The organism is Bradyrhizobium sp. LeoA1Lang (assembly GCF_055413685.1).
On record NZ_JBVAPG010000028.1, the window covers coordinates 1 to 56,104 of the forward strand.

Genomic DNA, 56,104 nt, shown 5'->3' on the forward strand with positions numbered 1-56,104 from the left:
AGCAACTGCGCCGGGCCGGCAAAGGCTACGTGCTCGGGGTCAGCAGCGCTCATGTGTTTCGATCCTGGGGCAAGCGACCGCCGGTCTCCGGTACGGCCGCAGACATCGCCCGGACGCGGCGCTCATCCGACTGGAAGCGCCTGTCGGCGGGAGCCGGAACCAAAGGACCGCGGCTGCACGATTGGTGTTATCTCGAACTGGCCGACCTCGAGGCCGAGCCATTCAACAGTGCAAATGATGGTTTGTGGACACGCGGCCTACTGATCCGTCGCCGCATCGCCGATGGTGACCTCGCCTTCTTCACCACCTGGTGCCCAGCGGGAACATCAATTGAAACGCTGGTCGCGGTCGAAGGCCATCGCTGGGCGATCGAGGACAGCTTTGAAACCGCGAAAAACGAGTTCGGGCTCGATCACAACGAAAGCAGATCCTGGCATGGCTGGCATCGCCACGTCTCCCTGGTGATGCTCGCCTTCGCCATGATGGCGGCAATCCGTCATCGCGCCAATCCGCTGCCGCCCAAAAAAACGAAACGCCGAACTCCGGCAAAAACCAATGCGTCGCCACGGCGTCATTGATCCGTTGGTCAATCCAGGAAGTCCGACGCATCGCCATCAGACTCGCTCGAAAGCGAATCCAACCCGCACACATCATCGCATGGTCACTTTGGCGTAGAGCTCACCAGGCCGCCGCCCAGCGCGCGCACTTCAAAACAAAAAGACAACTGTAATGCTAGTCCGCCGCAATAGCGGCGATGAAAAGCGCGCAGGCCGCCGTGGAGGCCACCGTCCGCACGTGATTCCAGAATGTCCATTCCTTGAGATACCGCGCCCATATCGAAGCTGCCTCAGTGCTAGCCGGATCGGCCGCGGCCAGCGCATTGTTGAGCGGCACGTTGAAGATCATCGTCACGACGAACATGCCGACGACGTAGAGCACCCCGCCGGCGAGCATCGCCGCCGCGCCGGGCTCGCCCAGGCGGAAGACCGCAAGGGCGGCGAGGATCGCGCTCACCAGCGTCGTGCCGAGGAAGAGCGGCATGAACGGCGAGCGGACGATGTCGACATTGATCGCATTCATGGCCGCGATGCCGGATGCCCGCTCGATGCGGCCGAGTGCCCTCATCACGAAGGTCGAGAACGCAAAATAGAGCCCGGCAAGCAGGCCACAGCCGATCGCCGCGAACCAGAGCAGGATCAGCACTACAATCTCGCCCACGGGCGACCTCGCTTCCGCTGGGTTGTGATTCGGCCCCCACCAAGCGCCCGTCGGCTCCGGCCTGGCCGCTTTTCCCACACTGGCACAGGTGCCGGGACGGAGCCACCTTACCGGCATTTCCAACGCGATTCGTATTGCAGGATTGCGCTTAGGCAAATTTTAAGCCGACACGCGTAGGTTGGCAGAGTGAGTTCAGTGGTCGAGAGTTTGTGAGTACGCCATGACAGAACCCCATCGCCCGAGGGTGAAATACGTCATCGGGCCTGACGGCAGTCCGCTAACCATTGCCGACTTGCCCGCGCCCGGTACAAAACGGTGGGTCATTCGCCGGAAGGCTGAAGTTGTTGCCGCAGTGCGCGGCGGTCTGCTCTCCCTGGAGGAAGCTTGCAGCCGCTACACGCTGACGGTCGACGAATTCCTTTCCTGGCAATTTTCCATCGATCAGCACGGCTTGGCCGGGCTGCGCACCACCCGGATCCAGCAATATCGACAGTAAGCCCTCGAAACCAATCGAATTTGATGAAAACCGGCCTCGCTTTGCGAAGCCGGTTTTTTTCATGTCCTACTTTCTGCCGCGGTTCTTAACCGTCGTTAACCGGATGGAAACCATACCCTAGGCAATAATTGCCCAGTCGGACCCTCCGAGGGCCGAATCCCCTGGGGGCGGTTGGTGCAAAGTCTGGTTGCTTTCCTGAAGGGCCTGGGCGCGGCCCGGTTGGCGGCGATGGTGGCGGTCACCGCCGCGCTCATCGGCTTCTTCGCCTTCGTCATCTTGCGCGTCACCACGCCGCAACTGACGACCCTGTTCACCGATTTGAGCGTCGAGGACTCCTCCGCGATCGTCAAGGAGCTCGAGCGGCAGGCGATCCCGTTCGAGCTGCGCAATGACGGCACCGTCATCATGGTGCCAAAGGACAAGGTCACGCGCCTGCGCATGAAGCTCGCCGAGGGCGGCATGCCCAAGGGCGGCGGCGTCGGCTACGAGATATTCGACAAGTCGGACGCGCTCGGCACCACGAGCTTCGTTCAGAACATCAACCATCTGCGCGCCCTGGAAGGCGAGCTCGCCCGCACCATCCGCGCCATCGACCGCATCCAGGCCGCCCGCGTGCACCTGGTGCTGCCGGAGCGGCCGCTGTTCTCGCGCGAGACGCCGGAGCCGTCCGCTTCCATCGTGGTGCGGGTGCGCGGCACCCTCGAACCGCAGCAGATCCGCGCCATCCGCCACGTGGTCGCCTCCGCCGTCAACGGGCTGAAGCCGCAGCGGGTCTCGATCGTCGACGAGGCCGGCCAATTGCTCGCCGACGGCGCCACCAGCGATGCCGACAACGCCGTCGGCGACGAGCGCCGCGCCGCCTTCGAGAAGCGGATGCGCAAGCAGGTCGAGGACATCGTGTCCTCCGTGGTCGGCCAGGGCCGCGCCCGCGTCCAGCTCTCCGCCGATTTCGACTACAACAAGATCACCCAGACCTCCGACAAGTTCGACCCCGAAGGGCGCGTGCTGCGCTCGAGCCAGACCCGGGAGGAATCCAGCCTCTCCGCCGACAATAGCGGCCAGGTCACGGTCAACAACGAGCTGCCCGGCAACCAGAACCAGGACAATGCCGCGCGCGCCCGCGACCAGAGCAAGAAGAGCGAGGAGACCAACAATTACGAGATCTCCCGCACCACCAAGACCGAGGTGACCGAAGCCGGCCGCGTCAACCGCATCTCGGTCGCCGTCCTCGTCGACGGCAGCTACGCCAAGAACGAAAAGGGCGAGATGGTCTACCAGGACCGTCCCAAGGAGCAGCTCGACCGCATCGCCGCCCTGGTGCGCTCGGCGATCGGTTTCGACCAGAAGCGCGGCGATCAGGTCGAGGTCGTCAACCTGCGCTTTGCCGAGGCGCCCTCGGTCGCCCCGCTCAACGAGCCCACCGGCCTCCTCGGCATGCTGCAGTTCACCAAGGACGACGTGATGTATGTGATCGAGCTCGGCGTGATGATGCTGCTCGGCCTGGTCGTGCTGTTCATGGTGATCCGCCCGCTCGTGAAGCGCATGCTGGCCAACGAGGTCGTACCCGGCCGCGCCGAGGCCTCGGTGCCCGCACTGGCCGACGCCAGCGCGCAGGCCGGCAGCGAAGGCGGACAGGGTCAGGCGCTCCTGACCGGCGGCGGCGCCGCGCACATGATAGACGTCGCCCAGATCCAGGGCCAGGTCCATGCCCAGGCCGTGAACCGCGTGGGCGAACTGGCCGAACGCAATCCGAACGAAACCGTCTCCATTGTTCGCCAATGGCTGACCGAGCCTGCGGAGACCTGAGATGGCCAGCGTCCCGCAAACCGCGAACGCCAACGACATCACAAGCGTCATATCGACGCTGTCGAGCCGTCAGGGCGACCGCCCGAAGAGCAAGCCGATCTCCGGCCCGAAGCGCGCGGCGATCCTGATGCTGGCGCTCGGCGAAAAATACGGCGGCAAGGTGTGGTCGTTGCTCGATGACGACGAGGTACGCGAACTGTCGATGGCGATGTCGACGCTGGGCACCGTGGAGGCCGACGTGGTCGAGGACCTCTTGCTCGAATTCGTCTCGCGGATGTCGGCCTCGGGCGCACTGATGGGCAATTTCGACGCCACCGAGCGGCTCTTACAGCAATATCTGCCGGCCGACCGCGTCTCCGGCATCATGGACGAGATCCGCGGGCCCGCGGGCCGCAACATGTGGGAGAAGCTCTCCAACGTCCAGGAAGAGGTGCTCGCCAATTACCTCAAGAATGAATATCCGCAGACCATCGCCGTGGTGCTGTCGAAGCTGAAGTCCGAGCACGCCGCGCGCGTGCTGGCGATCCTGCCCGAGGACATCGCGCTCGATGTCGTCGGCCGCATGCTGCGGATGGAGGCGGTGCAGAAGGAAGTGATCGAGCGCGTCGAGCAGACGCTGCGCACCGAGTTCATGTCGAACCTGTCACAGACCCGCCGCCGCGACGCCCATGAGGTGATGGCCGAGATCTTCAACAATTTCGACCGCCAGACCGAAACGCGCTTCATCACCTCGCTGGAAGAGGAAAACCGCGAATCCGCCGAACGCATCAAGGCGCTGATGTTCACCTTCGACGACCTGGTCAAGCTCGATTCCGGCTCGGCCCAGACGTTGATGCGCCATGTCGACAAGGAGAAGCTCGGCATCGCGCTGAAGAGTGCCAATGAGGAGGTCCGCAACTTCTTCCTGGGCAACATGTCCTCTCGCGCCGGCAAGATGCTGATGGATGACATGGCGGCGATGGGACCGGTGCGCCTGCGCGACGTCGACGAGGCGCAGGCGCTGCTCGTCAATCTCGCCAAGGATCTCGCCGCCAAGGGCGAGATCATGCTGACCAAGAATCGTGCCGACGACGAACTGGTGTACTGATGGCCGCGCCCGCAAAATTCCTGTTCGATACCGACTTCTCGGCGCCCGCCAAGTCGCGTGAGCGTGCCGCAACCGCCGCCGAGATCGCCCAGAAGGTCGCGGAAGCCGAGGCGCGCGCCTATCGCAACGGCTACGATGCCGCCCAGCGCGAGGCGAAGGTGGAGAGTGACCGCCGCGCCGCGCTCGCGCTGGAGGAGATCGGGCTTGCGATCAAGAACATCGCGTCACGCTTTTCCGGCATCGAAGCGCGGATGGAGACCGAAGCAGTCGACGTCGCGGTCTCGGTCGCGCGCAAATTGTGCGGCGAAATGATCGCGCGCGAACCGCTTGGCGAGATCACGGCGCTGGTCTCCGACTGCTTCTCGCATCTGGTCTCGACCCCTCACATCGTCGTCCGCATCAATGATGCGCTCTACGAGGGCGCGCGCGAAAAGATCGAGCGGCTGGCCACACAGAGCGGATTTCAGGGCCGCCTCGTGATCCTGGCCGAGCCGACAATCGCGACCGGCGACTGCAGGATCGAATGGGCCGACGGCGGCATCGTGCTGGAACGCGCGACGATCGAAGCCAAGATCAACGAACTTGTCGGACGCTACATGGCGTCCCGTGACCAACGGCCATGAGGATTGAGCCAAAGGATCGACGATGAGTGACACCGACACACATGTCCCGCTCCCCGACCTCAACTCGGCGGACGCGCCAAGGGACGACGATGTGGGCTATAACGAGGACGAACACGCTTCGCGCATCGCCTCCGACCTGGAAGCCGTCTTCGACGTGCCGGTGCAGGTCTCGGCCGTGCTCGGCCGCTCCAAGATGGATGTCGGCCAGCTCCTGAAGCTCGGCCCTGGCACCGTGCTCGAACTCGACCGCCGGGTCGGCGAAGCCATCGACATCTATGTCAACAACCGCCTGGTGGCGCGCGGCGAAGTGGTACTGGTCGAAGACAAGCTCGGCGTGACCATGACCGAAATCATCAAGGCAGAGCGTAGCTAGAGCATGATCCGGAAAAGTGGACACCGGTTTTCCGAAAAGATCATGCTCAAGTAGTCACTTTTAACGGATGCGCGCGCGACGGACGCGCGGGAGACAGGAGACACTCATGCGGCTTCTCATCGTCGGCACCCTGAGGGGGCAGCTCACGACCGCCACCAAGATCGCGATGGACAACGGCGCCTCCGTGACGCACGCGGAAGGCAACGAGCAGGCGATGGCGGTGTTGCGCAGCGGCAAGGGCGCCGACCTGCTGCTGGTCGATGTCGCCCTCGACATCCGCGACCTTGTGATGCGATTGGAAGCCGAGCACATCCACGTGCCGATCGTCGCCTGCGGCATCTCCAACGATGCCCGCGCCGCGGTGGCGGCGATCCGCGCCGGCGCCAAGGAATACATCCCGCTGCCGCCCGAGCCGGAGCTGATCGCCGCCGTGCTCGCCGCGGTCGCAAATGACTCCCGCGATCTCGTCTATCGCGACGAAGCCATGGGCCGGGTGATCAAGCTGGCGCAGCAGATCGCGGGCTCGGACGCCTCCGTGATGATCACCGGCGAGTCCGGCACCGGCAAGGAAGTGCTGGCGCGCTACGTCCATTCCCGCTCGACACGCGCCAAGCGTCCCTTCATCTCGATCAATTGCGCCGCGATCCCCGAGCATCTCCTGGAATCCGAATTGTTCGGTCACGAGAAGGGCGCGTTCACCGGCGCAATCGCTCGCCGCATCGGCAAGTTCGAGGAAGCGACCGGCGGCACGCTGTTGCTCGATGAAATCTCGGAAATGGACGTGCGGCTGCAATCGAAATTGCTGCGCGCGATCCAGGAGCGCGTGATCGACCGCGTCGGCGGTACCAAGCCGGTGCCGGTCGACATCCGTATCATCGCGACCTCGAACCGCAATCTCGCGGACGCCGTGCGCGCCGGCACCTTCCGCGAGGACCTCTTGTTCCGCCTCAATGTCGTCAACCTGAAGATCCCGCCGCTGCGCGACCGGCCGGCCGACATCCTCGAGCTGGCGCAGCATTTCGCGAAGAAATACGCCGAGGCCAATGGCGTGCCGGCGCGGCCGCTGTCGGCCGAGGCACGGCGGGTGCTGACCTCGAACCGCTGGCCAGGCAATGTCCGCGAACTCGAAAACACCATTCACCGTTCCGTGCTGATGGCGCAGGGCGACGAGATCGGCCCCGATGCCATCGTGACTCCGGACGGCGACCGCCTCGACCTCGCCAGGACCGCGCCGGCGGTCGCTCACGCCACCCTCGCCGCCGAGCAGGTGACGCGCGCGCTGGTCGGCCGCACCGTTGCCGACGTCGAGCGCGACCTGATCCTGGAGACGCTGAAGCACTGCCTCGGCAACCGCACCCATGCCGCCAACATCCTCGGCATTTCGATCCGCACGCTGCGCAACAAGCTCAACGAATATGCCGATGGCGGCGTGCCGATCCCGCCCGCTGGATCAGGCACGGCCGACTACCAGCGCCTGGCCACGGCGGGGTAGTCGTCATCACCGTCATTACGAGCGAAGCGAAGCAATCCATCGTGCCACACGCGGAGACATGGATTGCTTCGCTGCGCTCGCAATGACGGAGTGGATGCGACTGCGTTCGCATCGCAATGACGCCTGGAGCTACGAATAACTCGGCGCGTCGGGTTTTCGGAAAATGTGAATGGGGTCGCCGGGCGTAAAGTCACGTCCAGTGAAGGCGACATAGGCATAGAGCGCGAGATAGGCGATCGCGAGCGCACCGATGCCGTAGAAGACCCAGGTTGCAAGACGTTTCATCAAGCCCATGACACGCTTCGTTCCTTCCGGCAATAGAAAAGACCGACGCCTTCTATTGCGCGAGGAGACAAAACGCCACGGCTGGCAACATCGTTCCCGGAACAAGTAGCCCGGGTGAAGCGCAAGCGTAACCCGGGACCGCTCCCGATCGCCGACGCAAAGCCCCGGGTTGCGCGTTCCGCACCACCCGGGCTACGAGCTGATGTCAGCGCAGATGCACGCCGCGTGTGGGCACGCTGACGTCGGCCAGCTTGGCGGCATCCTCGTCCTGGTCGACGGCGACATAGCGGCCCTGCCAATAGGCGAGCGCCGCGGTGCGCGAGGAGACCTGCACATCGAGCACGCGTCCGATGACGATTGCGTGCGAGTGGCGCTCCAAGATGTCCTCGACCTCGCAATCGATCGCCGCCAGCGCGCCGACCAGAAGCGGCACGCCGGAGGCCCGCGTCGTCCATTGGGCGCCGGCAAAGCGCTCGGCGCCTTTCAGCCCGCCTTTGCCGGTGAAGCGCTCGGCGATCTCGACCTGGTCCGAGCTCAAGATGTTCACGCCGAAAACGCCGTGGCGCTTGACCAGCGGCCAGGACGATGCGGCGCGGTTCAGGCTCACGATCAGCGAGGCTGGCTCGACCGACAATGAGGAGACGGAGGTCACCGTCATCCCGGAGATGTCCTTGCCGCGCCCCGCCGTGATGACGCTGACCCCGCCGGTCAGATGGCGCATGGCGCCGCGAAACTCGTCGGAGGTGACCACGGGATCGATCGCGATGTCGCGGACGGCGGGGTTCATGCGGGCCTCACAGATCGTCGGAACTGTCTTCGCTGCCTTCCAGCAGATTCTTCAGGATCGCGCCCTCGAGTGCCGCGAGTTCGGCCGAGCCGCGCTCGCGCGGGCGCGCGATGTCGACATTGAAATCGTGCGCGATGCGGCCGTTTTCAATGACCAGCACCCGGTCGGCCAGCGCCACCGCTTCCGAGACGTCATGCGTCACCAGGATCGCGCTAAAGCCTTGATCGCGCCAGACCCGCTCGAGCAGCCGCTGCATCGAGATCCGCGTCAGCGCGTCGAGCGCGCCGAGCGGCTCGTCGAACGCGAGCACCCGGGGCTGGCTGACCAGCGCGCGGGCCAGCGCGACGCGCTGTTTCTGGCCGCCCGAGAGCACCGAAGGCCATTGCCCGCGCTTGTCGCCGAGACCGACCTCGACCAGCGCCTTCTCGGCGCGCGCCTGCGCATTCGCGGACGACCGTTCGCGCCCGAGGCCGACTTCGACGTTCGACAGCACACGCGCCCATGGCAGGAGCCGCGGCTCCTGGAACATGACGCGGATATCCTCGGCGCGCGCCTGCTCGCCGAAACTGATGCTGCCGGCGGTCGCCTTCTCCAGCCCCGCGATCAGCCGGAGCAGCGTGCTCTTGCCACAGCCGCTGCGGCCGACGATCGCGACAGACTGGCCGGCGGGAATGTGCAGGTCGATGCCGCGCAGCACTTCATTGTCGCCGAAGGATTTGCGCAAGCCGCGGATGGTCAGCGACAGCCCGCGCGACGGCACGTCAGCAGAATGGCGAAATTGGCGCGCCTCTTCGACGAAATCCCCGCGCGCGACAGCCTCGGCCTCGAGCGGACGAAAACGAAGGACTTCCTGCATATTTTGTTCTCCATAGCGTTTTCGAGCGAAGTGGATACCGGTTCGCGTGAAGAAAACGCGTCAAAGTAAAGGGCTCAATGTTTCTGGAAGGCCGGGTGCCAGGACAGCGTCAGCCGCTCCAGCGCGCGCGATGCGCTGTCGGCAAGCTTGCCAAGCAGGGCGTAGATCAGGATCGAGAGCACGACGACATCGATCAGCATGAATTCGCGCGCCTGCATCGCCATGTAGCCGAGCCCCGAGGACGCCGCGATGGTCTCGGCCACGATCAAGGTCAGCCACATGATGCCGAGCGCAAAGCGCAGGCCCACGAAGATCGACGGCAGCGCACCAGGGAAGATCACCCGGCGGAACAATTCGCCGTCCGTCATGCCATAGATGCGGCCCATCTCGATCAGTTGCGGATCGACGGTGCGGATGCCGTGCAGCGTGTTGAGATAGATCGGGAAGAATACGCCGAGCGCCACCAGGAACAGTTTTGCCGACTCGTCGATCCCGAACCACAGGATGACCAGCGGGATCAGCGCCAAGTGCGGGATATTGCGCACCATCTGCAGCGTGGTGTCGGTCAGTTTCGCCGAGAGTTGCGACAGGCCGTTGGCGAGGCCGAAAGCAAAGCCGATGCCGGCGCCGATCAAAAAGCCGATGCTGGCGCGCCAGAAGCTGACCCAGATGTTGCGGATCAACTCACCTGATAACAGCAGCTTCCATCCCGCCAGCGCGACGTCGGTCGGCGCCGGCAGCACCCGCGCGGGCACAAAGCCGGTGACGCAGGCGAGCTGCCAGATCAGGATGATGGCGAGCGGCACGATCCAGGGGATCAGGCCGTCGGCGCGCGGCAATTTGGGCGCGCGGACACGCGGGAGGCTATCGATGAGGCTCATGATTCCGATACCTGCTTTTGCGGCCGATAGTCGTTGCCGATGGTCTCGCCGAACGGCCCGGTGTTGACGCGGATCGGCGTCACGTTGTCCGACCGCTCGAGCGCGAGCAGCGGGAACACAAGTTCGGCGAAGCGATAGGCTTCTTCGAGATGCGGGTAGCCCGACATGATGAAGGTATCGATGCCGAGATCCTGATACTCCTTGATCCGCGCCGCCACCGTCTGGGCATCGCCGACCAGTGCGGTGCCTGCGCCACCGCGCACGAGGCCAACGCCCGCCCACAGGTTAGGGCTGATCTCGAGCTTGTCGCGGCGGCCGCCATGCAGCTCTGCCATGCGCTGCTGACCGACCGAGTCCATGCGCGAGAAAATCTTCTGCGCCGCCGCCACCGTGTCGTCGGTGACGTACTGGATCAACTCGTCCGCGGTCTTCCAGGCTTCCGCATTGGTCTCGCGTACGATCACGTGCAGGCGGATGCCGAAGGAGATCTTCCGGCCGCGCTTGTCGGCAACCGCCTTCACGCGCGCGATCTTCTCCGCAACCTGCTCCGGCGGCTCGCCCCAGGTGAGATATTTGTCGACAGTATCCACCGCGACATCAATGCCGGCGTCCGAGGAACCACCGAAATAGAGCGGCGGCCGTGGCGATTGGACCGGCCGGAACAGCAGCCGCCCGTCCTCGATGCGGATGTGCTTGCCCTCGACATTAACGGTCTTGCCGGCGAGCAGGTCGCTATAGACGTTGAGGAACTCGCGCGTCACCTCGTAGCGCTCGTCGTGCGCCAGGAAGATACCATCGCCCTTGTTCTCGACGGGATCGCCGCCGGTGACGACGTTGATCAGGAGCCGTCCGTTCGACAGCCGGTCCAGCGTTGCAGTCATGCGGGCGGCGACGGCAGGCGACTGCAGGCCGGGCCGCACCGCCACCAGATAGCGCAGCCGCTCGGTCTGCGGCGCGACCGCGGAAGCGACCACCCAGGAGTCCTCGCAGCTTCGCCCGGTCGGCAACAGCACGCCGTAATAGCCGAGCTGATCGGCGGCCTGCGCGATCTGGCGCAGATAGTTGAAGTTCACCTCGCGTCCGCCGATGGAGGTGCCGAGATAACGGCCGTCGCCATGGGTCGGCAGGAACCAGAGGATGTTGGCGTTGGGTTGTTTAGTCACGATCCGGACCTCCGCGCGACGTCTGAAATCTTGATGGCTTTCGGCAACAGGCCGAGGGCAAAGAACGTGTCCGCCACCTGCTGCTGGTCGGCGATCACGGAATCGGTGAGCGGCTTGATGCCGTAGGACTGGCGCTTCAACGCAACCTCGACCACCGGCACCGAAAGGCCGATCGACGGCGCGAGCTGCTCTGCGACCGCATGGATGTCGCCCTTGGCCCAGTCATCGACCTCGCTCAATTGCGCGAGCACGAGATCGACGATCTTCGCATCGCTCTCCAGGAACTTCTTCGAGGAAAAGTAGAATTGGTAGTTCGAGACGATGCCGGTGCCGTCGGCGAGCGTGCGCGCGCCGGTCGCAGCTTCCGCCGCGGCCTGGAACGGATCCCAGATCACCCAGGCATCGACCGAACCGCGCTCGAAGGCCGCGCGCGCATCGGCGGGCGCGAGAAACACCGGCTCGATCTCGGAATATTTGACGCCGGCTTTCTCCAGGGCCTTCACCAGGAGATAGTGGACGTTCGAGCCCTTGTTCAGCGCGACCTTCTTGCCCTTGAGGTCGGCGACCGACTTCAGCGCGCTGTCCTTCGGCACCAGGATCGCCTCGCCTTTCGGCGCCGGCGGCTCATAGGCGACATATTGGATGGGCGCACCGGCCGCCTGCGCGAAGATCGGCGGTGCTTCGCCGGTGTTGCCGAAATCGATCGCGCCGACATTGAGCGCTTCGAGCAGCGGCGGGCCGGACGGGAATTCGGTCCAAACCACCTTGTAGCCGACCGCCTTCAGCTTCTCCTCGAGCGTGCCCTTGCTCTTGAGCAGGACCAGCTTGCCGTACTTCTGGAAGCCGATGCGGACGGTCTTCTCCTGTCCGTACGACGCACTGACGGCGGCGGCGACGATGCTGACTGATAGCACCGCGCTGGTGATCCAGCGTTGAATGATACGTCGCATAATGACCTCTGCGTGGAAATGAACTCAGCTCTGGGGATTGCGCCAGACGATGTCGCGGATCGCGATCTCTTTCGGGATCAGCCCGAGCTTGAAGAAGCGGTCGGCCACGCCCTGCTGGGTCGCAACGATATCGTCGGTGACGGGTCCGATCCTGAACGCGGCCCGATTGGCGGCGATGGTCTGGATATCCAGCGGGATTCCGGTGACGGTGCTCAGCGATTTCGCGACCTCGTCGCGGTGCGCCTCGGCCCAATTCGCCGTTGACGCGAGGACGTCGATAATCTGTTGCAGCACAGGTCCGTGATTCCTCGCGAAGTCACGGTTGGCGATGAAGAACGAGTTGGTCTTGGTGATCTCATGGGCGTTGACCAGGATGCGGCCGTTCTGCTTGGTCTCGCCGATCGCGAAATAAGGATCCCAGATCGCCCAGGCGTCGATGCTGCCATTGGCGAACGCCGGTCCCGCGTCGGGCGGCGTCAGATAGACCGGGGTGATGTCGCTATAAATGAGGCCGGCCTTTTCAAGCGTCTGCACCACGATGTTGTGGGCGCTGGAACCCTTGGTGAAGCCGAGGCGCCTGCCCTTGAGATCGGCGATCGTGCGGATGGCCGAATTCTGCGGCACCAGGATGCCCTGGCCGTTCGTAATGGGCTGGCCGGCGGCATAAACGATCGCCGCACCGGCAGCTTGCGCAAACACCGGCGGCGAGTCGCCGACCGCACCGAAATCGACGCTGCCGACGTTCATGGCTTCCATCATCGGCGGACCCGACGAGAACTCGACCCATTTCACCTCGATGCCGGCCGACTTGAAATGATCTTCCAAAGTCGCGCGCTGCCGCGCGATAACCAACACGCCGTTCTTCTGATAGCCGATACGAATTTCCTTCACCGCCGCTTCGGCCCGCGCGCGCAACGGCAGCGCAGCGACGGCTGCAGAGCCGAGCGACAACTTGAGGAACTCGCGGCGCTTCATCACAAAATTCTCCTGACGATCGAGCGCGTTATCGGCGCGCTATCACGCGACGTGAGGGAATGATGGGGGGCGCGAATGAGGCTGTCGAGGACCCCGAAAAAATAGCGATGCCCGCACTGCCATGCGGGCACCGGACGCGCGGTTTCTTTTAAGGCGCAGATTGTGCGTAGCGAAATATTTTCTTCACGAAATCATGATGCGAGCAGCAGCTCTCCGCTGTCATCGTCCGCGAAGGCGGACGATCCAGTAACCACCAGCGCCGGAGCATTGGCCGAGATGCCGCGGAGTACTGGATGCCCGCCGGAGCCTGTCATCGGGCGGCGCTTCGCGCCGACCCGTTGGCGGGCATGACGGGGGAGCTGCCTAGAATCTCGTCAGCCGCTCGCTGCTGCTGCTTTCTCCGCCTGCGAACCAGGGTTGATCGACAGTTTGCCGTAACGATCCCTAAACGCTTCGGTGTCGATTTCCTCGAGCTTGATCTCGCCGCTCATCACGCCTTGCTTCCACGCATCGTGTTCGGGATCGTGCTGGAACTCCGGCATCACTTCCCTGGCGAACAATTCGAGCGATTCGCAGATGTGTTCATGCGTGTTCTTGCCGGCTTGATTGAGCAGGATCACCTGGTCGATGTGCGAGGTGCGGAAGCGGCGCAGCTTCTTGCGGATGGTTTCAGGCGATCCGATCAGACCGCCGCGCAATGCAGCTTCCTGCGCTTCCGGATTGTCGCGCTTCCACCTGTTGTACTCGTCCCACATGTTGACGGTGCCGGGCGCCGGCCGCTGCCGGTTCTGCGACGCGCCATAATAGCGCAGCGCGAACTGGAAGAAGGTGGCGCCGTCGGCGCGGGCGCGCGCCTCCTCGTCCGTCTTGGCGCACATGAAGAACGACACCAGCGCCATGTTCGGATTGATCCGGTAGTCGGCGAGCTTCTTCAGCCGCTTGGTGATCGCATTGTAATAGGCATGCACCTAGGCATGCGCCGCGTCCGCGCTGACGAACTGAAAGCCGAGCGCGCCGAAGCCGTGCTGCCCGGCGCGCTCGATGGTCGGCAATTGCGAGCACGCCATCCAGAGCGGCGGATGCGGCTTCTGCACCGGCTTCGGCACCACGTTGCGCAGGGGGATGTGGAAATATTTGCCGTGATGCTCGGTGCCGACCTTGGTGAACATCGGGAAGATCGCCGCGACAGCCTCTTCGAACACCTCCCGCTTGGTCTCCATGTCGCGGCCGAACGGCGTCAGTTCGGTGATCGAGGCGCTCTCGCCCATGCCGAATTCGCAACGGCCGTTACTGAGGAGATCGAGGACTGCCACCCGCTCGGCGACACGCGCGGGATGGTTGGTCGTGAGCTGCAGGATGCCGTGCCCGAGCCGGATGTTCCGGGTGCGCTGGCTTGCCGCAGCCAGGAACGATTCCGGCGCCGGCGAGTGCGAGTACTCCTCGAGGAAATGATGTTCCACGACCCAGGCATAGTCGTAGCCGAGCCGGTCGGCGGTCTCGAGCTGCGTCAATGCGTCCTGGTAGAGCTTGAGTTCGTCGCCCTCGTTCCATGGACGCGGCAGTTGCAGCTCGTAGAAGATGCCGAATTTCATGGCGTCGCTCCCGTACGTCTTGTTGTTTGCCTCAGTGTATTGCCGGGGCGCGCGAAGTCCAGCCTATGCCAATTCCGGATGGCGGAACATGCGCACTGCAACCAAACAGTAACCTTGCCGGTTGCCGCGCCGCCGAATCCGCTTCGCCCGTATACAATGTTGGCGCGCATTGATTTAGATCAGTGCTAAAATGTCCCGGTGACATTACTACATTAGGAAGGCAACGAGGCCTTCCCCCACACAATCTGAATTGAAGCGAGACGACGTATGTCGGCAACCAGCGACGATGCGAGCGCGAGGCCGCGCCGTAGGCGCATGGAGATCTTCGCGTTTCTTTTTCTTACGGCAATTGTGATGCCTGCTTTGGCCGTGGCCACGGTGGGCAGCTACGGCCTTGCTGTGTGGATCTATCAGATGATCGCGGGCCCGCCGGGCCCTCCCCCGCCACATTGATCAGCCGACCACTCAAGGAACAGCCGCCATGATTAGAGCTCAGACTACCATCGATCGCCGAGCGCTCATCACGGGCCGCGTCCTGCAAACCGACCCTGTCGTGCCGCCGCCCGGCGGCGAGATCGCCAGCATCCTCGTGCAGACCCGGCCTGACCGGCTCGATGCCACCGAAGCTGCGATCACGGCGCTGTGCGGCTGCGAGATTTACGGTCGCGATGAGAAGGGAAAGCTCGTGGTCGTCGTGGATGCGCCCGATGCGGGCTCGCTCGGCGCGACGCTCAACACGATTTCCGCACTGCCCAACGTCTATTCCGCCTCGCTCGTGTTCCACGCCGTCGATCCGGGTGCTGCCTGATGTCGCGCGATCGAAGGCCCCTCAACCAAAGGGAAGGAAACACCATGACCGCCCCCAAGCTGGATCGCCGTCAGGTCCTGAAACTGGAAGCCGCCGCGATGGCGGCGCTCGCCGGAGGCATGCCGGTTGCGGCAGGTGCCGCCAACCTCGTCACCGAGCGCGCCGACAGCGAACTGAAGTGGGACAAGGCGCCGTGCCGCTTCTGCGGCACCGGCTGCAGCGTGATGGTCGCGACCAAGGACAACCGCGTCGTCGCCACCCATGGCGACATCAAGTCGGAGGTCAACCGCGGCCTGAACTGCGTGAAGGGCTACTTCCTCTCCAAGATCATGTACGGCCATGATCGCCTGACCAAGCCGATGCTGCGCAAGAAGGGCGGCAAGTACGACAAGAACGGCGATTTCACCGAAGTGTCATGGGACGAGGCCTTCGATGTGATGGCGGAGAAGTTCAAGGCCGCGCTGAAGAAGCGCGGGCCTGATGGCATCGGCATGTTCGGCTCCGGCCAGTGGACGATCTTCGAAGGCTATGCGGCATCAAAGCTGTTCAAGGCCGGCTTCCGTTCAAACAACATCGATCCCAATGCGCGGCATTGCATGGCCTCCGCCGCCGTCGGCTTCATGCGCACCTTCGGCATCGACGAGCCGATGGGCTGCTATGACGACATCGAAGCCGCCGACGCCTTCGTGCTGTGGGGCTCGAACATGGCCGAGATGCACCCGATCCTGTGGACCCGGGTTGCCGACCGCCGCCTCTCCGCACCGCATGTGCGCGTCGCCGTGCTTTCCACCTTCGAGCACCGCTCGTTCGATCTCGCCGACATCGGCCTCGTGTTCAAGCCGCAGACCGATCTCTATCTGCTCAACGCGATCGCCAACCACATCGTCAAGACCGGGCGGGTGAACAAGGATTTCGTCAACAAGCACACGCTGTTCAAGCGCGGCCAGACCGATATCGGCTACGGCCTGCGGCCCGACCACCCGCTGGAGAAGAAGGCGACCGGCCGCGCCAAGGCCAACGATGCCCAGGACATGAGCTATGACGAATACGTCAAGTTCCTCTCCGACTACACGCTGGAGAAGGCGGCCGACATGGCTGGCGTCCCGCTCAACCGGCTGGAAGCACTCGCCGAGCTCTATGCCGATCCGAAGGTCAAGGTCACAAGCTTCTGGACCATGGGCTTCAACCAGCACACCCGCGGTGTCTGGTGCAACAACCTCGTCTACAACATCCACCTCCTGACCGGAAAAATCTCCGAACCCGGCAACAGCCCGTTCTCGCTGACCGGTCAGCCATCGGCCTGCGGCACCGCCCGCGAGGTCGGCACTTTCTCGCACCGCCTGCCGGCCGACATGGTCGTGACCAACAAGGAGCATCGCACGAAGGCTGAGCACATCTGGAAGCTTCCGGAAGGCACCATTCCCGACAAGCCCGGCTATCACGCCGTGCAGCAGAACCGGATGCTGAAGGACGGGCTGCTCAACGCCTACTGGATCCAGGTCAACAACAACCTGCAGGCCGCCGCCAACGGCAACGAGGAGACCTATCCCGGTTATCGCAACCCCGAGAATTTCATCGTGGTGTCGGACGCCTATCCGACCGTGACGGCGCTGGCCGCCGATCTCATCCTGCCGGCCGCGATGTGGGTCGAGAAGGAAGGCGCCTATGGCAATGCCGAACGCCGCACCCACACCTGGCACCAACTGGTCTCAGCGCCGGGCGAGGCGAGCTCGGACCTCTGGCAGCTCATGGAGTTCTCCAAGCGCTTCAAGGTCGAGGAAGTCTGGCCGGAAGACCTGATCGCGAAGATGCCGGAGTATCGCGGCAAGACGCTGTTCGACATCCTCTACCGCAACGGCCAGGTCGACAAGTTCCCGGTCACAGACATCGAGGCCGGCTACGCCAATGACGAGGCGAAGGCCTTCGGCTTCTATGTCCAGAAGGGCCTGTTCGAGGAATATGCCTCGTTCGGCCGCGGCCACGGCCACGACCTCGCGCCATACGACGTCTATCATCAGGTCCGCGGATTGCGCTGGCCGGTGGTCAACGGCCAGGAAACCCGCTGGCGTTTCCGCGAGGGGCTCGACCCCTATGTCCAGCAGGGCATGGGCGTGCAGTTCTACGGCTTCCCCGACGGCAAGGCGCGGATCTTCGCGCTGCCCTACGAGCCGCCGGCGGAATCGCCCGACAAGGACTTTCCGTTCTGGCTCTCGACCGGCCGCGTGCTGGAGCATTGGCACTCCGGTACCATGACCCGCCGCGTTCCCGAGCTCTACCGGGCATTCCCTGAAGCCGTCTGCTTCATGCATCCCGACGATGCCGCCGAGCTGAAGCTGCGCCGCGGCGATGAGGTCAAGGTGGAATCCCGCCGCGGTTTCATCCGCGTCCGGCTGGAGACCCGCGGCCGTGACAAGCCACCGCGCGGCCTGGTGTTCGTGCCCTGGTTCGATGAATCCAAGCTCATCAACAAGGTGACGCTGGACGCGACCGATCCGATTTCGCTGCAGACCGACTACAAGAAATGCGCCGTGCGCATCGAGAAGGTGACGACGACATGATTGGAAAGTCCGCTATCGTCGTTCTCGCCATCGCGCTCATCGCCGCTTCGAGCTCGCTGCTCGCGCAAGGCGTCACGTCCGGCCTGCGCGGTCCTACTCCGCTCAACGAGGAGGGACCGGCGCCGCCGATGACGCCGATGCGCAACACCGCGGAACGGGAAATCCGCAACTATCCGGAACAGCCGCCGGTGATCCCCCACTCGATCGACGGCTACCAGGTCGACATGAACGGCAACAAATGCCTGTCGTGCCATGCCCGCGCCCGCACCGGCGAATCGCAGGCGCCGATGGTGAGCATCACCCATTTCATGGACCGCGACGGCCAGTTCCTGGCCTCGGTATCGCCGCGCCGCTATTTCTGCACGGAGTGTCATGTCCCGCAGAACGTCACGACGCCGCCAGTGACCAATGATTTCGTCGACATCGACAGCATCCTGAACCCCCCAGCGCCGGGTGGCCGCCGATGAGTGACGTCGACAAGGCGCCTCGCCAAGGCTGGTTTGCGCGGGCGTGGAATTTTGTCCTCGAACTATGGAACGTACTGATCCGGCCGAGCTCGGTGTTCGGCCTCGGGGTGCTGGTGCTTGCCGGCTTCGTCGCCGGCGTGATCTTCTGGGGCGGCTTCAACACCGCGCTGGAACTGACCAACACCGAAAAATTCTGCACCGGCTGTCACGAGATGCGTGACAACGTCTTTGCCGAATTGAAGTCCACCATCCACTTCACCAACCGCTCCGGCGTGCGCGCGACCTGCCCGGACTGCCATGTCCCGCACAACTGGACCGACAAGATCGCCCGCAAGATGCAGGCCTCCAAGGAGGTCTGGGGCCATCTCTTCGGCAGCATCGACACCCGCGACAAGTTCGTCGACAACCGGCTCGAGCTCGCGCTGCATGAATGGGCGCGGTTCAAGGCCAATGATTCGCTCGAATGCCGCAACTGCCACAGCGCGCAATCGATGGACATCACCAAGCAGTCGCCGCGGGCGAGCGTGGCGCATCAGCGTTTCCTGTTCACGGGCGAGAAGACCTGTATCGATTGCCACAAGGGCATCGCCCACCATCTGCCGGACATGCGCGGCGTTCCCGGCTGGCAGTAGGTTTGGTATCCTGGGCGGCCAGCCGGCACCTTGCGCCGGCAGCCTGAATGGCTAGGTTGAGGGGCCGAGTCGGCGGGCGTCCCCGCCCGTCCTCTCCTCCGCCGAGACCCATGACCACCTTTACGCCGCATCAGGATTCCGCGCTGCAAGCCGTCGCCGACTGGCTCAAGGCAAAACCCGGCCGGAACGGCACGCCGCCGATCTTCCGCCTGTTCGGCTATGCCGGTACCGGCAAGACCACGCTGGCCCGCCACATCGCTGAAGGCGTCGACGGCGAGGTGAAGTTCGCGGCGTTCACCGGCAAGGCCGCGCTGGTGATGCGCAACAAGGGTTGCGAGAGCGCCTCCACGATTCATTCGCTGATCTACCGCGCCCGCGAATCCGGCGTCGAGCAGCCGACGTTCGAATTGTGGGACGACGCGCCGGCATCGAAAGCCAAGCTGATCGTGATCGACGAGTGCTCGATGGTGGACGCCGAGCTCGGCCGCGACCTGATGTCGTTCGACTGTCCGCTGCTCGTGCTCGGCGATCCCGCGCAGCTTCCGCCAATCCAGGGCGCCGGCTTCTTCACCAATGCCGAGCCCGACGCGATGCTGACCGAGGTGCACCGCCAGGCGCAGGACGATCCGATCGTGCGGATGTCGATGGACATCCGCGAGGGCCGCGAGCTCGAGATCGGCCGTCACGGCGAGAGCGAGGTGGTGGCGCGCAACGAGCTCGATCCGGCGCGCGTCATGAACGCCGACCAGGTGCTGGTCGGCCGCAACAACACCCGCCGCGCCTACAACATGCGGATGCGGCAACGGCAGAACATCGAGGACCCCTTGCCGGTCGCCGGCGACAAGCTGGTCTGCCTGCGCAACAACCGCAAGAAGGGCCTGTTCAATGGCGGCCTGTGGCGCGTGAAGGCGCGCGCGCAATCGAAATCCAAGATCATCACCATGCGCGTGATGCCGGACGAGGATTTCGGCCACAAGGTCACCAAGGTCTCCGTGCGCGGCGAATGCTTCGGCGGCGCGATCGAGACCATCCCCTGGGAACAGCGCAAGCCCTACGACGAGTTCGACTACGGCTATGTGCTCACCGTGCACAAGTCGCAGGGCTCACAATGGGACGACGTCGTGCTGTTCGACGAAAGCTTCGCGTTCCAGGACAGCCGCGCAAGGTGGCTGTACACCGGCATCACGCGGGCAGCGAAGCGGCTGAGCGTGGTGGTGTGAACTTTCTCCCTCGTCATTGCGAGCGAAGCGAAGCAATGACGGGGCTGGTTCACGGACTCGTGTCCCGCCACGCGTAACACCCCCGTCCCTGCCCCGTATCTTCGGCATCCAGGGGAAGACCGCCCGATTTCCGAAACCCTGCTTCCGTTCTAGACTGGCCCTGCCCTCCCATCCAAAGAGGAAACCATGTCCACTCGCCCGTTCCGCCGCCTGTCGCTCGGCGTTGCCGCCCTCGGCGCGCTGGCCATCGCCTCCCTCGCCGCGGCCCCCTCCCGCGCGGCTGAAGACGCCGTGATCATTCCTGCCCCGACGGCCGACGCCAAACCCACCGATGGCATTCAGACCGCGGTGCTCGCGGGCGGCTGCTTCTGGGGCGTGCAGGGCGTGTTCCAGCACACCGCCGGCGTTGTCAGCGCGGTTTCCGGCTATGCCGGCGGCAACAAGGCGACCGCCGACTACAACATGGTCTCGACCGGCACGACGGGGCATGCGGAATCGGTCGAGATCAAGTACGACCCGAAGCAGGTCTCCTACGGCAAGCTCCTGCAGATCTTCTTCTCGGTCGTGCATGACCCGACGCAATTGAACCGCCAGGGCCCGGACACCGGCACGCAATACCGCTCGGCGATCTTCGTCACCAACGACGATCAGAAGAAGGTGGCGGAGGCCTATATCGCCCAGCTCAATACGGCCAAGGTCTACAAGAAGCCGATCGTGACCAAGGTCGGTACGCTCCAGGGGTTCTATCCGGCCGAGGCCTATCACCAGGACTACCTGACGCTGCACCCCAACCAACCCTATATTGCGTATAACGACATCCCGAAGGTCGAGAACCTGAAGAAGATCTTCGCGGAGAACTACATCGAGAAGCCGACGCTGGTTGGCAACACCAAGGTCACGAATTGACGGAACAGCTCCGTCATTGCGAGGAGCGAAGCGACGAAGCAATCCATGTCTCCGCAAGCGGCGAGATGGATCGCTTCGCTCCGCTCGCAATGACGGCATAGTGAGAGGAGTTTTCATGTCCGACACCAAGACCCCAGACAAGGTCGTCAAGAGCGACGCCGAATGGCGCAAGGAATTGACGCCGATGCAATATGCGGTGCTGCGCGAGAAGGCGACCGAGCGTCCCTTCACCGGCGAATATGAGCACGACCACCGCAAGGGCACCTATGTCTGCGCCGGCTGCGGCCAGACCTTGTTCGAGTCCGATGCCAAGTTCGATTCCGGCTGCGGCTGGCCGAGCTTCACGCAGCCTGCGACGGAAAGCCATGTCGACGAGGAGACCGACCGTAGCCACGGCATGGTCCGCACCGAAGTCCTGTGCTCGAAATGCAGCGGCCATCTCGGCCACGTCTTCCCCGACGGCCCCGGCCCGACCGGCCTGCGCTACTGCATCAACTCGGCAGCGCTGAAGCTGCAGCCGAAGTAGCTCCATCTTCTCCCTCGCCCCGCTCTTGCGGGGTGAGGGGCTGCTTCCGCAATCACGGTGAGAGATACCCTCGCGGAGACTCCCCCTCACCCGGATCGCATCTTCGATGCGATCCGGCCTCTCCCCGCAAGCGGGGCGAGGCGGTCCGCTACGCCGCCAGCGCGCCGCGCTCCATCGCAAGCTCGGCCTCGAGGCTGGCAACATCCCGATAGATCGACGCCACCGCGAGCACGCGGCCGCCTCTCTTGTAGCGCACCACGCAGTCCTTTGCAGCGATATCGCCGTCGACGTCGATCTCGTCCCATTTCTCGGCGTGGCCGACATAGTTGACCGGCACGTCGTAATGCTGGCTCCAGAAGAACGGCACCGCGTCGAAGGCTTCGCGCTGACCCAGCATGTTGCGCGCGGCGGTCTGGCCCTGGCGCTCTGCCACCACCCAGTGTTCGACGCGGATGTTCTCACCGGAATGCGGATCCGGCCAGCGGGTGATGTCGCCCGCCGCATAAATGCCGGGGCTGCTCGTTTCCAGATAGGCATTCACGGTGACGCCGCGATCGATCGCAAGTCCTGCCTTTTCGGCCAGCGCGAGGCGCGGCCGCACGCCGACGCCGATCACGACGAGATCGGCCTCGAGCACGCCGCCACTCTGCAGGCTCGCACGCTTGCCGTCGATCGCGGTGACGGTATCGCCGAGATGAAAGACGACGCCGTGCTCTTCATGCAGGCTGCGGACGAAGTCGCCCATGGCGGGCCCGAGCACGCGCTCCATCGGCCGCTGCTCCAGCCCGACGACGTGGACCTCGATATCCCTCGCCCGTAACGAAGCCGCGACCTCGAGCCCGATGAAACTCGCGCCGATCACAACCGCGCGGCGCGCCCCGCTGGCGGAAGCGATGATCGCGCGGCAATCATCCAGCGAGCGCAAGAGATGGACATGCGGCTGGTCTGCGCCCGGAATCAGCAGACGCACCGGCTCCGCGCCGGTCGCCAATAGCAACCGGTCGTAGGGCAAGGCCTTGCCATCGGCGAGCACGACCTGGCGTGCGGCTGGCTCGATCGACGCAACCTTGGTCTTGAGCCGCAGATCGATCGCGGCGTCAGAATAGAAATCGTCCGGACGCAGCGGCAGCCAGTCCTCCGGCGCGCTGCCGGCAAGATAGTCCTTCGACAGGTTCGGCCGATCGACCGGCGCCGCCGCCTCGCCGCTCAGCATCACGATGCTGCCGCGATAATCCTGTCGTCGCAGCATCTCGGCGGCGACAAATCCCGCCGCGCCGCCACCCACGATCACGATGCGGGCGAGCGCATCGATCACGCCCTTCACGCGAGGCTTGGGCTGCTCGCGTTTCTCGCGGACGAAAATGCGCTCGCCTTCGTGCTCGACCTTCCACACCGCGAGCGCATTCAACGCCGGTGCGCGTGACGCCTCGCCGGTGCGCAGATCGAAACAGGCGTGATGCCAGGGACAGCGGACGCTCTCGCCGACGACGAGACCTTCCGCCAGCGGCCCGTGATAATGGCTGCAATGGGCGTCGATCGCGAAGACGTCCGATCCTGAGCGCACCAGCAGCACGTCTTCATCGCCGACATGGCCGAGCAGGCTGGCGCCGGAGAAGTCGGAGGGCGCCACGCCTTGCGACAGATCGGGACCGGAGGGTTGGGCTTGCTGGTCGGCCATGATTTCCTCCGTTCGGTTTGAAACTTGGTCCCGTTCGAAGCCTATCCCAGTGCCGCCTTCACCAGGCCGCTGGCCTTGGCGAAATCCATCTGCCCCGTGTACTTCGCCTTCAGCGCGCCGATCACTTTGCCCATGTCCTTGACGCCGGCAGCATTGGTCTCGGCGATCGCGGCCGACATCGCGGCTTTCACCTCATCCTCCGACATCTGCTTCGGCAAGTAAGCCGAGATCACCGCGATCTCCTCGCGCTCCTGCGCGGCAAGCTCGGCGCGGCCGCCCTTGTCGTAGAGTTCGACCGCTTCCTGGCGCTGCTTGATCATCTTCTGCAGCACGCCGAGCAATTCGGCATCCGAAAGCGGCGGCTTGCCCTGGCCGCGCGCGTCGATATCGGCGTTCTTGATGGTCGAATTGACCATGCGCAGCGTGGAGAGCTTGCGCTCCTCCTTCGCCTTCATGGCGTCCTTGACCGCGTTGTTGATGTCGTCGCGCAGCATGGCCTTATCCTTGAATGATCAAACCTTCCATCTAGGCCGTTCGTTCCGCGAGAACAACCTCAGTTCCTGAGCCATTCGACCAGCGCGTTCGCGGTCGCCTCTGGTTGTTCCGGCTGCGGCAGATGCCCGCAATCGGGCAGGATCACGAGCTTGGCGCCGGGAATGCCGTTCGCCATCTCAACCGACAGCGAATTCGGGATGGTGTAGTCCTCATCGCCCGTCAGCACCAAGGTCGGGCACTTGATCCAGGCCAGCGTCGGCCGCGAGTCGGGCCGGCTGATCACCGCGGTCTGCTGGCGGATGAACCCCTCGACCCCGACATCCTCGCCCATGTCGTGGACGAGCTGGCGCAGGCTCGCATCTTCGCGCCGCGACGGGTGCACGAAGCCGGGAAAGAGTTCATCCAACACGCCGCGGAAATCGCCGCTTTTGGCGCGGGCCATCATGCCGCGGCGGCGCTCGGAGGCCTCCGGCGTGTCGGGACGGGCCTGGGTGTTGATCAAGGCCAGCTTTGCCACCCGCTCCGGCGCCTGGCGCATGATCTCGAAGGCGATGTAGCCGCCCATCGAATGCCCGGCCAGCGCGAAGCGCGGCGGCGCTTCCGCCAGGATCCGGCGCGCGATCGCCCCCATATGGTCGTCGCGGATGTGGTTGGCGACCGTGACCGGCCCGAGCCGCCACAACGCCGGCACGACAGGGGCAAAGATCCGCGGCGAAGAAACCAGGCCCGGGACGAGCAGAATAGGCATCGTGTTGTCCATGCGGGCTCCGAAACGGGCAATTTGGGCGGGAAACGAGGTTATGGCGGGAACCCTAGCTTAAAACCCCGGAGCCGCCAGTCAAATAGGCGCAAAACCCGTGTGAAGGACGCCCTTTCGCTTTGACGCGGCAGGATGTGGGAACTATGTAAAGGGCTCATGACCACATCCGAAAACGCTTCAGCCTGGCCGGACCACAAACCGACCGCGCTCCTCGTGCTCGCCGATGGCACCGTGCTGGAAGGCTTTGGCCTCGGCGCGGAAGGCCAGGCCGTCGGCGAAGTCTGCTTCAACACCGCCATGACCGGCTATGAGGAGATTTTGACCGATCCCTCTTATGCCGGGCAGATCATCACCTTCACCTTCCCGCATATCGGCAACGTCGGCACCAACGACGAAGACATCGAGACGGTGAACATGGCGGCAACGCCGGGCGCGCGCGGGGTCATCCTCCGCACCGCGATATCGGATCCGTCGAACTACCGCGCCACCCGCCATCTCGATCAATGGCTGAAGGCGCGCGGCATCATCGGCCTCTCGGGCATCGACACCCGCGCACTCACGGCGCTGATCCGCGCCAAGGGCATGCCGAACGCCGTCATCGCGCATTCGAAAGAAGGCAGGTTCGACCTGCACGGCCTCAAGGAAGAAGCGCGGGAATGGCCCGGCCTCGAAGGCATGGACCTGGTGCCGATGGTGACCTCCGGCCAGCGCTTCACCTGGGACGAGACGCCCTGGGAATGGGACAAGGGCTACGGCCGGCAGACCAACCCTGAATTCAACGTGGTCGCGGTCGACTACGGCATCAAGCGCAACATCCTGCGCCTGCTCGCTGGCGTCGGCTGCAAGGTCACGGTGGTGCCGGCGACCACTTCAGCCGAAGACATTTTGGCGATGAACCCGGACGGCGTGTTCTTGAGCAACGGTCCGGGCGATCCCGCCGCGACCGGCAAATATGCCGTGCCTGTCATCCAGAGGGTGATCGAGTCGGGCACGCCGACCTTCGGCATCTGCCTGGGCCATCAGATGCTCGGGCTCGCGGTCGGCGCCAAGACCAGGAAGATGCATCAGGGCCATCACGGCGCCAACCATCCGGTGAAGGACGAGACCACCGGCAAGGTCGAGATCACCTCGATGAACCACGGTTTTGCCGTGGACCAGGCAACGCTGCCTGCGGGCGCAACGCAGACCCATATCTCGCTGTTCGACGGCTCCAATTGCGGCATCCAGCTCGACGGCAAGCCGGTATTCTCCGTGCAGTATCACCCGGAAGCCTCGCCGGGCCCACGCGACTCGCATTACCTGTTCAAGCGCTTCGCCGACCTGATGCGCGACAAGAAGCGCGCGTAGGAACGTAGGCGGCCGAAGCCGGGTTGTAGGGTGGGCAAAGCCAACGGGAGGCCGCCATGTCCGTCGTCAAGGCCGATGCAACGCCGCTCACGATCGTCTTCGAGGATGACGGCCTGGTGCCGAACAACCGCCTGCCATTCCTGGTCTACAAGGCGACCGTCGACGTCGACAGCGACGACCCGGAGAAGACCATCAAAGGATTGTTCGGCGCCAATGGCTGGGGCGCGATGTGGCGCAACGGCGTCTACGATTACCTGCACTATCATTCGACCGTGCACGAAGTGCTCGGCGTCTCACGAGGCAGCGCGCGCGTGCAATTCGGCGGCGAGCGCGGCAAAGTACTGCAGATATCCGCCGGCGACGTCGCGATCCTGCCCGCCGGCACCGGGCACCAATTGATTTCATCAAGCAATGATTTCTGCGTGGTCGGCGCCTATCCGCCGGGACCGCCGATGGAGATCACGCGGCCGACGCCTGAAAATCACGCCAAGGCGCTGAAGACGATCCCGCGTGTGACGGTACCCAGGACCGATCCTGTCATGGGCGAAGATGGCCCGCTGGTCAGATTGTGGAAGCGGTCCTGACCCGGCAGACGCCCACACCACTGAGCAGGCGTCACGCCACATTCCCTTCAACGTGATCCGTGCGGCATCCCGGGCCCTTGGGTTCACCGGTTCACCATGCTTGGATATGATGGATAGTTGAGTCCATGCGATTGATTGGCTGGAGGAATGGCTCATGTCCGACATCCCACACACCGTCGACCTCTCCGTGAAGCCCGAGGTCACCGCGTTCTTCGATCCGGCGACCAACACCGTCAGCTACGTGGTCAAGGACCCCGGCTCGAAGGCCTGCGCCGTGATCGATTCCGTGATGGACATCGATTACGCGGCCGGCCGCATCGCCTACCAATCCGCCGACAAGATCATCGATTTCATCACGCAAAACGGCCTCAAGCTGGAATGGCTGATCGAGACCCATGTTCATGCCGACCATTTGTCGGGCGCGCCCTATATCCAGGGCAGGCTCGGCGGCAAGATCGGCATCGGCGAAAAGATCACGGTCGTGCAGGAGACGTTCGGCAAGATCTTCAACGAAGGCACCGAATTCCAGCGCGACGGCAGCCAGTTCGACCGCCTGTTCAAGGACGGCGACACCTACGAGGTCGGAGCCATGAAGGCCTTCGCGCTCTATACGCCCGGCCATACGCCTGCCTGCATGACGCATGTGATCGGTGACGCGGCCTTCGTCGGCGACACCTTGTTCATGCCGGACGGCGGCTCGGCGCGCGCGGACTTCCCGGGCGGCAATGCCCGCGATCTCTACCGTTCGATCCAACGGATTCTGTCGCTGCCGAGCGAGACCCGCCTGTTCATGTGCCACGATTACGGCCCGAACGGCCGCGAGATCCGCTGGGAGACGACGGTCGCAGAGCAGCACGCCCACAACATCCACGTCCATGACGGGATCACCGAAGACGAGTTCGTGGCCACGCGCGAAGCGCGTGACCGGACGCTGCAGATGCCCAAGCTGATCATCCCCTCGCTGCAGATCAACATGAAGGCTGGCAAGCTTCCGGCGCCGGAAGCCGACGGCAAGCGATATCTGAAGGTGCCGCTCAACTTGTTATAACAAAACGGCAGCGGAGCCAGCCCCGCTGCCGTTCGCAATCTTTGTCGTCCCTCGAGACCGTGCCTTACGCCGCGTTGCTGCCTTCCTGGCGGCTGGCCTCGAACAGGAACCAGGTGCGGCGCTCGGTCTCGTCGATGAAGGTCTCGAGGATGCTGGCGGTGGCGGCGTCGCCATGCTCGTCGGCGAGGTTGCGCGCCTTCCGCATCGCAGCCGCGATATGCTTGTTGTCTTCCATCAATTCGCGCAGCATCTCGCGCGGCGGCACGTAATCCTCGTTGTTGTCCTTGATGGTCTGCAATTTGCTGACCTGGCTGATCGACTTCAACGTGCTGCCGCCGATCTTGCGCACCCGCTCGGCGAGTTGATCGGTGGTGGCGAAGATCGCGTCCGACTGCTCGTCCAGCATCAGATGATAATCGTGGAAATGCCGGCCACTGACGTGCCAGTGAAAATTCTTGGTCTTCAGGTAGAGCGCGAAGGCATCCGCCAGCAGCGTATTGAGCGCCGCTGAAACCTTCTGGACGGCCTCGTTGGGCAGATCGGTCGGCGTATCGAGGTCGGGGGAAATTTTGTCGGATTTTGGATCAGGCTTGGCTTTGCTCACGTTGAACCTTCCTGTTAGGACACCGGACACCGGCGGCCCGAACTCCTGGTCGCCGGCCCCTCTAACGCATCATACAGATGCCGGTTCCTATGCCGGAACCCCAAGTTTTTGCCGGGCCCCCGCCGATGGACGAATGGATCGATTATTACGATTCCACGCATACGATTTATGTCAGCAAGCTGCATCGCGACCTGCATTTCCAGATCATTGCGCGGGATATCATTGCCTATATTTCCTCGCCCGACGCCGTCGTGCTCGACTATGCCTGCGGCGAAGCGCTGTCCGCAGGCCAGGTCGCGGATGCCTGCGCCACGCTCTATCTCGCGGAGCCCGCGCCCGGCGTGCGCGGCCGGCTGATCGCGCGCTTTGCCCCCAACACCAAGATCCGGGTGCGCTCGCTGGAGGAGGTGCGGCAGATGGCCGAAGGCTCGGTCGATCTCGTCGTCATGAATTCGGTCGCGCAATATATGACGCCGGAAGAGCTGGATGCCGCATTCGCCGTCATTCGCCGCTTGCTCAAACCCTCCGGGCGCTTCGTGCTCGGCGATGTCCTGCGACCCGAAGTCGGCATGGGCAGGGACGTTCTCGCGCTCCTGGATTTCAGCGCCCGGCACGGCTTCCTCAGGGATGCCCTGCTCGGGCTGATCAGCACGGCGCTGTCGGACTATCGGCAATTGCGCACACGGATCGGCCTGGAGCGCTACGGCGAGGAGGAAATGCTGAAGAAGCTCGCGGCCGCCGGCTTCAAAGCCTCCCGCGCCCCCCGCAATATCGGCCACAATCCATGGCGGATGACGTTCGTCGCGCATGACGCCTACCCATGATCGTGCACGCAACCGTTAGGGTTAATCCGGGGTAAGCATGGCTAGCGCCTGCGAAATGGGCAATGATCGCCTCGGCCCGGTGGCGGAACGCGTCGACGCGGGAGCAGTGCATTGCTCTTTATCCTGGTTCAAATCCAGGCCGGGCCTCCAATCTTCTCGAAACATCCCGTAGCCCGCCTTGAGCGCCAGCCTAACCCGGGGCCGTTCGGGAACGCTGACGCAGGTGTCCCGGGTTGCGCGTTCCGCTCCACCCGGGCTACAGGCTGGCGACCCACGGCAAAATTGCCGGTTGACGGGGACTTTTTCGGGGTTTCACACGCCAAAAATCTGGTCTAAAGACCACCCGCGCGCGAGGGCACCCCTCACGCTGTGGCCATAGGGACGCGCGGTAGCGCGCCCTTTTTTTGTGCCGAAATTCCTGTTCCCGCGAGAGCTGATGCCCAAACGAACCGACATCTCCACCATCCTGATCATCGGCGCCGGTCCCATCGTGATCGGCCAGGCCTGCGAATTCGATTATTCCGGCACCCAGGCGGTGAAGACACTGAAGGAAGAGGGCTACCGCATCGTCCTGGTCAATTCCAATCCGGCGACGATCATGACCGATCCGGAGCTCGCGGACGCCACCTATATCGAGCCGATCACGCCCGAAATCGTTGCCAAGATCATCGAAAAGGAGCGCCATGTCGTTCCCGGCGGCTTTGCGCTGTTGCCGACCATGGGCGGCCAGACCGCACTGAACTGCGCGCTGTCATTGCGCAAACAGGGCACGCTGGAGAAATTCGACGTCGAGATGATCGGCGCCACGGCCGACGCCATCGACAAGGCCGAGGACCGCGGCCGCTTCCGCGAGGCGATGACCAAGATCGGGCTGGAGACGCCGCGGTCGACGCAGACCAAGACCCTGCCGGACGCGCTGCGCGCGCTCGACCATATCGGCCTGCCCGCCATCATCCGCCCGTCCTTCACCATGGGCGGCACCGGCGGCGGCATCGCCTACACCAAGGCGGAATTCATCGAGATCGTCGAGCGCGGCATCGACGCCTCCCCCACCGACGAAGTCCTGATCGAGGAAAGCGTCCTCGGCTGGAAGGAATTCGAGATGGAGGTGGTGCGCGACAGACACGACAACTGCATCATCATCTGCTCGATCGAGAACCTCGATCCGATGGGCGTGCACACCGGCGATTCCATCACGGTCGCGCCGGCGCTGACGCTGACGGACAAGGAATACCAGATCATGCGCGACGCCTCGCTCGCGGTGCTGCGCGAGATTGGGGTGGAGACCGGCGGCTCCAACGTGCAGTTCGGCATCAACCCCGCCGACGGCCGCATGGTCGTGATCGAGATGAACCCGCGCGTGTCGCGCTCTTCCGCGCTCGCCTCGAAGGCGACCGGCTTTCCGATCGCCAAGGTCGCTGCAAAACTCGCGGTCGGCTACACGCTGGACGAGATCGCCAACGACATCACCGGAGGCGCAACGCCGGCTTCGTTCGAGCCGACGATCGACTATGTCGTGACCAAGATCCCGCGCTTCGCGTTCGAGAAATTTCCGGGCGCCTCCCACACGCTGACCACCTCGATGAAATCGGTCGGCGAGGTCATGGCGATCGGCCGCACCTTCCAGGAGAGCCTGCAGAAGGCGCTGCGCGGACTGGAGACCGGACTGACCGGCCTCGATGAGATCGAGATCGAAGGTCTCGGACAGCACGACGACAAGAACGCGATCCGCGCCGCGCTCGGCACGCCGACGCCGAACCGCCTGCTGCAGGTGGCACAGGCGATGCGGCTGGGCTGGTCGGACGAAGAGATCTTCAATTCCTGCAAGATCGATCCCTGGTTCCTCACCGAGCTGCGCGGCATCGTCGAGATGGAAGCCAAGGTCCGCGCCCACGGCCTACCGCCGAATGGCTACGGCATGCGCATGCTGAAGGCGATGGGCTTTTCGGATGCGCGGCTCGCCGTGCTGGCCGAGACCACGGAAGCCGAGATCACCGCCAAGCGCCACGCGCTCGGCGTCCGCCCGGTGTTCAAGCGCATCGACACCTGCGCCGCCGAATTCGCCTCGCCCACGGCCTATATGTACTCGACCTATGAGGCGCCGTTCGCAGGTCTTGCGGCCGATGAGAGCGCGCCGTCGGACAAGAAGAAGGTCGTCATCCTCGGCGGCGGGCCGAACCGCATCGGCCAGGGCATCGAGTTCGACTATTGCTGCTGTCATGCCTGCTTCGCGCTCGACGATGCCGGTTACGAGACCATCATGGTCAACTGCAATCCGGAGACGGTGTCGACCGACTACGACACCGCCGACCGGCTCTATTTCGAGCCGCTCACGGCCGAGGACGTGCTCGAGATCATCGCGACCGAGCGCAAGAACGGCACGCTGCACGGCGTGATCGTGCAGTTCGGCGGCCAGACCCCGCTGAAGCTCGCGCGTGCGCTCGAGGCCGCGGAGGTGCCGATCCTCGGCACTTCGCCCGATGCGATCGATCTCGCCGAGGATCGCGACCGCTTCAAGCGCGTGCTCGACAAGCTCCGCCTGAAGCAGCCGAAGAATGGTATCGCCTATTCGGTCGAGCAGGCGCGCCTGGTGTCCGCCGACCTCGGCATGCCGCTCGTGGTGCGCCCGTCCTACGTGCTCGGCGGCCGCGCGATGCAGATCATCCGCGACGAGAACCAGCTCGCCGACTACCTGCTCGGAACGCTGCCCGAGCTGGTGCCGGGCGACGTCAAGGCGCGCTACCCGAACGACAAGACCGGGCAGATCAACACCGTGCTCGGCAAGAACCCGCTGCTGTTCGACCGCTATCTCTCCGATGCGACCGAGGTCGATGTCGACTGCCTCTGCGACGGCAAGGAAGTCTTCATCGTCGGCATCATGGAGCATATCGAGGAGGCCGGCATCCACTCCGGCGATTCCGCCTGTTCGCTGCCCCCGCATTCGCTCGATGCCAAGACGATCGAGGAGCTCGAGCGGCAGACCCGCGAGCTTGCGCTCGGCCTCGACGTGGTCGGGCTGATGAACGTGCAATATGCGATCAAGAACGGCGATATCTACGTGCTCGAGGTCAATCCGCGCGCCTCGCGCACGGTGCCCTTCGTTGCCAAGGTGATCGGCACGCCGGTCGCGAAGATCGCGGCGCGCATCATGGCCGGCGAGAAGCTCGCCGACTTCAATCTGAAGAAGAAGAAGCTCGAGCATGTCGGCGTGAAGGAATCGGTATTTCCCTTCGCACGCTTCCCCGGCGTCGACACCGTGCTCGGGCCGGAGATGCGCTCGACCGGCGAGGTCATGGGCATCGACCGCTCCTTCGAAGTCGCCTTTGCCAAGAGCCAGCTTGGCGGCGGCACGCGCGTACCGCGCAAGGGCACCGTGTTCGTCTCGGTGCGCGAGACCGACAAGGACCGCATCACCGACGCGGTCAGGCTGCTGCATGGGCTCGGCTTCAAGGTGATGGCAACGTCGGGCACCCAGCGCTTCCTCACCGACAGGGGCGTGCCGGCAGAGAAGGTGAACAAGGTGCTGGAGGGGCGGCCGCACATTGTCGACGCCATCACCAATGGCGACGTCCAGTTGGTGTTCAATACCACCGAGGGTCCACAGGCGCTCGCCGACAGCCGTTCTCTGCGGCGCGCTGCCCTCTTGCATAAAGTGCCGTATTACACCACTCTTTCAGGCGCTGTGGCGGCCGCCCAGGGCATCCGCGCCTACCGGGACGGGGACCTTGAGGTCCGGACGCTGCAGAGTTACTTTTCCGAGAACTGACCGTCAGCCTCGGCCCAATATTCGCTCCCAGGGCCCGCTAAACGGTTGGTAATGAAGCCGATACGGCTGGAACTCACCGCCCGTTTGGATGTTGTCTCGGCCCCTCAGGGGCCGCGAATCACTAAGCGGGCGGGCTGGCGTTTTGAGCCGTGATGGCCCGAGTCCAGCGCAATCGAAGCAACGCCTATCCGCGCGCCGCTGCGGTTCGCCCCGATTTGAAGGATGAGAGATGATGGTGGAAAAGGTTCCGATGACCGCGACCGGATATGCGGCTCTCACGGACGAATTGAAGCACCGCCAGTCGGTGGATCGTCCGCGAATCATCGAGCACATCGCCGAGGCGCGATCACATGGGGACCTCTCGGAAAACGCGGAATATCACGCCGCGAAGGAAGAGCAGTCCCATAACGAAGGCCGTATCGCGGAGCTTGAGGACAAGCTCGCGCGCGCCGACGTCATCGACATCACCAAGCTCTCGGGCGACACCATCAAATTCGGCGCCACCGTTACGCTGATCGATGAGGATACCGAAAAGAAAGCGGTGTGGCAGATCGTCGGCGAGGTCGAGGCCGACGCCAAGAAAGGCCGCATCTCCATCACCTCGCCGCTTGCGCGCGCGCTGATCGGCAAGACCAAGGGTACGACCGTGGAAGTGATGGCGCCCGGCGGCGCCAAGGCCTACGAGATCACCAAGGTCGAGTGGCGCTAGATCTATTCCATTTCAAATGTGCAAGAGAGCCGCGTTTATCGACGCGGCTTTTTTGTTGCCGTAGCCCGGGTGGAGCCAACGGGTCGCGCGCGCCCCGTTGGCTCCGCCCGGGCTACGGGCTACAGACTACGGTTCACATCCCGTTAACAGGATTGTGAGTGGAACCGCTGTCGCATTTCCCTCGTCTGCGACACGTACACTTGATTATGCTTCATAACTATCGCGAGGGGACATTCTGGCAACGGCGCCAGTTTTTTGGTTCGACACAAGGAACTGCGCGCGCAGTTCTGCGTATCGAGCTGACCGGCTGTGGGCAGCGGCACTCCATCGCGAGACGACCATCGGCCGCGGACAATGCCCGCGGTCATCCACCAGAGGGGGCAGAACATGGACCAGATTTTCTCGAAATGGCAGCCGCTCGCGCTCAGCCTGTTTCGCTTCGTCACCGGGCTATTGCTGTTTCAGTACGGCGTCGCCAAGATCTTCAAATATCCGGCGATCCCCTATTTCGCCGACATCCCGCCGCTGATCATGGTCGCCGGCCTCCTCGAGCTCGTGCTCGGCGCGCTACTGATGATCGGCCTGTTCACGCGGGTGTCCGCGTTCATCCTGTCGGGCGAGATGGCCTTCGCCTACTTCCTCGGGCACATGTTCAAGAACCCGGCCGCGCCGGTGTTTCTCCCGCTGCTCAACAATGGCACCGCAGCGATCCTGTTCTGCTTCGCCTGCCTCTATCTCGCAACCTCCGGCGGCGGCCCCATCAGCATCGACGCCGCAAGGAAGAAGTAGCCTCATTTTCGTAGCCCGGGTGGAGCGCCAGCGTAACCCGGGGGCCGCTCGTAAACACTGACGCAGGTGTCCCGGGTTGCGCGTTCCGCTCCACCCGGGCTACCGATCGCCATCGCCGCCTCACCCCGCCGCTTTCACATCCAGCGGCACGGCGGCCTCATATTTCGAATTATGCAGCACCAGCGATGTCCTGACATTGCGCACGTGAGGCGCAGCGGTGAGGTGGGTGACGAAGTTCTGGAACGTCGCCATGTCAGGGGCGACGCATTTCAGGATGAAATCCACCTCGCCCGACAGCATCCAGCATTCCCGCACCAAGGGTTCCTTGCGCACGAAATCCTCGAACGCGCGCAGATCCGCATCCGCCTGGCTCGACAGGTGCACCGCGGCAAACACCGTCACATCGAAGCCGAGCCGCTGGGGATCGAGCAATCCGCGATAGCCCAGGATATAGCCCGCTTCCTCCAGCGCCCTGACGCGGCGCAGGCAAGGCGGCGGCGAAATGCCGACGCGCTTGGCCAATTCCACATTTGTGATTCGGCCATCGGCCTGGATTTCGGCAAGAATTTTGAGATCAATCTCGTCAAGGTTCTTAGACACGCGGGTCTGGTTCCCAAGAGCTTGGAGGATTTGGTGGTTCTGACGGCAACTCTCATAGCCCAGTCGGCTCGACAGCCGCAATTTTATTGCGCGTGCAGTGCAGGATTTGATGCGGTTCCGGGGAAAAATCGCTGATATGGATTGCAATTCTTGCATAGCTACCCAGATATAATAGAGTTGGGTTTGACTCTGGCGGCGCCGCCGCGATGCCTTTCCAGGCGCTTTCCGCACAAGTCCTGACAAAATCGCCCTGAGAAGGGATTCGCCTATGCCTGCTCCTATCCATGCCAAGGTCGTCATCATCGGGTCCGGTCCGGCCGGCTACACCGCGGCGATCTACGCGGCGCGGGCGATGCTGGAGCCGGTGCTGATCCAGGGCATCCAGCCGGGCGGGCAGCTCACCATCACCACCGATGTCGAGAACTATCCGGGCTTCGCCGACGTGATCCAGGGCCCATGGCTCATGGAACAGATGGAGAAGCAGGCCGCGCATGTCGGCACCAAGATCGTCACCGATCTCGTCAACAAGCTTGACCTATCGCAGCGGCCGTTCCGCCTGACCTGCGACTCTGGCGATGTCTATCTCGCCGAGACCGTCGTGCTCGCCACCGGCGCGCAGGCCCGCTGGCTCGGGCTGCCGTCGGAAGAGACGTACAAGGGCTTCGGCGTTTCGGCCTGTGCAACCTGCGATGGCTTCTTCTATCGCGGCAAGAAGGTCGTCGTGGTCGGCGGCGGCAACACCGCGGTCGAGGAAGCGCTGTTCCTCACCAACTTCGCCTCGCAGGTCACCATCGTGCATCGCCGCGATCATTTCCGCGCCGAGCGCATCCTGCAGGATCGCCTGTTCAAGCATCCGAAGATCAAGGTGGTCTGGGACAGCGCCATTGACGAGATCCGCGGCGCCGAGAACCCGACCAAGGTCACCCATGTACGCTTGAAGAACATCAAGACCGGCGCACTGACCGAAGTGCCGGCCGACGGCGTCTTCATCGCCATCGGTCATGCGCCTGCGACAGATCTCGTCAAAGGCCAGATCAAACTCAAACCCTCCGGCTATGTCGAGGTGGCGCCCAATTCGACTGCGACCTCCGTGCCCGGGCTGTTTGCCGCCGGCGACGTGGCGGACGAAACCTATCGCCAGGCGGTGACGGCCGCCGGCCTCGGCTGCATGGCAGCGCTCGAGGCCGAACGCTTCCTGGCTTTGCGCGCGAGCGATCGCGCGGCGGCGGAATGATCATGGCTAGAACACGCGATGGATTTACGGACATGGACTGGGACAAGCTGAAGGTGTTTCACGCAGCGGCGGAAGCGGGAAGCTTCACGCATGCCGGCGAGCAGCTTGGCCTCTCGCAGTCGGCGGTCTCCAGGCAAGTCAGCGCGCTGGAGCAGGAGCTTTCGGTCTCGCTGTTTCACCGCCACGCTCGCGGCCTGATCCTCACCGAGCAGGGCGATCTGCTGTTCCGCACCGCCCATGACGTCTTCATGCAGTTGCAGGCGGCGCGGGCAAAGCTCACCGACAGCCGGGAGCGGCCGAGCGGCGACCTCAAGATCACGACGCCGCCGGCGCTCGGCATCAACTGGCTGATCCCGCGGCTCGACGAATTCACCCAGCTCTATCCGGACATCCGGATCTCGCTGATCGTGACCGACGAGGATCTCGATCTCTCGATGCGCGAAGCCGACGTCGCGATCCGCACCCGCAAGCCGACGCAGCCGGACCTGATCCAGCGCAAGCTGTTCTCGATCGGCTTCCACGCCTATTGCTCGCCGGAATACATCAAGCGCTTCGGCACGCCGCGCACGCTCGACGACCTCGACTCGCACCGCATCATCATGCTCGGCGATTCCCAGGTCCCGACGCATCTGCAGAACCGCGCCTGGCTGATCGATGCCGGCCGCAATGGCTCGGGTCCGCGCGAGCCCTACTTCAAGGTCAATAACATCCTGGGGTTGGTGCGCGCCTGTCAGCAGGGCCTCGGCATCGCTGCGCTGCCGGATTACCTGGTCGAGGAAGACAGCCGCCTGGTGCAGTTGTTCGGCGAGTCCGACTCGATCCAGCTCGACACCTACTTCGTCTATCCTGAAGAGCTGAAGACGGTGGCGCGCGTGCAGGTCTTCCGCGACTTCGTGGTCAGCAAGGCGCAGCGCTGGCCCTCGTAATCGGCTGTTTTCATAGAGGCCCCGGACTCCGCATGTCTGACATGCGGCTCGGACGGTTGCTGCATGGCACTGATGGGGATCATACTGCTCATGCGCTGAGCGGTCGCGCTACGCTTATGTCCCCCTCCTCCAGTGGTGCGGAAGCTCAGTAATCCCTCTTGGAAGGTGATTGTGTCGGCCTCACGTGGCCAATACCTTAAGCCGGGCTCGATCGAGCCCGGCTTCTTTTCGCCTTCTGCCCTCAACCGTGCATTGACAACCTCCGGCTGTCCCAGCAGTATCGCGACATGATCACGAATTCGTGCGCAGCTCTGTCGTCGAAAAAAGCTCCCCATGCGGGGAGCCGAGATCGACGCGCGCGATAGAGTTAAATCGACCGAACCGATCCCGAAGACCCCGCCGCCTGGACGGGGTTTTTTATTGGTCCCGTCTCCGGCGTTTCACGCACCCCAAGGAGAAGGACCATGACTGATCTATCCGACCCATTGCAGGGCCTGTGGCTGCCCCTGATCACGCCATTTCGCGACGGCAAGCTCGACGAGCCGTCGCTGCGCCGTCTGGTACGGCACTACGCGAGCGGCCCGGTCGACGGGTTGATCCTGGGCGCCACGTCAGGCGAAGGCATGTCACTCGACATCAGCGAGTTCGAACGGCTCGTGGCGCTGGTACGGGCGGAGATCAACGATATCAGGCGCTATTTGCCGATCTGTCTCGGCCTCTCCGGCGCCAGCACCGCCAAGATCAAGGATGTGCTGGACGAGACGGCGGCCTGGCCGATCGACTTCTACCTGATCGCGAGCCCCTACTACGTCAGGCCGTCGCAGCGCGGCCTGCTGCAGCATTTCACCGCGTTGGCCGACCACGCTTCGTGGCCGCTGTTGATCTACAACATCCCCTACCGGACCGCAGTCAACATCACCAACGAGACGCTGCTCGCGCTCGCCGAACATCCGAACATCGTCGGCATGAAGGATTGCTGCGCCGACCGCGCGCAATCGATCGACTTCCTGAAGCGGCGTCCTGCCGGCTTCCGCGTGCTCACGGGCGAGGACGCGCAATATTTCGACGCGCTCAGCGACGGCGCCGACGGCGCGATCCTGTTGTCCGCACATGTCGAGACGGACGCGTTCGCCTCGGTGCGATCGCTGCTGAAGCAGGGCAAGCGCGATGCCGCATTAGCAGCCTGGCAAGGCATTTCCGAGCTGACACGCCTGTTGTTCGTCGAACCGAGCCCGGCACCGACCAAGCATTGGCTGTGGCGCACGGGATTGATCGACAGCGCGGAAGTGCGGCTGCCGATGGTGGAGGTAAGCGCGGAGCTTGCAGCGCGCCTGGATCGCGAGATCGAACAGCGGGCAGCGGCTTCGCTCGCAAGCGCGTAGCCCTCTTCTCCTTCCCCCTGAAAGGGGGAAGGTCGGGATGGGGGTCAAGCCGCGGGCGCAGGTGCAAGTGGGGAGAGATGATCCCCACCCGGCTTGCGCTGACGCGCAAACCGACCTCCCCTTTTCAAGGGGAGGTGTAGGCGCGCCATCAATCCAGCTTCGCCCTTGCGAGCCTCAGTGCGTTGCCGATGACGCTGACGGAGGACAGCGCCATCGCGGCGGCGCCGATCATCGGCGACAGCAGGATGCCGAACACCGGATAGAGCACGCCGGCCGCGATCGGCACGCCGGCGGCGTTGTAGATGAACGCGAACATCAGGTTCTGGCGGATGTTGCGCATGGTCGCGACCGACAGCCGCCGCGCCCGCACCAGTCCGCGGAGATCGCCGGTGAGCAGCGTCACGCCGGCGCTCTCGATCGCGACGTCGGTGCCGCCGCCCATGGCGATGCCGACATCGGCGGCGGCCAGCGCCGGCGCGTCATTGACGCCGTCGCCGACCATCGCGACGTTGCGGCCCTCGCCGCGCAGCCGCTGCACCACCTCGCTCTTGCGCTCCGGCAACACGCCCGCCTCGACCTCGTCGATGCCGAGCCGTTTCGCCACCGCGCGCGCGGTGGTCGCATTGTCGCCGGTCAGCATCACGACGCGCAGGCCGTCGCCGCGCAACGCCGCCAGTGCGTCCCTGGCGGACGGCTTGATCGGATCGGCGATCGCGATCACACCGGCCGCACGCCCATCGACCGCGACATAGATCGCAGTCGCGCCGTCCTGCCGCGCGGTCTCCGCCGCCGCGTCTAACGCGCTGGTTGCGATCTTCAATTCGCCCATCAGCATGGCATTGCCGAGCGCGACCTGCTTGCCTTCGATCGTGCCGCTCGCGCCCTTGCCGGACGGCGAGGTGAAGCCGCTGACCTCGGCGAGCACAAGCTGGCGCTCCTTGGCGGCATTCAGGATCGCCAGCGCCAGCGGATGCTCGCTGCCGCGCTCGACGCTTGCCGCAAGGCGCAGCAGTTCGGTCTCGTCGAACTCCTTCGAGGCGATCACACCGACCACTTTCGGCTTGCCCTCGGTGAGCGTGCCGGTCTTGTCGAGCACCAGCGTGTCGATGCTCTCCATCCGCTCCAGCGCCTGCGCGTCGCGGATCAGGATGCCCGAATGCGCCCCGCGCCCGACGCCGACCATGATCGACATCGGCGTGGCGAGCCCGAGCGCGCAGGGGCAGGCGATGATCAGAACAGTGACGGCCGCGACCAGGCCGAAGGTGAAGCGCGGCTCGGGCCCGAACACCGCCCAGGCGGCGAAGGCCAGCACCGCGACCGCGATCACTGCGGGCACGAACCAGCCGGCGACGCGATCGGCGAGCCGCTGGATCGGCGCGCGCGACCGCTGCGCCTTCGCGACCATGTCGACGATCCGCGCCAGCATGGTGTCGCGGCCGATCTTCTCGGCGCGCATGACGAAGCCGCCGCTCTGGTTCACGGTGCCGCCGATCACGCGGTCGCCCTCGTTCTTGGAGACCGGCATCGATTCCCCAGTGACCATGGATTCGTCGAGCACGGCGCGGCCTTCGATGACGATACCGTCGACCGGCACCTTCTCGCCCGGACGCACGCGCAGGCGATCGTCGACCGCGATCGCCTCGATCGCGACGTCCTCGTCGCCATGCTCGGTGATGCGCCGCGCCGTCTTCGGCGCCAGCCCGAGCAGCGCGCGGATCGCGCCCGAAGTCTGCGCGCGCGCCCGCAACTCGAGCACCTGTCCGAGCAGCACCAATACCGTGATCACGGCAGCCGCTTCGAAATAGACCGCGACCTGGCCGTGCATGTCGCGGAAGGCCGGCGGGAACAGATGCGGCGCCAGCGTGCCGACCACGCTGTAGACATAGGCGACGCCGACGCCCATCGCGATCAGCGTGAACATGTTAAGATTGCGCGTCACGACCGACTGCCAGCCGCGCACGAAAAACGGCGCGCCGGCCCACAGCACCACCGGCGTCGCCAGCGCGAACGAGATCCAGTTCGCCCATCCCATCGGCACCAGTTCGATGCCGAAGGCGTGGCCAGCCATTTCGATCGCGAACACCGGCAGCGTCAGCACCAGCGCGATCCAGAACCGGCGCGTCATGTCGACGAGCTCCGGATCGGGCTTGTCGTCGAGCGTCACCTCTTCCGGTTCGAGCGCCATGCCGCAGATCGGGCAGGAGCCCGGTCCAACCTGCCTCACTTCCGGATGCATCGGGCAGGTGTAGATCGTGCCGGCCGGGGGCGCCGGCTCGCTCTCGCGGGGCTTCAGGAATTTCTCCGGCTCGGTCGCAAACCGTTCGCGGCAGCGCGCGCTGCAGAAGACGTAATCCTCGCCCTTGTGGCTGAAGCGATGCTTGGCGGTGGCCGGATCGACCTTCATGCCGCAGACGGGATCGGTCGCGAGCGCGCCGTTGTCTGCTGCGGCGCCATGCTTGCCGCCGCAGCAGCTAGCCACTGGGGCGCCGTGATGATGATGCGCGTGTCCCTCATGCGCGTGACCGTGACCTGCCTCTGCCATGGCGAATTCTTCCCGGCCGAACTCCGGCCCTTGAACTTGATACCCTACGGGGGTATATGAACCCTATGCGTGACGAGATCAAGAGTTCCTGCCTGAAACGGCTGAAACGAATCGAAGGCCAGATCCGCGGCCTCGCCAAGATGGTCGAGGACGACCGCTATTGCATTGACGTGGTGACCCAGATCGGCGCCGCACGCGCCGCGCTGCGGCGGGTCGAGGAGGAAGTCCTGCGCGACCATGTCGCCCATTGCGTCGAGCACGCGATCTCCTCCGGCGACAAGGCCGACCAGCGCCGCAAGATCGCCGAGTTGATGGATGTGATCGGCCGCGCTGATCGGTGATGCTCTCGCTTCCCCTCGAACAGCATGAATCGCGGCAGACCCCATCCCAGCCTTCCCCCTTTTAGGGGGAAGGAGCGCAGCGGGTCAGCGGCTGCGTGGTCACCCCTTGAAAAGGGAGGTCGGTTTGCGCGTCAGCACAAACCGGGTGGGGATCAACTCTCTCCACACGCGCAAAAAGAGGCCGCCGCGCAGTGGTTAATCCGCGGTAGCACCTGTGGTCAAATGCAAGCGAAACTGCGAGCGGAACCTTAAAAGGCTTCAGCTATCCATCGCCCCGCCAAAGAATATGGGGCGCATCGTGCACAAAGAATTTGATCCAGTTTCAGACCATCAAGGATTTACGACCGGCGACATCCTCTGGGCGCTCGGCATCTGGTCGGTGATCCTTACTTTATCACCAGTCATCATCTTCTACATGCTGATGGTGGCGTAAACGCCACCACGCACTCCGTCATTCCGGGGCATCGCGTAGCGATGAGCCCGGAATCTATTTATCCGCAGACCGCGTGGCGAAATGGATTCCGGGCTCGCGCCAAGAGGCGCGCCCCGGAATGACGGAGAGCGTTGGCCAGTCACAGACCCAACCACCAACAAAAACGCGCGGGGGGCCGCGCGCTTTTGTCAGTCTGGAAGGCCTGTCGTGATCAGGCCGCCTGCTTGTGCATCGCGCCGCTTGCCGATGCCGCGCCGCGGATCGCCTTGATCGAACGTTCGATCGCGGCCCACAGCCGGCCGATCTCGGCGGCCGCGCGCCCCTCGGCATCATATTCGCGGGCGCCTTCACCATGGCTCAGCGCCATCAACAGATCGGCGCGATTGGTGATCTGTCCGCTCCAAACCGGTGCACGGAATTTCGCCAGCGACTCGCGCGCGATCGTGACGATCGGGCTCTCCGCGCCATCGCGCTGAGCCGGCGCGCCGTTGATCACGACCGCATAGGGCTTGCGCGTTGAACGGCAGGTCTGGATCGTTTCCTGCACCGCATTGACGTCGAACACGCCAGGCCGCGCCGGAATGATCACCATGGTCGCATTCTTGATGGCATCGTCGACGACGGCCGACAGGTTCGGCGGCGTGTCGATGAACACCCACTCGATCCCGTCGCGCTTGGCCGCAGCCACGATGCCGCTCACGGAATTGACGGCGGCCTTGATCGGCGGTTCGTTGGTGCCGCGCAGCTTGTGCCACAGCGTCAGCGAGCCCTGCGGATCGGCGTCGATCAGCAGACAAGGCTTGGTCGATTTGTGTACATGGGCAGCCAGGTGAGCAGCCAGGGTGCTTTTGCCCGAGCCCCCCTTACGCGAAGCAAAAACAATCACGTTCATTACGTTGGCCTCCAGATTGACCCCAGGCCACGAAAATGAATCAGCGTGGTGATTCGCGAAAGCAGAAATTTGCGGACAATGCGGCGTGAGCTGCAATTTGCCGGAAAATGTTGTTGTTTGAGTCACACCTTGCGGTGCACACAACCAGCAATAGAAGCAAATGCGCGTTTTTTCAGCGAATCACGGCACGTTTTTTGCGCGCTGGCGCTCGGTCCACTTGCGCTCAACCCATCCGAGAGTCCGCGCGGTCGGCTTTTGTAACACTGGTACGTCTTGCGCGAACAAAAGGAGTCCAAGCGGCAGCATCCAGAGCCCGAGCACCGGCAGGAAGCTGAAGACGCCGCCGAGCATCAGCAGAACGGCAAGCGGCATCCGCGCATAGCGCGACGACGGCTTGCGCAGCCACCCGACAAACCTTGCGGGCCGCGGCGGCAGCTTGCCTTCGAACCAGGCAAAGTGCCGGTCTATTTCCATCCTGTAACGTTCGCTCACCGGATTCTCCTCTGGCGAGAAGATGTTGACGAGCGAAAACGCCGCAAGGCGTCAGTCTGTCGCGCGTGCAGGACTTGGACCAGTGCTCGTCCGACTCGCGTTGCTTCGCGGTTCGCGATGTCGCACCTTAATCCGCGGACCTTGCGCGACGCCTGCGCTCCCGTCGTTCCTCCGAGTCGGAACTGAAGAACACGCGGCACGGCGGCGAGAGCTGCGCCTTGTTGCGGGCCATGCAGGCGGTGATCATGTCGACGTCCGGAATGAACGCGCTGCAGAGTCGCATCGCATCGGGCGAGCAAGCCTGCTGCTGCTCGGGCGTATAAGCGGCGCCGGGTCGCGGCAACATCGCGACGATCACCGTCGCGGTCAACAGCAAACCGAACCTGTAATAAGTGGAGCCGACAATCGTCATTGTTCCCCTCGTCATCGATCTGCGGAAATAGTCGATGAAGGCTATTGGATTGGCAAGCCAAGGTGACGGGAACATCACAGCCGAAGCGCGGCACGGCGTCAGCAGCAAGATGGCCAGAACAAGGAAGGATGATGGCTTGATGGAGTGATACAGGTGCCGGGATTGTAGCGGATGGACTTAGCTGCTGATAACGCTGAAGAAATTCTCCCCAGCGATCCGGCGTTTGTATCGGGCTCGGGTGTTGCGCAAAAGCTTCATCGCATGGCGAGTTTATGCAGACTCGTTCACTTGCTTAGGGATCATCTCACGTCCCGACTTCGATGAGGACACGCTCAGGCGACAAGCCGATGTCAGACGACGACGATGCCAGAGTGTTTGGCCTTCTCTTCCGGTTCCACATGAATGGTGATCCGCCTGTCCTCATCCTCAGCCCGCAATGCCGCTTCGAGACGGTCGCATATCTGGTGCGCCTCCGACACCGTCATCCGCCCGGGAACGACGAGGTGGAACTCAATGAACGTGACACGCCCCGCGTGGCGCGTGCGAACATCGTGAGCTTCCAGCGCGCCGGCCGCATGGTCGGCAATCGTCCGTCGAATCGCGTTCAACGTTGCCTCGGGCACCGCTTCATCCAGCAGGCCTCCGGCGGACTCCTTGAGGACGCCCCAGCCGGACCACAGGATTGTCGCAGCGACGATCAGGGCAAGTGCAGGATCGAGAAACTCCCATTTCATGACGAACGCGAGCGCAAGTCCGACCAGTATGCCGACGGATGAGATGACATCGGTCAGGAGATGTCGGCCGTCCGCAACGAGCGCCGGCGAGCGCATGTGCCGTCCCCGGACGATCAACACCCAGGCCCAGGTGGCGTTGACGATGCTGGCGAGCCCGTTCACGAGCAGCCCCTCCGGCACAACAGCCAGTTTTCTCGGGTGCAGGAAGCCGTCATACGCCTCGCGCACGATCAGGAGTGCAGCGATGATGATCATCACGCCTTCCAACACCGCACTGAAGTATTCGATCTTGTGATGCCCGAACGGATGATTGGCGTCGGCGGGCTTTGCCGAGATGCGGACCGCCCATAGTGCAACAACGGCCGTTACAACGTTGACGATGCTTTCGAGCGCGTCGGAGTAGAGCGCAATGGACCCGGTCAGCCAATACGCCAGGTATTTCAAACCGAGCACCAAAACGCTGACGAGAATGCTTCCTATCGCAACGTTCAGTGGCTTGTTCATCGCTCGGATCGTGTTGAGTGGTGGGCCACGTGCTGTACCGAGGCGACGGCAGGCTTGCAACTTCAATCGCGGCTCTCAGACGCGAATGAATTTCAGTTGCGCCCGACACACGCGGAGTGCTGCGCCACCATCAGGACAAGTATGATCGGCGCTACAGGAAGCGGGAGTCGACCTCTCCTGGGACTAGACTAGTTCGAGTTCAGTGATTGATGTCGCGGAGCATCGGAGCGTCACATCAGACGGCTCGCTCCGCGCAGGCTGGTTTAAGGGGCTCTCAAGGGGTGAGAATTGAGCCTTTCGGTCGACGGTCTGTCATCCCGTTTCACCGGCTCGGTCTTCATCGGGTCCACCTTGTCGCACCAAACGCACTTGAGTTCTGTTCTCCCGTTCGCGCTTAGGACCGGGACCAATCTCCTGCCGCAATGCAAACACCGCGTAACCGGGTCCATCGCGTTTCTCCGTCCGGGGCCAACGCAGGAACGGTGCCCACGTTCCTACGTTGGTTGCCAAACCGGCATGCCTGGAGCCCCGCCTGACTGGGGAGCAGACGCGGCCTACAGCAGGCTGCCCGCGCCTTTCTCAATCATCAATCTCGTTAGTAGCTAGTGGCTTGTTACGAAGGCGATGACGGCCTCATCAAAGGCAGGAGCGTTTTCGCCGGGAACAGTGTGAGAGGCGTCGGGAATCGTTATGCGCCTTCGCTCGGGAAGGCACTTCTCCAAGTGGTCCACGATGCGATGAAAGAACTCGGGGCTCCGCTCACCATTCATCAGAAGCGTTGGCGCCGAAATGCGCTTTGCCATTTCACAGGTGAACACCGGACGTGGGCGGGAACTTATTGCGTCCGCAACGGCCGACGCCGCATTGTCGGACATCATTTTCCGATCGGCATCTGATCGTCGGTCGTAGGTGCCGGGTCCGCCAACCGCTTCCGCAAAGAGGCGCAGCCCTGCGTCGATATCGCCCTTTCGGAACGCTTCCTGTGTGGACGCGAATCGAGCGCCCCACTCTTTCAGTAGCTCTGCGCTCCCGGGCATCCCGGCGAGCAACCCCGCGGCCGGCGGTTCGTTGACGACCAGGGTTATCACCATCTCGGGATGATTGGATGCGAAGAACAGCGCGGCGTGTGCACCGGCAGAGTGCGCGACGATGTGCGCGCGTTTTATGCCGAGCTCAGCGAGGATGGCTGCCAGATCCTCGCCGTGAACGTCGGCCGCGGCATCAGGCAGGCCATCCTTGCTCGTTGCGTTGGGAAAATGGTTCCGTCGGCTATAGGCAATCACGCGATGGTTTTTTGAGAGCACCGGAAGGTGCCCATTCCAGAAACGATAATCCTGAAGCCCGCCATGCACGAGAACGATCGGATCGCCCTCGCCGGCCTCGACATAGGCGAATTTCGTGTCAGCCGCCGTTAGCTCTTTGACATTATCGGCAATGACTGGCGAGGAGAGCCCAACCGCGAGAGCGACGCCGGCGAGCGGCCCCTTGATTCCGAAGTGCATGACCGAACTCCAGCAGTTGAGGCAGAACACTATAGCGCTCCAACCGTGAATTTACCATGCATCGGTGTGTTGCATCTTTTGATCAACCAAGAGTTGGAAGCGGGCTAGGGTCGCATGATGGCGGACACCCCTGCTCCGCTACCGACGCGTCGCGCCCGTGACGGCTCAGCCGCGCGCCGACGCGTTCTCTACCGCCAGCAGATTTGCGTATTTCTTTTCGAAGTCCCAGATTTTCTGGAAGCCGATCATCTTCACGAAGTCCTGGAAGGCCCACATCGGAGTCTCGACCAACCTTCCCTCGGCGTGAGCCTCATAGACGCTTTGAAGCGCTTTTGCGGCCGCGAACAGTCCCGCGGTGGGGTAAATGGCAGCGCTGAAGCCGATCTCCTCAAGCTGCTTTTGAGGAAGTATCGGCGTTTTGCCGCCGTGCAGTTGGTTCGAGACCAGCGGCGCGTCGACTGAGGCACCGATCTTCTTCATCTCGTCCACGGATTCCGGTGCCTCGATAAAGATCGCATCCGCTCCGGCCTCGGCGTATGCCACCGCGCGGCGTATTGCTTCATCCAGCGATACTGCCGTTCTTGCGTCCGTTCGCGCCAGGATCAGGAATTCGTTCGAGGAACGCGCATCGCACGCCACCTTGATCTTGTCCACCATCTCTTCGGTCGAGATGATGTGACGATTGGGCGTGTGACCGCACTTCTTTGGAATCTGCTGATCCTCGATCTGGATCATCGCCACGCCGGCTTTCTCGTAACCGCGCACGGTATGATGCACGTTCAGCAGACCACCATAGCCGGTATCACCATCTGCAATGACTGGCTTATCCACGGCCTGAGCGATTGCGGTCGCCCGGTCGAGCATATCGGTATAGGTCGCAAGGCCGGCGTCCGGATATCCCAGATAGGATGCGACGGTCCCGAAGCCCGTCATGTACAGCACCTTCGCATTCGTCTGGGCCGCGATTTTTGCTGAAACCAGATCGAAAACGCCTGGTGCGGCAATGAACTCTCGCGCATGCAGCATTTCCCTGATCGTTTTCTTGGCCATGTTGATCTCCCATGCGGGCCGCTCGCGCTGATGCTTGGGGCGAGCTGGAACTGACAGCTCGAGCGCGATGCGCGCCACTTATTTCACGGATAATATCTATATTGAAATAGCTATATTAAAGTAGCCACTACCATCACGATGCCGTGCGCGTGTGAGCCCGCCCTCACACGAAATCTGCGGCTGTCGAAGTAGTTAGATGTTAGATGCAGGGCGGCACGGAATCGTTCCAGTCCGGCGTCAGACACGGCGCAATCGCAGCCTTGTGACACTGAAGATAGCTATACTATTATAGCTATATGAAAAGCCGAACTCCTCCTCGCCAAGTCACGACGTTCCGCAACCAGTTCATGAATCTCTCGCGCCGGCTGCGCCGCGAAGCACATGCTGACGACCGCTCCTGGGTACGGCTGCAGTTGCTTGGCGCCATTGAGCGGGCCGGGGACGCCGCCACGCCAACCATGCTCGGCGAATCCGAGAATATGCGATCGTCGAACCTTGCCGCCGCGCTTCGGGAGCTCAACGCGGAGGGACTGATCATCCGGATGCCCGACGCCGAGGACCGTCGTAAGGTGAGAGTCCGCTTAAGCCGAACCGGCCGAGAAGTGCTTCATAAGAATATCACCCGTCGTGAGCAGTGGCTCGCGGACGCGATCGAGCGATGCCTGACGAGGGAAGAACGTGCTTTGCTGTTCAAGGCAGGAGGGCTCCTAAATCGCGTTGCCTCATTCAGCGGGACCGATTCCGGAAAGTGAGGAAGCATCGTCTATCCCACCCGATCGGTATCCAGATTTTGTGCCCGCCCCAGCGGCGTCTTCCTTGGCAAAAGCTGTGCAGTAGGAACATCACGGTCAAAGCGCGGCGGCAGGAGGGAACCTGGAGGCTCCGGGAAGGTTGGCAAATCGGGCAGGATCCAGGAAGGGGAGACGAATGATCCGCCCAATATGCACCGCCTTGGCGGTCACTTGTTTATCTGCATCGGCATTCGCCGAAACTTGTGTTGCCTCTCGTTATGGCTACATCGGCAGCCGAACTGCATCAGGCGAGCGGATGGACCCAAACGCAATGACCGCAGCGCATCGTACCAGGCCATTCGGCTCTCAGGTCACAGTCACCTCACACTCAACCGGTCGAAGCGTCACCGTTCGGATCAACGACCGTGGTCCCTTCATAAAGCGACGCTGCATAGACTTATCCACCGGAGCCGCGCGTGCACTTGGGATGGCCGGGACCGCGTTGGTCTTACTCGAATGAGACGCGCGAAAGTTGAGTGGTAAGCCTCCGGCGCGGCCGCCTTCCCGGTTCGTGTTCGAGCGAGGATGGTTTGCTCATTAATTTGCAAGCAAGTGAGCAAACGTGACGACGGTTACGGTTCTGTCCGGAGCGGCGACGGCGGCGGACTATTGCCGAGAAGCTTCGGATCATCGAGGACAGTTTGGCGCCCGCAAGACGCGGCGGGAACGCCGCGGCGATCTCGCCGATCGCGCTGGAGGCAGTCAGGCGCATCGATGCTCTGTTTGAGATCGAGCGCGGCGTCAACGGCCTGAGCACCGAAGAACGCCTGCTGGTGCGGCGTGAACAAAGTGCCGCACTCGTGACGTCGTTGCAAGCCTGGCTGTGCGAGCAGCGTGGCCGCTTGTCGCGCTCGGCCTCAGTCGCCGAAAATTTCGGTCGGCCTGTCGGCTTGGGTCTGCCTCGAACGTCCTCGGGGCGGTTCCGTCGGACGAAGGAGACAAGCAATGAATGCAACAGCAGAACCGATGCCCAAGGTTGTAGCGGAGCGTGAGTGGCGCCAAGCGCTCGACACGATGCTTACCAAGGAGAAAGCCCTGACCCGCACCAGGGATGCGCTTGCCGCAGAACGTCGCCGACTGCCGATGACAAAGATCGAGAAGTCCTACGTCTTCGACGGCGCAGATGGGCGGGTGAGCCTATTGGATCTATTCGATGGCCGGCCGCAGCTTCTCCTCTACCACTTCATGTTCGCGCCGGGCGTGCACGGCTGGCCGTCTTCGGGCTGTCCCGGATGCTCGATGTTCGTGGACAACATCGGTCAATTCGCCGTACCGCACCTGAGCGCGCGCGGCGTATCCCTTGTACTGGTCTCGCTCGCGCCCTTCGCCAGCATCGAGGCCTATCGCAAGCGCATGTCCTGGCCGCACCGCTGGGTCTCGTCAGCGAACAACAGCTTCAATGTCGATCTGGGGATCACGACGCCGAGCGGCGAAGCCCATGGGCTCAGCGTCTTCTTGCGGCGGGGAGACCAGGTGTTCCGCACCTACTTCACCTCCCGACGCGGATGCGAGGCGCTCGGGAATGTCTGGGGTTTCCTGGACGCGACGCCCTACGGGCGCCAGGAGACGTGGGAGGATTCGCCCCCGGATTGGCCCAAGTCACACCCCTACGAATGGTGGCGCCGGCACGACGAATATGAGTCGTAAGAAATCCTTAGACTAACCCGGCGAAAAGCGATCACTCCGCGGCCCGGCCGGAGGGTTCCGTTGAGTATCATTTCGAGGTCAGCGCGCACTTGAACACGCATTGGCAGTCGTGCTCAGTTTCCTAATTCGCGTCGCTACCCAAATTGGAGGCGAACGAAGCGCAAATTGTTTGATTTGGCTGGTACAGTTGGGTGGGCTCGAACCACCGACCTCCTGTTCCACAGACAGGCGCTCTAACCAACTGAGCTACAACTGCATCCTCGGACGAGGCCGCGCAAAGGGGCCTCGCGAATGGGCCGGAAACTAGGTGCAACGCTCCGCTTTGGCAAGGCCGAACGCGGGACTTTCCAACTTCCGAATACCCCGTAGCCCGGATGAAGCGCAGCGCAATCCGGGTCTCTCCGAGCCAAACGCCGGTCCCGGATTACGCTTTCGCTCCATCCGGGCTACAGACCATTGCGGCCTCTTCAAAACAAAAGGCCCGGGCTCGGTTGCCCGGGCCTTTCTGTGATTTTGCCCCGATCAGGCGGCCGGCTTGTAATATTTCGAGGCGCTGGCCTTGATCGGCTCGGCGGTCTCGCTGGCGACCTTCTGGCTGAGCTCGGTCAGCTCCTTGGCTTGAGCGCCGAAGGTCTCGAAGGTCTTGCGGGTCTGCGCGGTCCACAGTTCCAGCGCCTCGGAGGGCGTCTTGGCGCCGAGCAGTTCCTGGGCGAAATCGAGCGCCGAGGTGGTGTTGGCCTTCACGAACTCCATCAGCTTGGCGGTATATTCGCTCGCGCCCTTGCTGGCGGTGGTGAACACCGCCTCGATGGTGCCGTTATGGGCCTCGGCGGCGTCCTTGAACTTGGCGTAGTTGTCGCGCGCCTGCGAAACGCCCTTTTCGGCGAACGCGCGCATCTGCTCGGGAACTTCGAACGGAATGATAGAAGCGGAAAACGGGTCAGTCGAACTGGTCATCGCATGCATCCTTCACAACGGGGTAAAGTCCGGTGACCCCATTGCGAACGCCGCGGCCCGCAAGGACCGAGAACGGTCGAATTGGATCACGCTGCCTAGTTCCTAGTTCACGGAATGCCCTGTCCCTGGGCAGGACAAGTAAAGCTCTTTATCATGTCAATTTTGTGCAACGCAACGTTAAATCAATGCGATGCCGCATTTGTCAGCCCAGGGTTTCCGATTGCCGCGCCAAACCTCATGATTTCGGCTTGATCGCGTCCATTGCGGCGCGGCTGACGATCTGGCCCATTTCGCTCGCCTGCTGCGCCAGCGTGCGCATCTGGGCCTGCACATATTCGCTGTGCAGCCGCATCACTTCGCTGACGTCCTTGGCCTTCACGAGGGATTCCGCATAGTCCAGCGACGCCTTGACGTTGTTTTCGGCGTAAGTGAGCGCCTTGCTCGAAATGTCCTTGGCGCCGGCGCGAACCGTGGCGCTGCGCTCCTCCAGCGAGCCCGCGGTCTCCTGTGCGCTGGCCAGAAACTTCTCGAAGGTCTTGCGGGCCTGCTCGAAGCTCGCCTCAGCCATCGATCGTACGTCCTTCGGAATCTCGAAACGGTCCCGCGCATCGTTGCTCATGGTCCACTCCTTTTCTCTGTCAGGCCTTTTTGGCCCTTTCCTCCCGTTCGGGTCGCATCAGCCTACCGTCAAAGAACCTCGCCCGAATGACGTAAGCTTTTTTTGCGATCGTGAACTTTTGACGCAGGTTTGCAAGGTACAACGCCAAACCGGGCTTGATCGTTCGGGCGAGTTAACGTTATCGCGGCTTTGGATCGTGGGTAGTTTGGCGAGGCCGTGGACCTGCCGCGTCGCACTTGCGATACTAACGGTCTGTTAAGGCTGTCATCGTTTGGCCGCCGATTTCTTTCAGCCATCGGCGAGCGAGAAGCGAAACCGTGCGGTCAAGTTGTCGCGATGAATAGTGCGGAATTCCAGTTGCAGGGCCTCGGCGATCCCAGGCTGGCTGTGCATGCAACGAGCCCCCTGCCCACATGGCTGTGGTCGATCGACGGCAAGCGGGTGTTGTGGGCTAATCCGGTCGGCGCGCAATCGTTCGGCGCCGGGAATGGCGCGGCACTTTTGGGGAAGGTATTTGGGCCGGCCGACCAGCATCGGCGGCAGATCGCGCAGCTCGCCGGCCGCCTGCCGCAAAACGGCGCCGTGCGGCTCGAGCGGCTGCGCGGCTTCGGCGCACAGCCCGGCATGCTCGCCACCTACGCCTGCTCGCGGCTCGAATTCGCCGACGGCCGGCATGCCGTCCTGATCGCCGCCGCCAGCGGCGCGATCAATCGCACGATGCCGCTGCTCGAAAGGCTCGCACGCCTGGTCCGGGGTGTCGATGTGCCGATGGCCGCGTTCGCGCGCGACGGCATGTTCATCGGCGCCAGCGACGCCGCCCGGGCCCTGCTCGGCTTCCGCAATCTCACCGAGGCCGGCCTAGATGCCGCGCGCGAAGACGCGCTCCGGCAGGGCCGGGTCGAAACCTCCTTCCGCATCGGCCACATGGTGCTGCAGCGCGTCGGCAGCGGCGCGGATGTCGGCCTCATCGCGCTGATGATGCCCGCGGTCGCAGAGACCGAGGCCGCGCCCTCTCCGGCGGAAACCGCGACCGGCCCGGCGGCCAGGCAACCATTTTACGAGCAGCCCGCGCTGTCAGGGGAAGCGCCCGCCGAATTCGCGCTGTTCGACGCGCTGGATATGGAACCCGAGGAAGCCGAGCCCTCGCCCTTTATCGAGCCGGTCGCCGACGAGCCGTCGGTGCCGGTCGCAACGCCCTTGTCCTACACGACGCCGGATGGACGCACGCCGGCCGGCGCGTCCGAAAAGACGCCGTCATGGCATGACGAGCCGCTGCCAAATACGCGCCGCTACCCGCTGCGCTTCATGTGGCAGATGGACCGCGAAGGCCGCTTCTCGCTCGGCTCGGACGAGTTCACCCGGCTGATCGGCGTGCAGGCGGCGGCCGGCTTCGGCCGGCTGTGGAGCGACATCGCCGACAGGTTCGGCCTCGATCCCGAAGGCCGGGTGATGAAGGCCTTTGCCACTGAGGATACCTGGAGCGGCATCACGCTGAACTGGCCGGTCGATGGCGGCGGCCGGCTAAGGATCGAATTGTCGGGCCTGGCCATCTTCGACAGCGCGCGCAATTTCGCCGGCTATCGCGGCTTTGGCGTCTGCCGCGATTTCGACGGTCTGGCGCGGCTGGAGGCGCTGCGCCGCTACGAATTTTTCAGTGGACCGCCGGCCCAGCCACTGTCCGCCGACACAATTCCGGCCGAGCCTGAGCCATTGGAAGTGCGAGAAGCGCCGCGGCCCGAGGTCTCATCCGGCGCGGCGCCGCCGACGGAGCCCACTGCGGCATCTGCAACCAGTGCGGAAGTGCCCGAGCCGAAAGCGTCCGAGATTTCACAACAGAGCGATTTGGAAACGATTTTGGATACGCCCAAGGACATCTCAACGGAAACGCCGGTCGAGGCGCCCGGCAACGTGCTGCCATTCCGTCCGCCCGGCGAACCGAAGCCGCCGTCGCTGACGCCGGTCGAGAACAACGCCTTCAACGAACTGGCGCGGCAATTATCGGCGCGGCTCGAAAGCCAGATCGCCGAAGCGTCGGCGCCATCGGCGACCGAAGAGCTGGTCGCCGAGGCACCGCCACCGCCTGTGGAAGCGCACGAACCAGCCTTCGAAGCGCCAATCGCGGAGCAGCCCCCGACTGCCGCGCCGGCGACTGCTGCGCCGGAATGGCTGAGCGAGCCCGAGCCGGCGCCGCGCGGCGAAGCCAGGCGCGACCGCGCGCTGCTCGACCTCATGCCGACCGGTGTCTTGATCTATCGGCTCGACCGGTTGCTCTATGCCAACCCCGCTTTCCTTAAGCGGATGGGATATGAGAGCGTGCGCGCGCTGGAGGATGCCGGCGGACTGGATGCGCTGTATGTCGAGCCCGGCGTTTCGGCCGCGAGCAGCACCTCCGACAGCGGCACGCCGGTGCGGATCGCAGCAGCCCCGCCGCATGGCGATGCCGGCCATGGAAGCGCAGAGGCGCACCTTCACACGATCTCCTGGGACGGCGATTCCGCGCTCGCCTTGATCTTCGCCGAGCGGCACGACGAGGGCGCGGCCATCGCAGCGGCGATGGCGGCGGAGCGGCTTCCGCCTGACGTAGCTCCGGGGACAGGACTGGCCGATGCCGAGGAGCTCGGCGCCATCCTCGACACCGCGGCCGAGGGCGTCGTGATGTTCGATGCCGAGGGCAACATCAATTCCTGCAACCGCAGCGCCGAGGCGCTGTTCGGCTATGACGGCGACGAGCTCGTGCAGCGCAACCTCGCCGATCTCTTTGCGCCCGAAAGCCAGCGCGTCATGCTCGACTATCTCGAGAGCATCAAGGGCGAAGGCGTCGCAAGCCTGCTCGACCACGGCCGCGAGGGGCTCGGGCGCGTGCGCCAGGGCGGCCTCGTGCCGCTGTCGATCACCATGGGCCGCACCCGCGCCGACGGGCCGAACTTCTTTGCGGTGTTCCGCGATCTGTCGCAGGCCAAGAAGAGCGAGAGCGAGTTGCGCGAGGCCAGGCGCCTCGCCGAGCGCGCGGCGATCGCGAAGGCCGACATGCTGGCGCGGATCAGCCACGAAGTGCGCACACCGCTGAATGCCATCATCGGCTTTGCCGAAGTGATGATCGGCGAGCGATTCGGCACGCTCGGCAACGAGCGCTATCTCGAATACATGAAGGATATCAGCGCCTCCGGCGAGCACGTGCTGGCGATCATCAACGATCTGCTCGACCTGTCGCGGATCGAGACCGGCAAGCTCGATCTCGCCCTCACCGACCAGAATCTGAATGAAATGGTCGAAAGCTGCGTCGCGGTGATGCAGCCGCAGGCCAACCGCGAACGCATCATCATTCGCACCTCGCTTGCGCATATGCTGCCGCCGGTGCTGGCAGATGCGCGCGCGCTGCGCCAGATCACGCTCAATTTGATCGGCAATTCGATCCACCTCGCCAATGCCGGCGGCCAGGTCATCGTCTCGACCGCGTTGTCCGATTTCGGCGAGGTGATGCTGCGTGTCCGCGACACCGGACAGAGCCTCAACGACAACGAGGTCGCCGCAGCCCTCGAGCCGTTCCGCACGCCGGCGCCGTCGGACCAGACCACCGAAGGCTCCGCCGTCAGCCTGTCGCTGACGAAGGCATTGGTCGAAGCCAACCGCGCCAGATTCCACATCAAGACCGGGGGCCGCTCCGGCACCCTGATCGAAGTGGCGTTCCCCCACGCCACCGCGCGGGCGTGAGCACGATCCCGTAGCCCGGGTGAAGCCCAGCGCAACCCGGGACAGGTGCATCCGCGTTCGCGAGGCGGCCCTGGGTTACGCTGCGCTCCACCCGGGCCACGGCGCTGCGGGGATGTGTCGCGTTCGCGGGATGCGACACGGCACAATTATTGCTCGATTTTCCCGACGTGAATGCATCGGCGCCTGACGCGCCCAATTCCTGAGCAATTTGATTTCACCTCATCGATCCTGATCGAGGTCCCATGCGCTGCCTGGTCGTTGCCGATCTGCATTATTCATTGCCGCAGTTCGACTGGCTGCTCGCGGCCGCGCCGCAATTCGATCTGGTGGTCTTTGCCGGCGATGCGCTCGACATCTCATCGATCGTCGATTTCCGCGCCCAGATCGTCGTGGTGAAGAAATATCTTTCACTGCTCGCAGCGCGCACCCGCGTCATCCTCTGCTCCGGCAATCACGATCTCGACGAACGCAATCCGGACGGCGAGAAGATCGCGCGCTGGGTCTCTGACGCCAGGGAACTCGGGATCGCCGGCGACGGCGACAATCTGACCATCGGCGATACGCTGTTCACGGTGTGCCCGTGGTGGGACGGCCCAAAGGTGAAGGAGCGGCTCGACGCGCAACTTCGTAACGCCGCCGTCAACCGGCCCGCGAATTGGATCTGGGTGCATCACGCGCCGCCCGCAAACTCGCCGACGAGCTGGGGCGGCAAGCGCTTCTTCGGCGATGTCGAGCTGGTGCAATGGATCGAGCGCCATCAGCCGTCGATGGTGATATCAGGCCATGTGCACCAGTCGCCGTTCATTCCTGATGGCTCGTGGTTCGACCGATTAGGCGCGACCTGGGTGTTCAACACCGGCCGCCTCCCCGGTCGTCCGCCGACCTATATCGTACTTGATATCGACCAAGGCAGCGCGTTCTGGCTGGCGCCGGGCGAGGAGCAGACCATCGATCTCAACGCATCGCTGCAGCCGGCCGCGCGGATCGAGAACCCGCCGCCCTGGCTCACATCCTTGGGTCTGATTGCCGA

Annotated in this window: 55 protein-coding genes, 2 tRNA genes and 2 pseudogenes (2 of these 59 running past the window's edge); 34 read left to right on the forward strand and 25 right to left on the reverse strand. The window is 63.6% G+C overall.

Features of this window, described 5'->3' with window-relative positions; translation table 11 throughout:
• A partial coding sequence (locus ACZYOF_RS12485; protein ID WP_463715929.1) for an IS701 family transposase occupies positions 1-578 on the forward strand: 578 nt, incomplete at its 5' end.
• A gap of 154 nt (positions 579-732) precedes the next feature.
• Here the strand turns inward: ACZYOF_RS12485 and ACZYOF_RS12490 are convergent.
• Positions 733-1,218 carry an anthrone oxygenase family protein gene (locus ACZYOF_RS12490; protein WP_463715930.1) on the reverse strand — a complete coding sequence of 162 codons (486 nt, stop codon included), beginning with the start codon at positions 1,216-1,218 and terminating at the stop codon, positions 733-735.
• Positions 1,219-1,438: 220 nt separating this feature from the next.
• Between ACZYOF_RS12490 and sciP the strand changes: the two genes are divergently transcribed.
• The 6 genes from sciP (at position 1,439) to flbD (ending at position 7,095) form a co-directional block, all read left to right on the forward strand.
• Entirely contained in the window at positions 1,439-1,714 is a 276-nt protein-coding gene (sciP, locus tag ACZYOF_RS12495) for a CtrA inhibitor SciP (protein WP_002714638.1), read from the forward strand.
• A gap of 174 nt (positions 1,715-1,888) precedes the next feature.
• Positions 1,889-3,520 carry a flagellar basal-body MS-ring/collar protein FliF gene (gene fliF, locus ACZYOF_RS12500; RefSeq protein ID WP_463715931.1) on the forward strand — a complete coding sequence of 544 codons (1,632 nt, stop codon included), beginning with the start codon at positions 1,889-1,891 and terminating at the stop codon, positions 3,518-3,520.
• Position 3,521: 1 nt separating this feature from the next.
• Positions 3,522-4,607 (forward strand): flagellar motor switch protein FliG, encoded by a 1,086-nt coding sequence (gene fliG, locus ACZYOF_RS12505; RefSeq protein WP_028165359.1) that lies wholly within the window; start codon positions 3,522-3,524, stop codon positions 4,605-4,607.
• Entirely contained in the window at positions 4,607-5,230 is a 624-nt protein-coding gene (locus tag ACZYOF_RS12510) for a FliH/SctL family protein (protein ID WP_463715932.1), read from the forward strand. The genes fliG and ACZYOF_RS12510 overlap by 1 nt, the downstream gene beginning before the upstream one ends.
• Positions 5,231-5,252: 22 nt before the next feature.
• Positions 5,253-5,603, forward strand: a complete 351-nt coding sequence (fliN, locus tag ACZYOF_RS12515; protein ID WP_028165361.1) for a flagellar motor switch protein FliN — start codon at positions 5,253-5,255, stop codon at positions 5,601-5,603.
• A gap of 106 nt (positions 5,604-5,709) precedes the next feature.
• Complete coding sequence (gene flbD / locus ACZYOF_RS12520) at positions 5,710-7,095, forward strand: sigma-54-dependent transcriptional regulator FlbD (RefSeq protein ID WP_463715933.1); 1,386 nt, start codon at positions 5,710-5,712, stop codon at positions 7,093-7,095.
• A gap of 129 nt (positions 7,096-7,224) precedes the next feature.
• On the opposite strand, the gene ACZYOF_RS12525 is transcribed toward flbD, so the two are convergent.
• The 8 genes and pseudogenes from ACZYOF_RS12525 to ACZYOF_RS12560 all read right to left on the reverse strand — a co-directional run bounded on the left by ACZYOF_RS12525 (position 7,225) and on the right by ACZYOF_RS12560 (position 14,584).
• Entirely contained in the window at positions 7,225-7,389 is a 165-nt protein-coding gene (locus ACZYOF_RS12525; RefSeq protein ID WP_165421318.1) for a hypothetical protein, read from the reverse strand.
• Positions 7,390-7,585: 196 nt separating this feature from the next.
• Positions 7,586-8,167: a flavin reductase family protein gene (locus ACZYOF_RS12530; protein ID WP_130581249.1), complete on the reverse strand. Its 582-nt coding sequence runs from the start codon at positions 8,165-8,167 to the stop codon at positions 7,586-7,588.
• Positions 8,168-8,174: 7 nt separating this feature from the next.
• Complete coding sequence (locus ACZYOF_RS12535) at positions 8,175-9,023, reverse strand: ATP-binding cassette domain-containing protein (protein WP_463715934.1); 849 nt, start codon at positions 9,021-9,023, stop codon at positions 8,175-8,177.
• 74 nt (positions 9,024-9,097) lie between these two features.
• Positions 9,098-9,904, reverse strand: coding sequence for an ABC transporter permease subunit (locus ACZYOF_RS12540; protein WP_463715935.1), 807 nt, complete (start codon positions 9,902-9,904; stop codon positions 9,098-9,100).
• Positions 9,901-11,067, reverse strand: coding sequence for an FMNH2-dependent alkanesulfonate monooxygenase (gene ssuD / locus ACZYOF_RS12545; RefSeq protein WP_463715936.1), 1,167 nt, complete (start codon positions 11,065-11,067; stop codon positions 9,901-9,903). Before ssuD ends, ACZYOF_RS12540 begins: the two co-directional genes overlap by 4 nt.
• Entirely contained in the window at positions 11,064-12,017 is a 954-nt protein-coding gene (locus ACZYOF_RS12550) for a sulfonate ABC transporter substrate-binding protein (RefSeq protein ID WP_463715937.1), read from the reverse strand. The genes ssuD and ACZYOF_RS12550 overlap by 4 nt, the downstream gene beginning before the upstream one ends.
• A 24-nt stretch (positions 12,018-12,041) precedes the next feature.
• The gene (locus ACZYOF_RS12555) at positions 12,042-12,992 is read right to left on the reverse strand and encodes a sulfonate ABC transporter substrate-binding protein (RefSeq protein WP_463715938.1); all 951 of its coding nucleotides are present in this window, start codon (positions 12,990-12,992) and stop codon (positions 12,042-12,044) included.
• A 374-nt stretch (positions 12,993-13,366) separates the two neighbouring features.
• A pseudogene (locus tag ACZYOF_RS12560) lies at positions 13,367-14,584 on the reverse strand (LLM class flavin-dependent oxidoreductase).
• Between the two features lie 267 nt (positions 14,585-14,851).
• Between ACZYOF_RS12560 and napE the strand changes: the two are divergent.
• The 8 genes from napE (at position 14,852) to msrB (ending at position 21,701) form a co-directional block, all read left to right on the forward strand.
• A complete protein-coding gene (gene napE / locus ACZYOF_RS12565) occupies positions 14,852-15,037 on the forward strand; it encodes a periplasmic nitrate reductase, NapE protein (protein ID WP_282530693.1) in 186 nt (61 codons plus the stop codon).
• Positions 15,038-15,065: 28 nt separating this feature from the next.
• Positions 15,066-15,392 carry a chaperone NapD gene (locus ACZYOF_RS12570; protein WP_463715939.1) on the forward strand — a complete coding sequence of 109 codons (327 nt, stop codon included), beginning with the start codon at positions 15,066-15,068 and terminating at the stop codon, positions 15,390-15,392.
• Between the two features lie 44 nt (positions 15,393-15,436).
• On the forward strand, positions 15,437-17,950 hold the full coding sequence (napA, locus tag ACZYOF_RS12575) for a periplasmic nitrate reductase subunit alpha (RefSeq protein WP_463715940.1): 2,514 nt from the start codon (positions 15,437-15,439) through the stop codon (positions 17,948-17,950).
• Entirely contained in the window at positions 17,947-18,417 is a 471-nt protein-coding gene (locus ACZYOF_RS12580) for a nitrate reductase cytochrome c-type subunit (RefSeq protein ID WP_165421319.1), read from the forward strand. The genes napA and ACZYOF_RS12580 overlap by 4 nt, the downstream gene beginning before the upstream one ends.
• Entirely contained in the window at positions 18,414-19,049 is a 636-nt protein-coding gene (locus tag ACZYOF_RS12585; RefSeq protein WP_130581260.1) for a NapC/NirT family cytochrome c, read from the forward strand. Before ACZYOF_RS12580 ends, ACZYOF_RS12585 begins: the two co-directional genes overlap by 4 nt.
• A gap of 110 nt (positions 19,050-19,159) precedes the next feature.
• Positions 19,160-20,269 carry an ATP-dependent DNA helicase gene (locus ACZYOF_RS12590; RefSeq protein ID WP_130581261.1) on the forward strand — a complete coding sequence of 370 codons (1,110 nt, stop codon included), beginning with the start codon at positions 19,160-19,162 and terminating at the stop codon, positions 20,267-20,269.
• Positions 20,270-20,455: 186 nt separating this feature from the next.
• A complete protein-coding gene (gene msrA, locus ACZYOF_RS12595; RefSeq protein ID WP_463715941.1) occupies positions 20,456-21,175 on the forward strand; it encodes a peptide-methionine (S)-S-oxide reductase MsrA in 720 nt (239 codons plus the stop codon).
• A 115-nt stretch (positions 21,176-21,290) separates the two neighbouring features.
• Entirely contained in the window at positions 21,291-21,701 is a 411-nt protein-coding gene (gene msrB / locus ACZYOF_RS12600) for a peptide-methionine (R)-S-oxide reductase MsrB (RefSeq protein WP_463715942.1), read from the forward strand.
• 148 nt (positions 21,702-21,849) lie between these two features.
• On the opposite strand, the gene ACZYOF_RS12605 is transcribed toward msrB, so the two are convergent.
• Genes ACZYOF_RS12605 through ACZYOF_RS12615 form a run of 3 tightly spaced genes read right to left on the reverse strand, consistent with a single transcriptional unit; the run spans position 21,850 to position 24,634 of the window.
• A complete protein-coding gene (locus tag ACZYOF_RS12605; RefSeq protein WP_463715943.1) occupies positions 21,850-23,379 on the reverse strand; it encodes an FAD-dependent oxidoreductase in 1,530 nt (509 codons plus the stop codon).
• Positions 23,380-23,420: 41 nt separating this feature from the next.
• Positions 23,421-23,873, reverse strand: a complete 453-nt coding sequence (locus ACZYOF_RS12610; protein WP_463715944.1) for a GatB/YqeY domain-containing protein — start codon at positions 23,871-23,873, stop codon at positions 23,421-23,423.
• A 59-nt stretch (positions 23,874-23,932) separates the two neighbouring features.
• The gene (locus ACZYOF_RS12615; protein ID WP_463715945.1) at positions 23,933-24,634 is read right to left on the reverse strand and encodes an alpha/beta fold hydrolase; all 702 of its coding nucleotides are present in this window, start codon (positions 24,632-24,634) and stop codon (positions 23,933-23,935) included.
• A gap of 156 nt (positions 24,635-24,790) precedes the next feature.
• Between ACZYOF_RS12615 and carA the strand changes: the two genes are divergently transcribed.
• The 3 genes from carA (at position 24,791) to ACZYOF_RS12630 (ending at position 27,613) form a co-directional block, all read left to right on the forward strand.
• Positions 24,791-25,981: a glutamine-hydrolyzing carbamoyl-phosphate synthase small subunit gene (gene carA / locus ACZYOF_RS12620; RefSeq protein ID WP_463715946.1), complete on the forward strand. Its 1,191-nt coding sequence runs from the start codon at positions 24,791-24,793 to the stop codon at positions 25,979-25,981.
• Between the two features lie 56 nt (positions 25,982-26,037).
• Positions 26,038-26,565: a cupin domain-containing protein gene (locus ACZYOF_RS12625; protein ID WP_463715947.1), complete on the forward strand. Its 528-nt coding sequence runs from the start codon at positions 26,038-26,040 to the stop codon at positions 26,563-26,565.
• A 154-nt stretch (positions 26,566-26,719) separates the two neighbouring features.
• Positions 26,720-27,613 (forward strand): MBL fold metallo-hydrolase, encoded by an 894-nt coding sequence (locus ACZYOF_RS12630; RefSeq protein WP_282531961.1) that lies wholly within the window; start codon positions 26,720-26,722, stop codon positions 27,611-27,613.
• A 64-nt stretch (positions 27,614-27,677) separates the two neighbouring features.
• Here the strand turns inward: ACZYOF_RS12630 and ACZYOF_RS12635 are convergent, their stop codons facing one another.
• Entirely contained in the window at positions 27,678-28,217 is a 540-nt protein-coding gene (locus ACZYOF_RS12635; RefSeq protein ID WP_130581945.1) for a Dps family protein, read from the reverse strand.
• 125 nt (positions 28,218-28,342) lie between these two features.
• On the opposite strand from ACZYOF_RS12635, the gene ACZYOF_RS12640 reads away from it, so the two are divergent.
• From ACZYOF_RS12640 to ACZYOF_RS12660, 5 genes are all read left to right on the forward strand, one after another.
• Complete coding sequence (locus tag ACZYOF_RS12640) at positions 28,343-29,041, forward strand: class I SAM-dependent methyltransferase (RefSeq protein ID WP_130581944.1); 699 nt, start codon at positions 28,343-28,345, stop codon at positions 29,039-29,041.
• A gap of 73 nt (positions 29,042-29,114) precedes the next feature.
• Positions 29,115-29,191: transfer RNA gene (locus ACZYOF_RS12645), tRNA-Ala, on the forward strand.
• A gap of 286 nt (positions 29,192-29,477) precedes the next feature.
• Positions 29,478-32,807 (forward strand): carbamoyl-phosphate synthase large subunit, encoded by a 3,330-nt coding sequence (gene carB, locus ACZYOF_RS12650; protein WP_282531962.1) that lies wholly within the window; start codon positions 29,478-29,480, stop codon positions 32,805-32,807.
• A 232-nt stretch (positions 32,808-33,039) separates the two neighbouring features.
• On the forward strand, positions 33,040-33,516 hold the full coding sequence (gene greA / locus ACZYOF_RS12655) for a transcription elongation factor GreA (RefSeq protein WP_130581942.1): 477 nt from the start codon (positions 33,040-33,042) through the stop codon (positions 33,514-33,516).
• A 387-nt stretch (positions 33,517-33,903) separates the two neighbouring features.
• Positions 33,904-34,305: a DoxX family protein gene (locus ACZYOF_RS12660; protein ID WP_130581941.1), complete on the forward strand. Its 402-nt coding sequence runs from the start codon at positions 33,904-33,906 to the stop codon at positions 34,303-34,305.
• A gap of 120 nt (positions 34,306-34,425) precedes the next feature.
• Here the strand turns inward: ACZYOF_RS12660 and ACZYOF_RS12665 are convergent, their stop codons facing one another.
• Positions 34,426-34,905, reverse strand: coding sequence for an Lrp/AsnC family transcriptional regulator (locus ACZYOF_RS12665; protein WP_130581940.1), 480 nt, complete (start codon positions 34,903-34,905; stop codon positions 34,426-34,428).
• Positions 34,906-35,173: 268 nt separating this feature from the next.
• Here ACZYOF_RS12665 and trxB point away from each other — a divergent pair, with 268 nt between their 5' ends.
• From trxB to ACZYOF_RS12680, 3 genes are all read left to right on the forward strand, one after another.
• On the forward strand, positions 35,174-36,139 hold the full coding sequence (trxB, locus tag ACZYOF_RS12670) for a thioredoxin-disulfide reductase (protein ID WP_463715948.1): 966 nt from the start codon (positions 35,174-35,176) through the stop codon (positions 36,137-36,139).
• A gap of 2 nt (positions 36,140-36,141) precedes the next feature.
• Positions 36,142-37,065, forward strand: coding sequence for a LysR family transcriptional regulator (locus tag ACZYOF_RS12675; RefSeq protein WP_028165397.1), 924 nt, complete (start codon positions 36,142-36,144; stop codon positions 37,063-37,065).
• A gap of 464 nt (positions 37,066-37,529) precedes the next feature.
• Positions 37,530-38,447, forward strand: a complete 918-nt coding sequence (locus ACZYOF_RS12680; RefSeq protein ID WP_394568279.1) for a 4-hydroxy-tetrahydrodipicolinate synthase family protein — start codon at positions 37,530-37,532, stop codon at positions 38,445-38,447.
• Between the two features lie 148 nt (positions 38,448-38,595).
• Here ACZYOF_RS12680 and ACZYOF_RS12685 read toward each other — a convergent pair whose 3' ends face one another.
• Entirely contained in the window at positions 38,596-40,989 is a 2,394-nt protein-coding gene (locus ACZYOF_RS12685; RefSeq protein WP_463715949.1) for a heavy metal translocating P-type ATPase, read from the reverse strand.
• Positions 40,990-41,054: 65 nt separating this feature from the next.
• Here ACZYOF_RS12685 and ACZYOF_RS12690 point away from each other — a divergent pair, with 65 nt between their 5' ends.
• Both ACZYOF_RS12690 and ACZYOF_RS12695 read left to right on the forward strand, forming a co-directional pair.
• On the forward strand, positions 41,055-41,330 hold the full coding sequence (locus ACZYOF_RS12690) for a metal-sensitive transcriptional regulator (RefSeq protein ID WP_282531978.1): 276 nt from the start codon (positions 41,055-41,057) through the stop codon (positions 41,328-41,330).
• Between the two features lie 298 nt (positions 41,331-41,628).
• Positions 41,629-41,763, forward strand: coding sequence for a hypothetical protein (locus ACZYOF_RS12695; protein WP_463715962.1), 135 nt, complete (start codon positions 41,629-41,631; stop codon positions 41,761-41,763).
• Positions 41,764-41,974: 211 nt separating this feature from the next.
• On the opposite strand, the gene ACZYOF_RS12700 is transcribed toward ACZYOF_RS12695, so the two are convergent.
• From ACZYOF_RS12700 to ACZYOF_RS12725, 6 genes are all read right to left on the reverse strand, one after another.
• Positions 41,975-42,655, reverse strand: a complete 681-nt coding sequence (locus ACZYOF_RS12700; protein ID WP_028165401.1) for a ParA family protein — start codon at positions 42,653-42,655, stop codon at positions 41,975-41,977.
• Between the two features lie 180 nt (positions 42,656-42,835).
• Positions 42,836-43,129, reverse strand: coding sequence for a hypothetical protein (locus tag ACZYOF_RS12705; protein ID WP_130582346.1), 294 nt, complete (start codon positions 43,127-43,129; stop codon positions 42,836-42,838).
• A gap of 145 nt (positions 43,130-43,274) precedes the next feature.
• Positions 43,275-43,559 (reverse strand): hypothetical protein, encoded by a 285-nt coding sequence (locus ACZYOF_RS12710; protein ID WP_394568285.1) that lies wholly within the window; start codon positions 43,557-43,559, stop codon positions 43,275-43,277.
• Positions 43,560-43,909: 350 nt separating this feature from the next.
• The gene (locus tag ACZYOF_RS12715; RefSeq protein WP_463715950.1) at positions 43,910-44,797 is read right to left on the reverse strand and encodes a cation diffusion facilitator family transporter; all 888 of its coding nucleotides are present in this window, start codon (positions 44,795-44,797) and stop codon (positions 43,910-43,912) included.
• 602 nt (positions 44,798-45,399) lie between these two features.
• The gene (locus ACZYOF_RS12720) at positions 45,400-46,329 is read right to left on the reverse strand and encodes an alpha/beta fold hydrolase (protein ID WP_463715951.1); all 930 of its coding nucleotides are present in this window, start codon (positions 46,327-46,329) and stop codon (positions 45,400-45,402) included.
• A 135-nt stretch (positions 46,330-46,464) separates the two neighbouring features.
• Positions 46,465-47,349, reverse strand: a complete 885-nt coding sequence (locus ACZYOF_RS12725; protein ID WP_463715952.1) for an isocitrate lyase/PEP mutase family protein — start codon at positions 47,347-47,349, stop codon at positions 46,465-46,467.
• 347 nt (positions 47,350-47,696) lie between these two features.
• Between ACZYOF_RS12725 and ACZYOF_RS12730 the strand changes: the two genes are divergently transcribed.
• From ACZYOF_RS12730 to ACZYOF_RS12745, 4 genes and pseudogenes are all read left to right on the forward strand, one after another.
• Positions 47,697-48,101 carry a MarR family winged helix-turn-helix transcriptional regulator gene (locus ACZYOF_RS12730; RefSeq protein WP_463715953.1) on the forward strand — a complete coding sequence of 135 codons (405 nt, stop codon included), beginning with the start codon at positions 47,697-47,699 and terminating at the stop codon, positions 48,099-48,101.
• Between the two features lie 175 nt (positions 48,102-48,276).
• Complete coding sequence (locus ACZYOF_RS12735; protein ID WP_463715954.1) at positions 48,277-48,600, forward strand: septal ring lytic transglycosylase RlpA family protein; 324 nt, start codon at positions 48,277-48,279, stop codon at positions 48,598-48,600.
• 184 nt (positions 48,601-48,784) lie between these two features.
• Positions 48,785-49,003, forward strand: a pseudogene (locus tag ACZYOF_RS12740) (IS66 family transposase); the annotation flags it as partial.
• Between the two features lie 103 nt (positions 49,004-49,106).
• Positions 49,107-49,787: a DUF899 domain-containing protein gene (locus ACZYOF_RS12745; protein WP_207234609.1), complete on the forward strand. Its 681-nt coding sequence runs from the start codon at positions 49,107-49,109 to the stop codon at positions 49,785-49,787.
• Between the two features lie 179 nt (positions 49,788-49,966).
• Here the strand turns inward: ACZYOF_RS12745 and ACZYOF_RS12750 are convergent.
• From ACZYOF_RS12750 to ACZYOF_RS12760, 3 genes are all read right to left on the reverse strand, one after another.
• Positions 49,967-50,043, reverse strand: a tRNA-His gene (locus tag ACZYOF_RS12750).
• Positions 50,044-50,309: 266 nt separating this feature from the next.
• Entirely contained in the window at positions 50,310-50,744 is a 435-nt protein-coding gene (locus ACZYOF_RS12755) for a phasin (RefSeq protein ID WP_130581235.1), read from the reverse strand.
• Between the two features lie 235 nt (positions 50,745-50,979).
• Positions 50,980-51,363 (reverse strand): phasin family protein, encoded by a 384-nt coding sequence (locus ACZYOF_RS12760; protein WP_463715955.1) that lies wholly within the window; start codon positions 51,361-51,363, stop codon positions 50,980-50,982.
• A 336-nt stretch (positions 51,364-51,699) separates the two neighbouring features.
• Between ACZYOF_RS12760 and ACZYOF_RS12765 the strand changes: the two genes are divergently transcribed.
• Positions 51,700-55,074 carry a PAS domain-containing protein gene (locus tag ACZYOF_RS12765; protein ID WP_463715956.1) on the forward strand — a complete coding sequence of 1,125 codons (3,375 nt, stop codon included), beginning with the start codon at positions 51,700-51,702 and terminating at the stop codon, positions 55,072-55,074.
• A 242-nt stretch (positions 55,075-55,316) separates the two neighbouring features.
• Positions 55,317-56,104, forward strand: partial view of a metallophosphoesterase family protein gene (locus tag ACZYOF_RS12770; protein ID WP_130583092.1) — the 5' portion only. It continues 37 nt past the right edge of the window; only the first 788 of its 825 coding nucleotides appear in the window; its start codon is at positions 55,317-55,319; its stop codon lies beyond the right edge, outside the window.
• On the reverse strand, positions 56,080-56,104 hold the end of the coding sequence (locus ACZYOF_RS12775) for a cyclic nucleotide-binding domain-containing protein (RefSeq protein WP_282531972.1). Its footprint extends 461 nt past the window's final position; 25 of the gene's 486 nt are visible here — the last part of the coding sequence; its start codon lies off the right edge, out of view; it ends in the stop codon at positions 56,080-56,082. The two genes, ACZYOF_RS12770 and ACZYOF_RS12775, sit on opposite strands and share 62 nt — an antisense overlap.

Bases quoted from the DNA above. Each gene is read 5' to 3' on its own strand.
- sciP (WP_002714638.1), top strand. From the start codon at position 1,439: ATGACAGAACCCCATCGCCCGAGGGTGAAATACGTCATCGGGCCTGAC.
- fliG (WP_028165359.1), top strand. From the start codon at position 3,522: ATGGCCAGCGTCCCGCAAACCGCGAACGCCAACGACATCACAAGCGTC.
- ACZYOF_RS12510 (WP_463715932.1), top strand. From the start codon at position 4,607: ATGGCCGCGCCCGCAAAATTCCTGTTCGATACCGACTTCTCGGCGCCC.
- fliN (WP_028165361.1), top strand. From the start codon at position 5,253: ATGAGTGACACCGACACACATGTCCCGCTCCCCGACCTCAACTCGGCG.
- flbD (WP_463715933.1), top strand. From the start codon at position 5,710: ATGCGGCTTCTCATCGTCGGCACCCTGAGGGGGCAGCTCACGACCGCC.
- ACZYOF_RS12525 (WP_165421318.1), bottom strand. From the start codon at position 7,389: ATGGGCTTGATGAAACGTCTTGCAACCTGGGTCTTCTACGGCATCGGT.
- ACZYOF_RS12530 (WP_130581249.1), bottom strand. From the start codon at position 8,167: ATGAACCCCGCCGTCCGCGACATCGCGATCGATCCCGTGGTCACCTCC.
- ACZYOF_RS12535 (WP_463715934.1), bottom strand. From the start codon at position 9,023: ATGCAGGAAGTCCTTCGTTTTCGTCCGCTCGAGGCCGAGGCTGTCGCG.
- ACZYOF_RS12540 (WP_463715935.1), bottom strand. From the start codon at position 9,904: ATGAGCCTCATCGATAGCCTCCCGCGTGTCCGCGCGCCCAAATTGCCG.
- ACZYOF_RS12550 (WP_463715937.1), bottom strand. From the start codon at position 12,017: ATGCGACGTATCATTCAACGCTGGATCACCAGCGCGGTGCTATCAGTC.
- ACZYOF_RS12555 (WP_463715938.1), bottom strand. From the start codon at position 12,992: ATGAAGCGCCGCGAGTTCCTCAAGTTGTCGCTCGGCTCTGCAGCCGTC.
- napE (WP_282530693.1), top strand. From the start codon at position 14,852: ATGTCGGCAACCAGCGACGATGCGAGCGCGAGGCCGCGCCGTAGGCGC.
- ACZYOF_RS12570 (WP_463715939.1), top strand. From the start codon at position 15,066: ATGATTAGAGCTCAGACTACCATCGATCGCCGAGCGCTCATCACGGGC.
- napA (WP_463715940.1), top strand. From the start codon at position 15,437: ATGACCGCCCCCAAGCTGGATCGCCGTCAGGTCCTGAAACTGGAAGCC.
- ACZYOF_RS12580 (WP_165421319.1), top strand. From the start codon at position 17,947: ATGATTGGAAAGTCCGCTATCGTCGTTCTCGCCATCGCGCTCATCGCC.
- ACZYOF_RS12585 (WP_130581260.1), top strand. From the start codon at position 18,414: ATGAGTGACGTCGACAAGGCGCCTCGCCAAGGCTGGTTTGCGCGGGCG.
- ACZYOF_RS12590 (WP_130581261.1), top strand. From the start codon at position 19,160: ATGACCACCTTTACGCCGCATCAGGATTCCGCGCTGCAAGCCGTCGCC.
- msrA (WP_463715941.1), top strand. From the start codon at position 20,456: ATGTCCACTCGCCCGTTCCGCCGCCTGTCGCTCGGCGTTGCCGCCCTC.
- msrB (WP_463715942.1), top strand. From the start codon at position 21,291: ATGTCCGACACCAAGACCCCAGACAAGGTCGTCAAGAGCGACGCCGAA.
- ACZYOF_RS12605 (WP_463715943.1), bottom strand. From the start codon at position 23,379: ATGGCCGACCAGCAAGCCCAACCCTCCGGTCCCGATCTGTCGCAAGGC.
- ACZYOF_RS12610 (WP_463715944.1), bottom strand. From the start codon at position 23,873: ATGCTGCGCGACGACATCAACAACGCGGTCAAGGACGCCATGAAGGCG.
- ACZYOF_RS12615 (WP_463715945.1), bottom strand. From the start codon at position 24,634: ATGGACAACACGATGCCTATTCTGCTCGTCCCGGGCCTGGTTTCTTCG.
- carA (WP_463715946.1), top strand. From the start codon at position 24,791: ATGACCACATCCGAAAACGCTTCAGCCTGGCCGGACCACAAACCGACC.
- ACZYOF_RS12625 (WP_463715947.1), top strand. From the start codon at position 26,038: ATGTCCGTCGTCAAGGCCGATGCAACGCCGCTCACGATCGTCTTCGAG.
- ACZYOF_RS12630 (WP_282531961.1), top strand. From the start codon at position 26,720: ATGTCCGACATCCCACACACCGTCGACCTCTCCGTGAAGCCCGAGGTC.
- ACZYOF_RS12640 (WP_130581944.1), top strand. From the start codon at position 28,343: ATGGACGAATGGATCGATTATTACGATTCCACGCATACGATTTATGTC.
- carB (WP_282531962.1), top strand. From the start codon at position 29,478: ATGCCCAAACGAACCGACATCTCCACCATCCTGATCATCGGCGCCGGT.
- greA (WP_130581942.1), top strand. From the start codon at position 33,040: ATGGTGGAAAAGGTTCCGATGACCGCGACCGGATATGCGGCTCTCACG.
- ACZYOF_RS12660 (WP_130581941.1), top strand. From the start codon at position 33,904: ATGGACCAGATTTTCTCGAAATGGCAGCCGCTCGCGCTCAGCCTGTTT.
- trxB (WP_463715948.1), top strand. From the start codon at position 35,174: ATGCCTGCTCCTATCCATGCCAAGGTCGTCATCATCGGGTCCGGTCCG.
- ACZYOF_RS12675 (WP_028165397.1), top strand. From the start codon at position 36,142: ATGGCTAGAACACGCGATGGATTTACGGACATGGACTGGGACAAGCTG.
- ACZYOF_RS12680 (WP_394568279.1), top strand. From the start codon at position 37,530: ATGACTGATCTATCCGACCCATTGCAGGGCCTGTGGCTGCCCCTGATC.
- ACZYOF_RS12685 (WP_463715949.1), bottom strand. From the start codon at position 40,989: ATGGCAGAGGCAGGTCACGGTCACGCGCATGAGGGACACGCGCATCAT.
- ACZYOF_RS12690 (WP_282531978.1), top strand. From the start codon at position 41,055: ATGCGTGACGAGATCAAGAGTTCCTGCCTGAAACGGCTGAAACGAATC.
- ACZYOF_RS12700 (WP_028165401.1), bottom strand. From the start codon at position 42,655: ATGAACGTGATTGTTTTTGCTTCGCGTAAGGGGGGCTCGGGCAAAAGC.
- ACZYOF_RS12705 (WP_130582346.1), bottom strand. From the start codon at position 43,129: ATGGAAATAGACCGGCACTTTGCCTGGTTCGAAGGCAAGCTGCCGCCG.
- ACZYOF_RS12710 (WP_394568285.1), bottom strand. From the start codon at position 43,559: ATGACGATTGTCGGCTCCACTTATTACAGGTTCGGTTTGCTGTTGACC.
- ACZYOF_RS12715 (WP_463715950.1), bottom strand. From the start codon at position 44,797: ATGAACAAGCCACTGAACGTTGCGATAGGAAGCATTCTCGTCAGCGTT.
- ACZYOF_RS12725 (WP_463715952.1), bottom strand. From the start codon at position 47,349: ATGGCCAAGAAAACGATCAGGGAAATGCTGCATGCGCGAGAGTTCATT.
- ACZYOF_RS12730 (WP_463715953.1), top strand. From the start codon at position 47,697: ATGAATCTCTCGCGCCGGCTGCGCCGCGAAGCACATGCTGACGACCGC.
- ACZYOF_RS12735 (WP_463715954.1), top strand. From the start codon at position 48,277: ATGATCCGCCCAATATGCACCGCCTTGGCGGTCACTTGTTTATCTGCA.
- ACZYOF_RS12745 (WP_207234609.1), top strand. From the start codon at position 49,107: ATGCCCAAGGTTGTAGCGGAGCGTGAGTGGCGCCAAGCGCTCGACACG.
- ACZYOF_RS12755 (WP_130581235.1), bottom strand. From the start codon at position 50,744: ATGACCAGTTCGACTGACCCGTTTTCCGCTTCTATCATTCCGTTCGAA.
- ACZYOF_RS12760 (WP_463715955.1), bottom strand. From the start codon at position 51,363: ATGAGCAACGATGCGCGGGACCGTTTCGAGATTCCGAAGGACGTACGA.
- ACZYOF_RS12765 (WP_463715956.1), top strand. From the start codon at position 51,700: ATGAATAGTGCGGAATTCCAGTTGCAGGGCCTCGGCGATCCCAGGCTG.